Origin of the sequence: Chitinophaga sp. RCC_12, assembly GCF_041360695.1 — a bacterium.
Lineage (GTDB): Bacteria > Bacteroidota > Bacteroidia > Chitinophagales > Chitinophagaceae > Chitinophaga.
Map to the genome: position 1 here is coordinate 230,686 of NZ_JBFUPS010000012.1, position 53,292 is coordinate 283,977.

Genomic DNA, 53,292 nt, shown 5'->3' on the forward strand with positions numbered 1-53,292 from the left:
GGGAAATCATTGAATTTGAGATTACTTACATTTTACACCATCTTAATGATGCACTCAAAATAATCATGTATATCAGTCATGAAAACGAGGAAGATGTTTTAAAAGAGAAAGGCATCATCAGTTAGGCGCCGGTACAAATACAAAATCAGTATATTGTAAGAAAAAAAATGCGCCGTATTATATTCAGCTTCGTACTTATCATCATGGGTACCTCTCTCTACGCCCAGGCACCGGAGGAAGCGGTGAAAGCCACTATTAACCAGCTGTTTACTGCCATGAATAATTCAGACAGCGTGGCGGTGGCTGCCTGTTTCGCGCCGGGGGCAATATTGCAGTCGGTGATGGAAGACAAAGCAGGCAAGCAAACTATCCACACTACGCTGGTCAATGAATTTTCCTCATTTATAGGCAGACTCCCGGCCCAGGCGGCGGACGAGCGTATTGTATTTGGCTCCGTCCTGATAGATGGCCGGCTGGCTGCTGTATGGACACCCTACCGCTTCTTTTTCAAAGGGCAGTTCTCCCACTGCGGAGTAGACTCCTTCCAACTGGTGAAGCTCCCGGATGGGTGGAAGATCCAATATCTCATCGATACCAGGCGCAAAGACAATTGTGAAGAATCAGCCATGGCAAAATAAAACCTGCACCCGCCCTGACCCGGTATTACCTCGCGCATACTTCACAGATGCGTGAAACCAGCGTATCCGTTGCGTAACCCATGCACTATGCATACAGTCCGCATGGACTCCTGATGCACTACTCATGCACTCATGATGCACTCCCCATGCACTATCAATGCACTATCCATGCACTATCCCTGTCAAAAACCAGGGTTTCGGTCAGCTTTCATAGTGGATACCCCCACATGGATACTGCTCCCGTTTTGAATCGATCAAATAATAACCTACTTTTGCCCCGCTATGGTTCAGGCATGTCCACTCCGGATATACCTGATTAAAAGGGAACTCGGGTGAAAATCCCGGACAGTCCCGCTGCTGTAAGTCTCATACAATGCTAAGGCATCGCCAATCAGACCACTGTTGAACATTCAATGGGAAGGTCGCCTGAAGCAGAGATAAGTCAGAATACCTGCCATACAACTACTTTTTTAAGCTTTCGTGGAATGAAGCTTGGGAATAAATTCAATCTGCGGGTATCCCCCGTATCTTGTCTCTTTCCTGATTATTTTTCTTATTGCGAAAGCTGTTGATGGAACATTAACAGGCTTGGGAATGATGCGTTTTAAAACACCGGCGAAAACCGCCGGGATGTTACTGGTATTGCTCTGTGGGGCGGTGAGTGCTTTTGCACAACAGGCCGACAGTGTAAAATCCAAGGACCTCCGGGAGGTGTCCGTTACAGCCCCGCGTACGGCCAGGGAAGTAAGCCCCGGGCAGAAAATGCAGGCGAAAGAACTGGAGCGGCTGGGCAGCCACTCCGTGGCGGATGCTATCCGTTTTTTTGCCGGGTTGCAGGTGAAGGACTATGGCGGCATCGGCGGCCTCAAAACCGTTGATATCCGCAGCATGGGCACCAACCAGGTGGGCGTATTTTATGATGGGATCCAACTGGGCAATGCCCAGAACGGACAGGTGGACCTGGGCCGGTTTTCGCTGGACAATATGGAGGAAATTGCCTTGTACAACGGGCAAAAAAGTAACATCTTTCAGCCGGCGAAAGACTTTGGATCAGCCGGCGCCATCTATCTTACTTCTCTCAAACCTAAATTTGCACCGGGAGAAAACACACATCTCAGGGGTACCATCAAAACCGGCTCCTTTGGCCTGTTCAATCCCTCTTTGCTATGGCAGCAAAAGATCAGTAGCAAAGTATCGGCCTCCTTCAGCACCGAATGGATCAATGCTACCGGCAGGTATAAATTTTCCTACCAGAAACGTGATGAAAACGGGCACCTGGTATATGATACCAGCGCTTACCGGAAAAACGGCGACATCAATGCTGTTCGCATGGAAGGCGGTTTCAATGGCCTGCTCAATGGCGGCGAGTGGAGCACCAAAGTGTATTACTACCAATCGCAGCGCGGGCTGCCCGGGTTCATTGTAAACGGTGTGTTCGGGCATGTGGACCGTCAATGGGATCAGAACATCTTTGTGCAATCGAGCTTCCGCAAAGATATTACCAAACGTTATAGCATTTTGCTGAACGGGAAATACGCGTACGACTACACGCGGTTCCTGGCGCCGGATACCGCCCGGCTTTATATCGATAACCACTACCGCCAATATGAAATGTATTTCTCGATGGCACACCAGTATGCCCTCACCAACTGGTGGACCATTGCGGCTTCCGGTGACTTTCAATGGAACCGCCTGGATGCGGACCTGACCAACTTCAGCTACCCTACCCGTTATACCACGCTGGCTGCTGCCGCCACAAACATCAGCTTCAACCGCTTCAGCGCACAGGCCAGCCTGCTGGGCACCTTTGTGAATGAAACCGTAAAGAAAAATGCTTCGGCGCCCTACCAGCAGAAATTTACACCGGCAGTATTTGTTTCCTGGCAGCCCATGCGCTCACCGGATTTCCGGCTTCGTGGGTTTTACAAACAGATCTTCCGCATGCCTACATTTAATGACCTCTATTATACCGAGATCGGCAACCGCTTCCTGGAACCCGAATTCGCCACACAATATGATGCAGGATTCACCTGGAATAAAACCTTTGCCAGCAGCTGGCTCATTCAGGCAGGTATTGAGGCAGACGTCTATTACAATGAAGTAAAGGATAAGATCGTAGCCGTTCCCGGCGCCAGCATGCTCAGCTGGCAAATGGAGAACCTGGGATTTGTAAAAATAAAAGGCGTGGATGTAAAAGCAAAAGCGCTGTGGCTTATAAAAAAACAGGTGCAGTTCAGCACACGGCTCACGTATACGTACCAACGCGCACAGGATTTCACCGATCCCTCCGACAGTTTTTACGGCGATCAGATCGTTTACATTCCCCGTCACAGCGGCTCGCTGATACTGGGCGCCGACTATAAACAATGGGAAGCCAACTACAGCTTCATTTATACGGGAGAACGGTACAACAGCAAAGAAAATAAGTTAAAGAACTACGTGGAGCCCTGGTATACCAGCGATATTTCACTGGGCAAACAATTCAGTTATAAACATACCCTGTTCCATGTAACGGCACAGGTAAATAATCTCGCCAACCAGTTCTATGAAGTGGTGATCAGCTACCCCATGCCGGGGAGAAATTACCGCTTCATTTTAACCGTGAATATTTAATTGACATGATGAAACAAGTAAGGAATATAGTATTGGTGGCCGCCCTGGCAGGACTGGCCATCACCGGTTGCCGGAAAGGAGAGAAAATTGTTCCGCCGGAAGTAACACCCGTGGATACCGCCACACCAGGATCCCTGCTCAATGGATTTTACCTGCTGAATGAAGGCAATATGGGCAGTAATAAAGCCTCCCTGGATTATTACGACTATACTACAGGCATCTACAGCAGTAATATCTATGCTACTGCCAATCCCACTGCTGTAAAGGAACTGGGCGATGTAGGCAATGATATTGAGGTATATGGTACGAAGTTGTATGCCGTGATCAACATCTCCAATAAGGTGGAAGTGATGAATGCAGCCAGCACCAAACGTATCAAACAGATTGACATCCTCAACTGCCGATATATAACTTTTGCCAACGGCAAGGCATACGTAAGCTCCTATGCAGGCCCCGTACTGATAGAACCCAATGCGCCCATTGGTTTTGTAGCAGAGATAGATACCACTACCCTGGAAATTACCCGCAAAGTGATTGTTGGTTATCAACCGGAAGAAATGGCTGTGGTGGGCAACAAGCTGTATGTAGCCAATTCCGGCGGCTACCGCGCACCAAATTACGACCGCACTGTGTCGGTAATAGATTTGAATACTTTTAAAGAGATAAAAAAGATTGATGTGGCGATTAACCTCGACCGCCTCAAGGCAGACAATAATGGCGATATCTATGTGACTTCCCGCGGCGATTATTATAATATACCCTCCCGCCTTTTTGTGATAGATACCAAAACGGATGCGGTAAAAAAACAATTCGATATCCCGGTGAGTAATCTGTGTATTTCCGGCGATACCGCTTATGTGTATGGTTCTGTCTTCAGCTATAACACCGGCAAATGGACGATCACCTATAACATGGTAAATGTAAAAACGGAGACGGTGTTAAACAGCAATTTTATCACTGATGGCACCGATAAATCCATCCGTATGCCTTACGGCGTTGCGGTAAACCCCGCCACCAAAGAAATCTTTGTGACGGATGCAAAAGACTATGTGTCTTCCGGAACCCTTTACTGCTTTGATAAAACGGGTAAAAAGAAATGGTCGGTTACCACCGGTGAAATACCCGCGCACATTGCATTTGTTTCCGCAACTAAATAATCACAACCAACTAAATGTATACAAATGAAAAGTAAACTTCTACTTGCTGCCACGTTCATCGCTGTCATCATTAGCAGCTGTTCAAAGGATAAAGACGTAACCCCGCCCATTGAGGACCCTGAGCCTACCGGTCCTTTCCTGAATAAGGTGACCAAAGTTTTTGAGTACTTCCCTGCACCCGGACAATTCACCAATGAACTGCCCATGTGGAAGCAGGGCGATTCAGCAAAACAAATGGCGGATTACGCATTGGCGGCTTTAGGAAAAGAAGATATGATTTCCCTCGGCGGATTCGGCGGATATGTAGTAATGGGCTTTGATCATACCATCAAAAATGTACCCGGCGAATACTCCTTCGTAGTATTGGGCAATGCTTTCAACCAGTTTGCAGAACCCGGCGTGATCTCCGTATCCGTGGATGCCAATAAAAATGGCCTCCCCGATGATGAATGGTATGAAATTGCCGGCTCAGAATACAACAGTTCCAAAACCGTAAAGAATTATCAGGTCACTTACTATAAGCCCAACGAAACAAAAGAAAGGGTGACTAATCCGGATGATCCGTACACCAGCGATACGGAGTATATCCGCTGGAAAGACAACCAGGGCAACACCGGCTATCTTGCTAAAAATGTATTTCATGATCAGTCGTATTACCCGCAGTGGAAAGGCGACAGCATCACTTTCACCGGTACTAAATTAACAGACATCAACATTAAAAATACTTCCAGCGATCCTTTCTCTCCTTACTATGTTTCACCCGCCTTCTCGTGGGGTTATGCAGATAACCATGCGAATGAAGATAGTGATGCAAAGATAAAACTGGATTGGGCAGTAGATAAAACCGGCAAGCCGGTGAAGCTGACAGGAATCAACTTTATTAAAGTACATACGGCTATCCGTGCAGAAGCCGGATGGTTAGGGGAAATTTCTACAGAAGTGCTGGGCGTAAAAGATCTCAACCTCGAATAATATCCATGAATAGCTAAAAGAGGGGGACGCTTGAAAAACAAGCGCCCCTCTTTCTTTTTCGACTATTTCACGCTTACCGGGTGCTTATCGTCGCCAATGGCCACCAGGCTAAAAGTGCCGGTGATGGCTTTCTCCCGTGAATAGGAATACATCTCTTCAATGTATATTTCCACCAATACTTTAACACTGGTATTTCCTACTTCGGTTATTTTCCCGATCAGCTCCACGATAGTGCCAGCCGGAATGGGCCGGTTAAAATCTATTTTCCCGGAAGATACCGTTACCATTTTTTTACGAGCAAAACGCGTAGCGGTAATAAACGCTACTTCATCCATCAGCGACATGGCCGTGCCGCCGAACAAGGTATCATAATGGTTGGTAGTGCTGGGAAATACGGCTTTAAAGATCCGGGTTTCCGAATGAAGAATTTTTTCTTCTATAGTCATGATTGTACTGTTTTTCTTTTTTACAAAGATGCTTTCTCCCGCATCACTTCCGCTGCGCGGACCATATTCGACAATGCCACTTTTGTTTCCGGCCATTTACGGGTTTTCAACCCGCAGTCCGGGTTTACCCACAGGTTCCTGGCAGGAAGTGTGATGGCGGCTTTCTCCAGCAGTGAAATCATTTCTTCCGCAGATGGCTGGCGGGGAGAATGGATATCGTATACGCCGGGGCCTATCTCGTTGGGATATTTAAAATCCGCAAATGCATCCAGTAACTCCATCTGCGAACGCGATGTTTCGATGGTGATTACATCTGCATCCATCGCTGCAATATGCTCAATGATATCGTTAAATTCACTGTAGCACATGTGTGTATGGATTTGCGTTTCATCCTTTACGCCGCTGGCGGAAATGCGGAACGCCTGTACCGCCCATTCCAGGTAGGCTGCGCGGTTTTCTTTACGCAAAGGTAAGCCTTCCCGGATAGCAGGTTCGTCTATCTGGATCACTTTAATGCCTGCCTGCTCCAATGCCACTACTTCATCGCGGATAGCCCAGGCAATCTGGTTGGCCGTGGTAGAACGGGGCTGGTCGTCCCGTACAAAGGACCATTGCAATATGGTAACCGGACCGGTGAGCATGCCTTTCATCAGCTTATCCGTATGCGCCTGCGCAAAACTGCTCCAACGCACGGTCATGTTTTCCGGACGGCTTACATCTCCAAAAATAACCGGTGGCTTTACACAACGGCTGCCGTAGCTCTGTACCCAGCCATTTTTTGTAAACAGGAATCCCTGCAGTTGCTCACCAAAATATTCTACCATATCATTCCGCTCAAACTCGCCATGCACCAATACATCCAGGCCAATCTCCTCCTGCCAGCGGATCACCTCTATAGTCGCTTTTTCAATGGCAGCTTCATACTGTTCGGTGGTCAGCTCTCCTTTTTTGAGTCGCGCCCTTAACTGACGGATATCATCTGTTTGCGGGAAAGAGCCGATCGTAGTTGTAGGAAACAGTGGTAGTCCAAACTGTTGCTGCTGGATGTTTTGACGCACCGGGAACGTACTGTTCCTGCGTGCATCTGCGGCGGTAAATGCCGCTATCCTTTCTTTCACTTCTTTCCTATGAATCAATGGTGACGTGGCCCTGTTATGGATGGCCGCTTTGTTGGCTTCCAGCAAATCTGTGTTGCCGTTCACAATATCACGCAGCTCATTCAGCTCCTGTAATTTCTGTTGGGCAAAGGCCATCCAGTTTTTAATTTCGGGAGACAGGGCTGTTTCGTTATCCAGGTCGCACGGCACATGCAGCAATGAGCAGGAAGGGGCAATGGCAATACGGTCTTTTCCTAACACGTTTACTGCCTTTTGTATCTGCTGTAAAGATTTTTCATAATCATTCTTCCAGATATTCCTACCATCCACTACGCCCAGCGAGAGGTGCAAAGAAGTATGGACGATAGCTGTATCAAGGATATCTTCCAATTGCAACGGGCAACGCACGAGATCGAGGTGCAGTGTTTGCACCGGCAATGCCAGTGCCACCGCCAGATTCTTCCCATAGCATTCAAAATAAGAAGCCAGGAGAATATGCAGTTGCGGGAAGGCTGCATGAATTTGCGTATAGGTATTCATGAATACCTGCAGGGCTGCTTCATCCAGGTCGAGCGACAGGCAGGGCTCATCGAGCTGTACTACTTCAGCGCCGGCTTGAGTGAGCTGTGACAGCACCTCCAGGTATACCGGCAGCAGTTTATCTATCAGCGATAAACGGTTGAAGCCGGCCGTTTTCTCTTTTCCGAGTAACAGGAAAGATACCGGGCCAAGGATCACAGGCTTGGCAGCATAGTTTTCTTTTTTTGCTTCAAGAAACTGCGCTGTTACTTTGCGGGAGAAGAAATGAAATGTTTGATCTGCCATAAACTCCGGAACGATATAATGATAGTTGGTATCAAACCACTTCGTCATTTCCATGGCGGTGATATCGTCGCCATCGCGCTGGTAGCCTCGCGCCATGGCGAAGAGCAGGTCTGTTTCAGGAAGTTTTTTCTCTTGTAAGGTGCGATAGCGCTGTGGCACAGCGCCCACCATCAGTGAGGTGTCGAGCACCTGGTCGTAAAAGGAAAAATCATTGCAGGGAATCCAGTCGATCCCTTTCTGTTGCTGCAACGCCCAGTTGTGTAAACGGATATTACGGGCGGTTGCCTGTAATTCATCAAGAGTAATTTTGCCTGCCCAGTAGCTTTCGCAGGCTTTCTTCAGTTCACGCTGGCTACCTATCCTCGGGTAGCCTAAGTTGTGGATAATCATTACTGATTGTTTAAAAGGTGATACATGACGTTCACGCTCTTTTATATAGTACAGCAATGTTTTCAGGAAGATAAATACGGAAGGAGAAGGTATGGCAGATACAAGAACAAGCATATTAGCATGCATGATTCCATCATGCATACGCCTGTTCTGATAATTACCGATACCGAAACCTGACACGCTTCAATCCCCGAAAGCATTGTCAAAGTGAAATAAAGGCAGGTCTCCTGGCTTGTTCCGCTGGTAAACACCTTCCCATTCCTGGCCGGAACAGTGGCATATTATTTACCAGTTGCAGTGCATGTGCGCTGCCGGAAGCTTACAGTTGCGGGACAGCCTGTGATTTACACACAGTTCCCTTTTAATCCCGCTTTTCAGCGGGAACCATTATTTGCTTCGATTAGTAATACATAAAGAACCGGCGCGAAGATAGTAAATCCCGGCAACTATCAAATCCGTTTCGTTTTCTTACAATTTCGGGCCTGGCGAAAAGCGGAGTTTTACATCATAAAAACAAACAGCTATGAAACAGGCAAACATACTAATCACCGGCGCCACCGGACACATTGGTACTACATTGGCTAAACATTTATCGGCACAAGGTGTTCCGTTCCGCGCCATGGTGCGCACAACAGACAATAACGCAAATGCCCTTGCCGCCTTACCCGGCGCTGAAATAGTAACCGGCGATTTCAACGATGCCAACAGCTTAGTCCTTGCACTTAAAGGAATAGGGCGGGCATTCCTGCTCACCAACTCTTCTGAAGCAGCGGAAGAACTGCAAAGCAATTTTGTAACAGCCGCCGTTAAAAGTGGGTTACCGCATATCGTAAAGCTTTCGCAACTGCATGCGGACGCACAATCGCCCGTACGTTTTTTACGGTATCATGCCGCTGTAGAAGAAAAGATCCGTGTATCCGGTATGGCATATACTTTCCTGCGGCCCAATTTATTTATGCAGGGGTTACTGGGTTTCCGTGAAACAATTGCCAGTCAAAATAAATTCTTTGCTACCGCCGGCGACGCTCCTATCAGCGTAGTGGACACCCGCGACATTGCCGCCGTAGCTACGGCTGCCCTCACCGGCAACGGGCATAAAGGCAACACCTACGATATCACCGGCCCACAATCACTCACCCACGCCGCACTCGCAGAAACACTATCCCATGCACTGGGGCGCACTATCCGCTACATCAACGTTACCGCAGCGGAATTACTGCCCGCCCTTCTCCACGCCGGATTCCCCGCCTGGCAGGCAGAGGGCCTCATCGAAGACTATGCCCACTACGCACGCGGCGAAGCGGCGGCCGTTTCCTCCGCTGTAATGGACATAACAGGCAGGCCGGCGCGCGACTTCGCCGCCTTCGCCGGCGAGTATGCACCGGCGTTCACCTGAGCGGATTTTGTCTTTCTCAGGATTACGCTGATTATACTGATTAATTGGATTTTGTTCTTTGGGATTTTTAAAGGATTTGGGGAGATAGAAGCGGATTTTGTCTTTCTCGCTGATTACGCTGATTATACTGATTAATCGGATTTTTACTTTTAGATTTTTAGATTGATAAAAATTAAGGGAGATAAAAATAAAAATCTCCGCTTCCATCTCCCAAAATCCATTAAAAAATCCCAAAGAACAAAATCCGATTAATCAGTATAATCAGCGTAATCAGCGGGAAAGACAAAATCCGCTGCAAAATTTTACGCGGATTTCGCGCCAATTGCTTACTTTAGTTATCAAATCGAGCAACCAGTGAGCAATGAAGAAGCGGTTTTGCTGCAACGGCTACAGCAAGGGGATACTGAAGCATATATCACCTTATATGACCAGTATTACCCCTCACTTTACACTTATATTCTCCACTTCATCAATATCCCGGAACTGGCCGAAGATGCACTGCAGGAAGTGTTTATAAAGATCTGGGAGGTTAGGGAGCGGATCAACCCTGAATTATCATTCAGTGGTTATCTGTACCGTATTACCCGGAATCATGTATTTAAGTTAATGAAGAAGATCAGCGCCGATGCAGCACTCCGTTTACAGGTAATGCAGGAACTACAGCATCAAACGGAAGATGCGGATACCCGGTTATTGTGGAAACAATACGAATCTTTATTACATAAAGCCATTGCGCAATTGCCCCCTCAGCGGCAAAAAGTGTTCAGGCTATGCCGCGAAGAAAGCAAAAGCTATGAAGAAGTAGCCGTAGAACTGGGCATCTCCCGTAATACCGTAAAGGAACATATGGTGCTGGCCATGAAAAGTATTAAATTTTTCTTCTATACTAATACCGACGGTATTCTTCCCCTGTTACTGGTTTCCGGTCTCCTCCTCGACTCCTCCAAATAATTTTTTTTCTCCCGGACCACCCTACCTGCTTTTTTTGGGATAGTATATATATGCCCACGGAAAGGAACAATGAATATTACCAATTATTGCTGCAACGCTGGCAACAACGGACTTGTAGTCCGCAGGAAGCCCTTGAACTGATGGATTACCTGCGGGACAAGGATTCCGACCGGACGCTCCTGAACGAAATGCAGGCCGCATTCCGGCAGGTGAAGCCGGATAACGGCTCCCACTCCGGCGAACCCGGCGAAAGGGTCCGGAAAGGGCTTTTACAGCATATCCAGGGCGCCCCGGTAATATCCATGTCCCGCTACCGGAGGAATTATGGTCCGTTTAAACTCGCCGCCGCGGCAGCCGTGATAATCGGGCTCGCCCTTCCGGCCATTTACTTTTTCAGGCAGCCAGCGGTTAACCCGGTGGCCACAGCAGTGAAAAAGGCGCCGGCAGATGTGGCGCCCGGTCAGCATAAAGCGGTACTCACCCTGGCCAACGGGGAAAAGATAGTGCTGGACAGCGCCGGCATCCAACAACTGGCGCAACAGGGCAATAGTGCCATCCGCAACCAGGGCGGACAACTGGTATATGTAAAAACAAAGGGCGCCAACAGCGCGCCTATTTATAATACACTTACCACGGCGGCAGGTGAAACCTATCCGCTGGTACTGGCCGATGGTAGCAGGATTTGGCTGAATGCAGCCTCTTCGATCCGCTTCCCGGCGACTTTTTCAGGCGATGAACGCCGGATTGAGCTTACCGGCGAAGCTTACTTTGAAATTGCACATGATGCACACCGGCCTTTCCGTATCCAGGTAAACCAGATGACCGTGGATGTACTGGGCACAAATTTCAATATCAATTCCTACGCCGACGAAGCCACGATCAACACTACCCTCCTGGAGGGGGCAGTAAAAATAAACAGTAAAAAGGGCAGCATACAACTGGCGCCGGGCGAACAATCGCAGGTAAGCCCTAATGGGAATGTAAAAAGAGTAACCGGCGTAAATACCGCTGAAATAATAGCCTGGAAAGAAGGATACTTCCAGTTCGAGAGCACAGATCTGACCACCGTATTACGGCAATTCTCCCACTGGTATGACGTGGAGATTGTATACGAAGGCAATATCAAACCCAGGAAATTTTTTGGGATGATCAGCCGTCGCAGCAGCCTGGTGAATGTGCTGAAAATGTTGAATGCCAATGATGTGAATTATCGTTTAGAAGGAAAAAAACTGATTGTACAGGGCGATTAACGCCCGCAGGTGAACAATTATATCAACCAGCATGACGGAGATGTCATGGTAACAAGGATTTATTAAAGCAGATAGCACAACCAAACCATTCTCTCAATCAAAACTCAGCACAAGTATGCAATTACGTACTATTGCCAGTTCCCGGTGTAAAAACAACCGGCGTCCAACCAAACATCTAAAGGTCAGTCAGTTCCTGGCCCTGCTATGTTTCGCCACCACGGCACAGGTGAGCGCAGCCAGAAGCCAGAACCAGGTAGTAAGTTTATCACTGAAAAACGCTACCGCCAAAGAGGTCTTCCGGGAGATCAATAAACAAACCGGCCTCAATATCCTGGCCGATGAAGCCTTGCTGGAAAAAAGCGGCAGGGCCAATATCACGGTGAACAATATGCCTGTAAGTGATGCGCTGAATATTTTTATGCGTAATCAGCCGCTCACCTACAGTATCGAAGGAGGTGCTATCATTGTAAAAACAAAACCGGTGATACAGCCGGCTACTACGCCGCCGCCACCTATTGAAGTACATGGCGTGGTAACCACCGATAAAGGACAGCCTTTACCCGGTGCCACTGTTATGGTAAAAGGCACCAAACTGGGTACCGTTACCAACACCGACGGCAGCTTTAAGATCAACGCCAACCCCGGGGAAACACTGGAAATTTCTATGGTGGGTTTTAAAACCTGGTCCGTGAAGTTTGATGGCAAAAACACCAGCTTTAAAGTAACGCTTTCTGAAGAAGTATCTAACCTCACCGACGTAGTGGTAGTGGGTTATGGTACCACCAAAAAGAAAGACCTCACCGGTTCTATCAGCTCCATATCCAGCGACCAGATGAACCTCGGCGGTGTAACCAGCAACGCTGCGCAGGCCATCCAGGGCCGGGCCGCAGGGGTGCAGGTGAGCCAGTCGAACGCGGCGCCAGGCGGACAAACCATTGTGCGCATCCGCGGCGGCAACTCCATCAAATCCACCAACGAACCATTGTACGTGGTAGATGGTTTCCCTTCTGAAACCGGGAAAGACATCAACCCGAATGATATCGATGATATACAGATCCTGAAGGATGCCTCTTCCACCGCTATTTATGGCGCGCGCGGCGCCAACGGCGTGGTAATGATCACCACCAAAAGAGGTAAAAGCGGCAGAGCAGCTATTCAATATGATGGCTACTACGGTACGCAAAGGATCATCAAGGAATACGATAAAATGAATGGCCTGGAAAATATGCAGGTCACCAATGCAAAAGCAATTGAAAAAGGACAACCTGCCTTTTATACCGCTGCCGACCTGGCCAGTGGCCGGGACAACGACTGGTTTAAATTAACCACACGCCCCGGAATGGTGCAAAGCCACAACCTGAGCGTAAGCGGCGGCACCGCAGAAGACAGGGTGGCCTTATCCGGCAGCTACTTCAAACAGGATGGTGCATTAAAAAATACTTCTTTTGAAAGGTATTCTGTAAGACTCAACTACGATAAGCAATTCGCAGCACGATTTAAAACAGGAGCCAGCGTATACGCCTCACATGCTTATACCAATTTTAAAACCTACGATGGAAACATTGTACCCTCTAACGTGATGTATGGCGTAATCACCGCTTCTCCGGCTATCCCGGTGTACAATGAAGACGGCTCTTATGCCCGCTTCAAGGGAAGGGATAACCCGCTGGCGTGGTTAATGGCGCCTACCAACGACCGGTTTGAAAACAAGGTAAATATTAACGTATATGCTGATTACCAGATCCTGGACGGCCTTAACTTCCGTGTGAACGGCGGTAGCGAGTATACGACTACCAAAGAAGGCACCTATCTTCCACGCGACCTGGTAGACGGTGAAAAAGTACAGGGTAAAGCCAGCTTAAATGACATCGCTGTTACGCGAAACCTGGTGGAAGCTTATTTCACTTACAGGAAAGTGTTTAATACCATCCACTCCTTCAATGTTGTAGCAGGGGTATCTTACCAGTCTGATAAAACCGAAAAACATTATTCGCTGGTGCAGAAATTCAGTACAGACGCATTTCTGTACAAGAACCTGGAAGCAGGTACAGAGCGGTTATCCAGTACCAGCAACCTGATTCCATCCAAGATGGCTTCTGCCTATGGAAGGATCAACTATTCCCTGAAAGATAAATACCTCGCTACCTTCACGGTGCGCCGGGATGGATCATCCCGGTTTGGTGGCAACACCCGTTTTGGGATCTTCCCTTCCGGTTCCCTTGCCTGGAGAGCAGGTGAAGAAGAATTCATTAAAGACCTGAACATTTTTTCCAACCTGAAAGTAAGAGGTGGTTATGGCGTTACCGGTAACGACAGGATCGGTGATTATATTTACATGCCTACATTCGGACCTACCAACGTATCGCTTGGACAAGGCAGCGACAGCTACGGAGGAATTGTTGCCACCCGTTTAGCAAATGCAGACCTGCAATGGGAAAGCACAGCTCAGCTGGATCTTGGAATAGACATGGGCTTTTTCAACAACCGCATTTCCGCTACCATTGATTACTATCGCAAAAAAACCAACAGGCTGATCTTCGATATGCCTATCGGCGACTGGAATGGTTTTGCGGTACAAACCGTGAATGCCGGCAGCATTGAAAATAAGGGCGTTGAATTATCCGTTACTACAGAGAATATCATCAATCATGCATTCACCTGGAATACTACGGTGAACATTGCCTACAACAAACAAAACTGCCTGGACCTGGGCGGCCGTCCTTATATCATTACACAAACGGCTAACCTGTATGGCGGTCGTGGTATGGACTTTACCAAACTGGAACCTGGAAGGGAGCTGAGTACTTTTTATGGTTATGTTTATGATGGCGTGATAAAAACCGGTGAGGCACATCCCGCACAACCGAATTCAAAAGCAGGCGATCCTAAATTCAAGGATATCAGTGGTCCCGGCGGAAAACCGGACGGCGTTATTGATGCCAACGACCGCACGTATCTTGGTCATGCCAACCCGCACTATATCTATGGTATCAATAACAACTTTGCCTATAAAGGTTTTGAACTGAACATTTTCCTGCAGGGCGCACTGGATTACAGCCTGTATAACGGAACCGGTCTTGTACTGGAATCCGGTCCGGGTAAAGCGGCACTGAACAGGTGGACTACCAACAACGAAAACACCGATATTCCGAGAGATGGATACGCGATTGCTTACGGCGGTATGATGAACTCCCGCTTTGTGGAAAGCGCCTCTTACCTGCGCTGTAAAATGCTGATGCTCGGTTATAATATCCCGGTGGCCAAAACTTTTCTGAAAAGCCTGAGAGGCATTAAAGTATATGGCTCTGTACAAAACTTATTCACCATTACTAAATATACAGGATCGGACCCTGAGGTAAACAGCAATCTCAATAGCAGCGGCAGCAACGCCAACCTTTCATCAGGATTGGACTATACTGCTTTCCCTGCGTACCGCACCTTTACCGCGGGTCTTAAATTGAATTTTTAACCTGTAAATTCCGGAACAAATGAAATACGCATATATCGCATTAGCCACCTTGCTGCTCGGCGCCAGTTCGTGCAAAAAAGAGGTGGAACCTAAAGTATACAGTTACCTCACCGATATGAATGCCTTCCTCTCTCTGAGCGATGCAAAAGCTGCAGTGAACGGCGTTTATTCAAGGCTCAAACAACCCAGCGGCAGATCGGATGCATGGATGTATTATGCAGGCTTCCAGGTTACCATTTCAGATCTGACCACTGATGTAGGGCACGCCAGCTCCGGCGGAGATGTAGGCCTGATGTCTGATTGCCAGTGGGCCCCTGTCAATACCTATCTTGCCTTTGCCTGGCAGCACCAGTACAAACTGGTAGCAGATGCCAACATCTCTTTATACTATATTCCTAAAATGACCAGCATCACAGATGCACAGAAAGACCAGTTCACCGCGGAACTCCGTTTCCTGCGCGCATTGGGATATGTAGATCTGACAGATGCTTTCGGGCCGGTGCCGGTGGTAACAGAAGAAACCGTAGCCAAAAATATTGAAGCACCGGATTATGAGGCAGCATTGCCAACCACACCGGTAGCAGAGATCAATAAAATGATCATCAGCGACCTGGAATTTGCGGCCACCCATCTTCCTGTCAACTATTTAAGCAACCCTATCTACAGCACCAACGATATTGGACGTGCCACCAAAGGCGCCGCCATGTCTTTACTGTGTAAACTGTATATGCGTGAACATGAATGGCAGAAGGCACTGGACCTCACTACCGAAATCATGAAGCTGGGCTACGGACTGTATCCAACCTATGCAGGACTATTTGCAGAGAAAAACAAGTGGTGCCAGGAAAGTATTTTCAGCGCCCTCGCCGATCCATTGGTAGATGCCGTGGAAATCATGAACCACTTCGGCCCTATCAACAACCCGCAGGTAACAGACCGGTGGCAGTATTTCGCTTTAACCTGGTATTTCTGGAATACTTTTGCGGCTAACGACGACCGTAAAAAGATGTTCTATTCCGATTATATTGGCACCGATGGCTTACATTACATGCAGGCGCCTCCGGGACAAACCAATCCACCGGATGGTTACTACTACATGCCAGACGTAGCTACTACCAAATTTGCCGATCCTAACGGCTCTACCACTTATTACGATGGGCACGTATTCCCGATACTCCGCTATGCAGACATCCTGCTGTGCAGAGCGGAGGCGCTGAATGAACTGAATGGTCCAAACAGCGAATCCATCACGTTGATCAACCAGGTAAAAGACCGCTCGCATGCTACCAACCTGGGCGCTGCCGGTACCTTCACTAAAGAAACCCTGCGTAATGCTATCTTGCAGGAACGCGGATGGGAATTCTTCTTTGAATGTAAACGCAGGCAGGATCTGATCCGTATGGGTAAATACGAAAGCGTGGTAAACACTTACCTGACCGCGGTAGGAAAAACACCGACTATCAACCTGGCAAGGGATAAATATTTTTCTTATCCACAGGCGCAAACAGATCTTAACAAAAATCTCAGCAACAGTGGCCGCCGTCAATAATGGCTTGCTATCTTTCTGAATTATTCAATACTGCAAATGATTAAATTGAATAAAATACAACGCCTGCTGCCATTGTTATCAATGGCAGCAGCGTTGTTGCTGTTTGCACCCGGTTGTATGAATAGTGGCGGCAACGATATTGTTTCCATTACGCTCAACCCGCAGGGACAAAATGCCATCAAGGTAAAAACAGATATCCTGTGTACCGACACGGTAGACGCAGCGGTAGAATACTGGCCAAAAGGACAGGAACAACAACGCACTACCACGCCATTGTCGGCGCACCGGATCAGTCATACTATTGTGCTCACCAACCTGCTGCCGGAAAAAGCCTACGAGTACCGTATCTTAACCGGTCATGGCAAAGATCTTTATCCCAGCAAAGTTTATACTTTCAACACTTCCGGTTTCCCGGTATGGATGAAAGATATGTTCAGCGTGGTATGCCCCGACAGTTCCGTATTACCGGCAACCTTCAGGAAAGGCTATGTAATGCTTACCCGCCGGGAAGATCCCGGTGTGCTTTTCCTGCTCAATGCAAAAGGAAATGTTACCTGGTACCACCAGGTAAGCGGCACCGGTTTTAAAGTAGCCAGGTTTACAGACAACAACACGTTCCTCACCCTGCTGGGCGGTCCCGGTTATGAAACCAGCTACGGCGACCAGATCCTGGAACTTTCTGTTTCCGGCGATACGCTGGCCAATCTCAAAAAAGGACAACAGGATTTCAAACAAACCATTCACCATGAAATACTGTTGAACCCCAACAATGAGTTTGTAACGCTTTGCGTGGAAGAAAGAATCTGTGACCTGAGCAGTAAAGGCGGCGGCAAACAGGATACAGTAAAAGGCGATGGCATCCTGGTGCTGAACCGGCAAGGCAAACAGGTGTGGAAATGGACCGTGTTTGATGCACTGAATCCACTGGACGATAAAAACATCTTAAAAGAAAAACAAGACTGGATGCACGCCAACTGCATCGCATTTGATAAAGATGGTAACTACCTCATCTCTTTTTATAATAACGGGCAGATATGGAAGATAGATGCCCGCACTGGTAAGCGTCTCTGGACATTCGGAAAAAACGGCGACTTTAACCTGCCAGCCACGGCCCTGTTTGACCAGGCGCATGGACTGCATATCAACGAGCATGGTGAACTGATGTTCTTCGACAATGGCGTGAGCAAAAAAACATCGAGAACGCTTTCCTTTAAACTGGATGAAAACGGAAAAAAGGCGCAGCTTCGTATCAATACCCAACTGCCGCGGGAAAATTATAATGAGAGAATGGGAAGCAGCTATTTAGTGGGCGACACTACCCTGCTGCAATGCGCTACGAAAAGGAATACCGTTATACTAACCAACTTCGACGGAAGATACCTCTGGCTGCTGAGGACAGGCATGTCGTCTTACCGGGCCTCTTTTATCCCGGCGGAGAGACTGGCGCCTTATATTGTTCAGCCAGGCTATTAACAATCATTGTGCACTAAAAAAAATATCATGAGAAGCTTAATTGTGATTGGTGTGATCGGTTGCTGGGGGATAATAGCCATCATATCTTCCTGTGGATCGCAGGTAACAGGAGAAACAAAAGCAACCGCAGCCACCTTGCCTGAAAAAGAAACATACATCAACATCGACATCACCCTGATACCAAATGATCAATTCGGCGAGTCCGTGAAATACGGCCGGGAACTGATGCTCAATACGGCCCGTTATATCGGGCCTGATGGCAGTGCCGGCAAGTATCTTGGCAATAAAATGAATTGTACTAATTGTCACCAGGATGCGGGCACCAAAGCTTTTTCCTTCAACCTGATGTCATCGCACGATAACTACCCGCAATACCGCGGCCGGGAAGGCAAGGTACTTACGCTGGCGGAAAGGGTGAACAACTGCGTCATGCGTCCGCACAACGGCAAACCGCTGCCGCTGGACAGCAAAGAGATGGTGGCATTTCTTTCCTATTTTAAATGGATCAGCACTTTTGTTCCAAAAAACAAACCTTTCAAAGGCGCTAAAAATCTGCATGTCACCTTTCCGGATATCGCCGCCAACCCTGAAAACGGTCAGGTACTTTATCAAACTAACTGCGCGCGCTGTCATGGTCAAAATGGGGAAGGACAATGGACTGCAGATAAAAGCACCTACGTATATCCGCCGCTGTGGGGCAACACCGCCTATCAACCCGGCTCCAGTATGCATCGTGTAATCAAACAGGCGGAATGGCTGAAAAACAATATGCCTTACGATAAGGTAACACCGGGCAAGCCATTCCTCTCCGACAAAGAAGCAATGGACATCGCCGCATTTGTAAACAACGACAAGATCCATAGCAGGCCCAATCCCAAAAGCTTTGACTACCCGCATATCGCGGAAAAAGCAATTGACTACGATCACGGTCCTTTTGCGGACACCTTCTCCGTAGCACAACACAAATTCGGCCCCTACCAACCGATTATCGACTACTGGAAGGCGAAGGGGTTGAAGCCGATTTACTAATGCCGCGGATTTTGTCTTGGCTCAGGATTACGCTGATTATACTGATTTTGGGGATTGATCATTTTGGATTTTTTTATGATTTTGGGAGATGTAAGCGGATGTAATAGTTTGTATAGATTTTTTTTATGATTCGGGGAGACATAGGCGAATATATCCGCTTATGTCTCCCCAAATCATTTTATAAAAACCCACTTATATCTCCCCAAATCATAAAAAAATCCAAAAAAACAAAATCCAGTTAATCAGTATAATCAGCGTAATCCTGAGCCAAGACAAAATTCGCGTATAATATTACCTTACTTTTGCCTTGAAAAAAGGAAGGAATGGCAGTTATAATGAACGAAAAGGGGTATAGCCGTAAACAGGAAATCGTGAACGGGCTGATACATGGAGTGGGCGTTATTTTTGGGGTAAGTGCCTTGCCCATGCTGGCAGGTATTGCCGCCACGCATAATAATACGCCGGGCATTGTAGGCGCCTGTATTTATACCTTCTGTTTTATATTGTTGTTTACGAACTCCACTATTTATCATTTATCGCAGGAGTTGGCCGTAAAAAAGCTGTTCCTGATATTTGACCATATCAGTATTTACTTTTTAATAGCAGGTACCTATACGCCTTTCCTGCTGGTGTATATGAATAATGCCTTTGGGATCACGCTATTGTCGATTTTATGGGGACTTACCCTGGTAGGCGTCTTATTTAAAACCTGGTTTACGGGAAAATATGATATTGTATCCACCATTATTTACCTGTTGATGGGCTGGATCATGGTATTTGGCGGCCGCCGCTTTTTCGATAACCTTCCCCTGCCGGTGATCATTATGCTGGCCATTGGCGGCGGTTTATACACGATAGGGGTTATTTTCTATATCTGGGATAAATACACTTATACACATGCCGTGTGGCACTTGCTGGTGCTGGCAGCGGCTATTTGCCATTATGTGGCGGTATTGATGGCCATGTAAAGCCAGGGAAGTTATCAGCCGCTCAGTCCTGGTTGGTAATTTCGCTCTGCCCACATTTTTTTCCGGTAGTCCGTAGGGTTAATACCGGTGTATTTCTTGAACGTCCTGTTCAGATGGCTTTCGTCTGTAAAGCCCAGTTCATCCACAATTTCGCTCATCCGCATATCGCTGTATTGCAGGCGGGTTTCTACCAGCTTCAGCTTATAATTGGTCACATACCGCTGGATGCTTTCTCCCGTTAACTTCTTCACATATTCACTGATATAATTTGGGGAGATGTTAAACCGCGCCGCCAGTTTTTCTGTACGCAGGTTTTCCGGGTAGTAAATATTCTGGTGGATATAACCGATGATATCGTTGGAAGCTTCGCTGTTTACCGCCGCTATTTCCGGCGTAAGCAACGATACATTACGTGCCACGATGGTGATAATGGTATTTACCAGCTGCTGCACCACTTCGTTGCGCAGGGATTGCTCGCGCGGGTATTCCAGCATCAGCGCGTTAACAAGCGCCCGTACAATTGGTTTGTCTTCCGTATTATGTAAAATACAGCCGGGGAAATGGTAATTATTATGGAAGATAAATTCCAGTTTCTTTGCCCAGTCGCCCAGGTTACTATGGGTATTGCCCGTACGCTGCGCTTCCAGGTAGATACCGTTAAAACGGATGAACAGGAAGCCGGTCCGGCTTTTTATGCGGGTATACTGTACATCCTGCGGCATAAGCAGGAACAGGTTCTCCGCCTCATAGGGAAAAGCATGCTGGTTGTTGTGGAAGGTGCCGGTACCCTTCAGGATATATACCAGTTCAAAGAAATTATTGCGATGCTGGCCCATCGGGCATACATCTTCCTCAATGTATATGATGTCAAACGGCTTAAAAAGATTAATTACTTCCATAACCTATGATTGTACAAAATGTACCCTGATTCGTACAAGGGTATACCTGCAAATTTATTGGAATTTTGACTCATCAAATCACAAAAAAAACAAAATTAAGGATATGAAAGCAATCGTATTAAAGCAGGTAGGCGGTACAGAAAACCTGGAAATCAGGGATCTTCCTGTTCCCGTTATTAACGATAATGAAGTACTGGTGCGCAACCATGCAGCAGGCATCAACCCGGTAGATGTGTTTGTAAGAGCCAATGAGGGCGCGCTGAAAGGATACCTGCAACCACAGGAGGGCGAGGATATTATCATCGGGTGGGATATTGCGGGAGAAGTAACCGCAGTAGGCAAAAATGTGAAGCAGTTTAAACCAGGTGATGCTGTATTTGGCATGGTGAACTTTACCGGTCATGGTAAAGCCTATGCGGAATACGTGGCCGCCCCGGAAAGCCACCTGGCGCTGAAACCGGCCAATACCTCCTACGAAGCCGCTGCTGCTGCTTCCCTGGCGGCCCTTACTGCATGGCAGGCACTAGTAACTTATGGCAAAATAAAAAAGGGCGATAAAGTGCTGATCCATGCAGCCGCAGGCGGTGTGGGACACTACGCGGTGCAAATTGCCAAACATTTTGGGGCTTATGTGATCGGGACGTCTTCCGCCGCTAAAAAAGAGGCTGTGCTCCGTTTTGGTGCAGATGAGCACATCGATTATAACAGCCGGCAATTTGAGGAAGTAGTAACCGATGCTGATATCGTACTGGATTCTCTCGGCACCCCAGGTCACCTCGACCGCTCCCTGGCAGCTGTAAAAGATGGTGGCCGCCTGATCAGCATACTCGCATTTTTCACCGATGAGCAAAAACAAAAAGCAGCGGCTAAAAACGTGTATATACACCGCGTGTCCGTAGTTTCCAGCGGTGATGATATCAAATCCATTGCAGCCTTGCTGGAACAGAGCGCCGTGCACTCTGAAATAGCACATGTGTATGCTTTTGAGGAAATTGCCAAAGCGCATGAGCAGGTGGCGACGGGGAAGACATTGGGAAAAGTGGTGGTGAAGATATAGCCTTCGATTTGACTACAACAATAGCAGATCCGGCTACAGCTGTTTCTTTGATGCTACGGAACTTCGTAGCATCAAAAAAACAGCAAAATGAAAATCATTGTTACAGGTTCTTTAGGGAATATCAGTCAACCGCTGGCAACGGAGTTAGTACAAAAAGGCCATACCGTGGTGGTAATCAGCAGCAGCCCGGAAAGGCAAAAAGACATTGAAGCATTGGGGGCTACCGCCGCCATCGGCACATTGGAAGATGCGGATTTCCTGTCGGCTACATTTACCGGTGCAGACGCCGTGTATTGCATGATACCACCCGGCCTCTCTGAACCCGACCGGTTAACTTACTACAGCCGGATTGCCGGCAACTACGCAAAGGCGATTCAACGGTCGGGGGTGAAGCGGGTCATCTTACTCAGCAGTTATGGCGCCCACCTGGATAAAGGCACCGGCATTATTCTTGGCGCCCATAAGGCAGAGGTAGCGCTGAACGGATTGCCCGGCATCGCCATTACGCATATGCGGCCTACCTATTTCTACTACAATTTATTTAGTTTTATAGCAATGATCAAAAGCGCGGGCGTGATGACGGCCAGTTATGGTGGTGATGACATGATTCAATTGGTATCGCCAATCGATATTGCTGCTGCCATTGCCGATGAACTGGAAACACCCGCTGCTGCCGGCCATAAAGTGCGTTATGTAGCAAGCGACGAACGAACTGCCAGCGAAATTGCCTCCGTTCTCGGCGCTGCCATCGGGAAGCCGGATTTAAAGTGGTCGGTTATCACCAATGAGGAAATGCGAAGCAGCATGGAATCACATGGCGTACCCGCAGTGCTGGCAACGGGACTCCTGGAAATGTATGCGGGCATTCATAACGGTGCGTTAGCAGAGGATTACTATCTGCATAAACCTGCGGTGATGGGAAAAGTAAAACTGGAAGATTTTGCAAAAGAATTTGCGGCGGCTTTCAAAAAATAACAATGGCGAACATGCAACCTCGTAAGATAAAAACGATCAGCGAATTTCACCAGCTCCGGAATTTGCCCAGGCCCCAGCATCCGCTAATCAGCGTGATTAATTTTGAAACGATTAAACGCATACGGGACGACGAGCCCAAAAGCCAGGTACAGGATTTCTATTCTATTGCGCTGAAAAGGGCCGTGAATACCAGGATGAAATACGGCCAGCAGGAATACGACTTCGACGGGGGAATACTTTTCTTTGTTGCTCCCGGACAAGTGTATTCCATTGAAACGCAGGAAGATTTTCAACATTCGGGATGGATTATACTTATCCATCCCGATTTTCTCTGGAATACGCCACTGGCGAAAAAGATAAAGCAATACGAATACTTTGACTATTCAGTGAATGAGGCCCTGCACATGTCAGAAAAAGAAGAAGTAACGATTACCGGCATTGTGCAGAATATGGAACAGGAATATCATAACAGCATTGACAAATTCAGTCAGGATGTAATGATAGCCCAACTGGAGCTATTGCTAACCTATGCAGAAAGGTTCTATCATCGCCAGTTTATAACCAGGAAAATAACCAACCATACTATCCTCGATCGTATGGAAAGCATTCTTACGGAGTGGTTCAATAGTGATTCCCTGGCTTCAAAAGGCTTACCCACCGTTCAATACATTGCCGGCGCACTTAATATATCGCCTGGTTATTTAAGTGCATTGCTTAAAATACTGACAGGGCAAAGCACTCAACAACACATCCAGGACAAACTAATGGAGAAGGCCAAAGAGAAGCTATCTACCACCGGCTTATCGGTCAGTGAAATTGCATACGAACTGGGCTTTGAACACCCGCAGTCGTTCAGCAAGCTGTTTAAAAATAAGATGAAAGTGACGCCATTGGAGTACAGGCAGTCGTTTAATTAAATAATAACAAGCAAACAGCAAAGTATATTACCAAAACCTCACATAAATAACCGACAGCAACAATAATATCGTTACAATTAAAATCACGGAAGAAGGCTTCAGCTTAAACATCTCATAATCCAGTTCAAAAGCTTTGGCACTCACCTTCGGTCCCGCCAGGCTGATAGCCACCATAACCAGCACCGTGGTAAGGAAAGACCATCCCAGGCTGATAAAGAAAGGTATTTCGTATTCGCCCTTGGCATTGTGGAAGGCGGAATATAACACCGTTTCAGGACCAAAGATTTTTACGGCTACCTGGTTAAAGAACAGGGAGGCCGCAAAACCGGTGATAATACCCGCTATGGCAGCTGCGCCACTGGTTCTTTTCCAGAACATGCCGAGGATAAAAGTAGCAAATACACCGGGGCTGATAAAGCTGGAATACTTTTGTACAAAAGTATAACCGCCGGCGCCGCCGATATCCAGCACATCGTTCCAGGTAAATAACACCCCTATCACGATAGCGGCTACAATAGTGAGCCGGCCGGTCCATACCAGCTGCTTTTCATCTGCTTTGGTGTTGATATATTTCTTATAAACATCTAAAGTAAAAATGGTTGAAATACTGTTGGACTTACCCGCCAGCGAAGCTACGATAGCAGCGGTAAGCGCGGCAATAGCGAGACCTTTCAAACCAGCCGGCAGCAGGGTTAAAATCGCAGCATAGGCGCCATCTTTTTGTCCTCCTTCCAGTTGAGGCAGGTGTCCGTGCTGGTACAGCACATACGCTACAATACCCGGCAGCATTACAATTACCGGCATCAGTATTTTAAGCAGGCCGGCAAATAGAATACCGGTGCGGGCTGTTTGCAGATCTGCGCCCAGCGCGCGTTGGGTGATGTACTGGTTACACCCCCAGTAGTTAAGGTTGCTAATCCACTGTCCGGCGATGTACATACCAAAGCCCGGCAGGATCAGGTATTTGTTCACGTAATCCTGTGGCGCGCCAACAGCGGGCTTCTTCAGCATCATATGGAAATGATCGGGCGCCTCCTGTATCAGGATGTTAAAGCCGGCCAGTACATCTTTTCCCATGCCGAATTTTTCGCTCACCACGGTCAATGCCATCCAGGTAGTGGCCAGTCCGCCGATGATCAGCACACCCACCTGTATTACATCGGTGTAGCCAATTACTTTCATACCACCCAGGGTAATCACCACGGAGAAGATAGCCAAAGCCACCATCACTTCATGAAAATAGGCGCCCCCTAGTAGTCCGTTGATAGCGAGAGCGCCCAGATACAAAATAGAAGTGAGGTTAACAAATACATATAAAAACAACCAGAATACAGACATAATCAACGCTACCGTTTCATTGTAGCGCGTTTTCAGAAACTGTGGCATGGTGTAGATCTTATTTTTGATATACACCGGCATCAGGAATACCGCCACAATGATCAGCGCAGCGGCGCCCACCCATTCATACACGGATACTGCAATGCCCACAAAAAAGCCATCCCCGCTCATACCGATAAACTGTTCCGCTGAAATATTGGAAGCGATAATGGAGGCCCCGATGGCCCACCAGGTGAGAGATCCTTCTGCAAGGAAAAAATTCTTGGAAGCGCTAACAGCGCCTTTCTTCTTTCTTTTATAAATCCAATATCCGTAGGTAGCAACAATCACAAAATACAACGCAAATACCAGGTAGTCTTTGAAGACAAGTTGATTACTCATAAGTGGAGCGGTTGATCAGCAGTTTTTTTAACGTGGGTGGAAATACCTGGATATAATTTAACACTTTCCGGCTTGTAAAAAAAAGGATTACCGGCGACACATCAGAAAGTTGCATCTGCACCGGTAATCCATAATATCACTGTTCAAAACTTTAAGGTGGATGGTAAGTACTTGGCAACCAGATCTTCGTAATATGGTCTTAATACTTTCCAATCTGGTGGAGTTGGACTCTTGGAGTACAGGTCGTACGGATTAAACAGATCCACCCATTTAAACATTTCCACATCATGGGCATTCATCAGGTGACCGTAAGCATGTTCCCTGTGCTGCGGATAAAAGGAGTGATAACGCAGCATGTACAGAGCCGGTTCCGGCAAATGATTTTTCATGATCTGGTAAATATATTCGTCGTGTCCCCAGCTCAGGTGTACATTTTCCAAACCGCAGTTAGGTTCATATACACCGTACTTGGTGTTATAATCCGGGTTATTGATATCCGGATTATTTTTGAAGAATTCAGGGAAAACGATTTTATCGGAGAAGGCGCAGCCAACAGGGAAAGTATCCCCTACCACTGCCCATTGCGGTTCGCCGAACAAGCATAATACTTTGCCCATGTCGTGAAACAGGCCGGTGAGCACCATCCAGTCCGGGTGACCATCAGCACGGATGGCTTCCGATGTTTGCAGCAGGTGCTGGAACTGATCCAGGTCTGTATCCGGATCGGAATCATCTACCAGCTGGTTAAGAAAATCGAAGGCATCCCATACCGACATTTCTCTTTTATTGAAAGAAAGAAATTCCTTTTCTTTTTCTCTTACAAATGCATAAGACTGGTAAGTATGATTTAACCGGTAAAACTCCCGCACCGTATCGCGTGGAGGCACTTCATAATTCCGGAATTCAGCAGTGCTTTTTTCTTTGTTGATATTGGCGGGATCTGGATATCGCTCAAGTAAATCATCTTCCCATTGATCCAGTGAAGTAAGTGGTGCAGGATTTGGCTGCCCGTTAACGTTATCCATAATATCAGATTTTAAAAGTTCGTGGAAATGCAGAAAAATATCCTGCTCTAAATATGCGATCTTTTTAAAAATCTTCCGCATAATAGAATAACTTTATTTACTTAACCGATTAAGTAACACGGCCATTATATGGAAAACGTCACCATCAGGATGCTTGCGGAAAGGTTGCAGTTATCTACTGCCACCATTTCAAAAGCGCTGAGTAACAGTCATGAAATAAGCGAAGAAACAAAGCAGCGGGTGCTGGCGCTCGCCGCAGAGCTGAATTATGTACCCAATCCATATGCCAGCAGTTTACGGAAAAAGTCGAGTCATACCATTGCGGTAGTAATTCCCGAGGTGGCCGACAGCTTCTTTGCAGAAGCCATTAATGGTATCGAATCTGTGGCACAGGAGAAAGGCTACCACGTACTCATTTATCTTACGCATGAAAGTTTTGGGAAAGAAGAGGCTATTTTGAAAGATTTCCAGAGCGGACGGGTAGATGGGGTACTTATTTCTGTTACTACGGAAACATCCTCGAAAGCGCATGGATTGGCGCAGCTGGTGAAAGAAATACCCGTCGTATTTTTCGACAGGGTTTGTGAAGAAGTAACAGCCGCCAGGATCACCACAGATGACGCCAATGCCGCTTATAACGCCACCGCGCACCTGATCGCCGGCGGATGCCGTAATATGGGCCTTTTATCAGCTTCACGGCAGCTCTCTATCAGCAACAGGCGGGCAGATGGTTTCCGGCAGGCGCTGGCCGATCATCAGCTTCCGCTTACGGACAACAGTATTCTCTATTGCTCCAATGATCCTGCCGCTACCCAGCAACTGCTGCAAACAGCATTACAGCAAAATCATTACGATGGCCTGATTGCCACTACCGAAAAACTGGCTACGGCGGTATACCAGGCCTGTGAGGAGCTATCTCTCACTATTCCCGGCGATGTACAGGTGATCGGCTTCTCCAACCTGAGCACTGCACGCTTCCTGCAGCCATCGCTCACCACTGTTTCACAACCCGCCTTCGACATGGGGCACGCCGCCGCCACCGTATTGTTCAAAGCGCTCAAAAGCAGCAGCTTCCCGCTGCAGGAGCAGCAACAGGTGATTCCTTCTTCACTGATTATAAGAAACTCTACCAAGTCAGGGCTATAAACAACTATCCCGCAGCATTTTCATATACGCAGTGCCCTTTTCACGGGCAAAGCTGATATTGCGTTCGGGGATGTTTTCCGGGTGGGGATATTGCTGCAATGCTTTCTCTATTTCTGCTTCCCGTAATAAATGCAGCATGGGATAGATGGACCGGTTGGTATAATTGGCCGCATCCTGCAGATCCGTGCCGGCAAACTGGTACAGCGGATGAAAACTCGCCAGCTGGTAGATACCGGTGTACTTCTTTTTATAGATCATTTTTTCCACTACCGACACCAGGTCGAGATAATCACGGAACACGGGGAAGCCGGCAGGAAAAATTAACAACGTAGTAGATATTGCCGGTTCGCTATCCAGCAGCAAACACTCCTGCAACAGCTCATCACTGGCCGCCTGCAGCGATACGGCGCCGCTCACCTGGTACCGGATGCTGTTCTTCTTCACTTCCCTGTTGGCAAAAGGACAGAAGTTACAACCGATCACAAGTTCCCTGACCCAGTTCTGAGTTTGTGTAATGACCGCTGCTGCCTGTTCCGGACTGTATACCATAGCGGTGAAGGTACGGATAACTATCTTCTGGTGATCACCGTGCTACTGAAGTGATCGCCTACTTTATCATGACTGATCACATACTGTGCAGCAGGTAAATAAGACTCGATCATAGGTAAGGCCGGCGCATAATGGTAACTACCACCGGTTTGCAGCGATGCCAGTATTTCCATGTATTTTTTTGCGTAGCTCATATAAGCGCTGTTGCTGCGCTGGTGATGATGCAGGAAATGATTGGAGAAAGAAAGATTGGAGATGATGGTGCCCCAGCTGTTGGGCTCCAGGCGGTATTCCAGCCAATCGGCAGAGCCGAGATAACTTTCCGGCTGTTCAATGAACCGGTCTATTCCATATGCTTTGATGCCCTGTTTACGCAGGTATCTTACCAGGTAGGCATGTTGCCCGCAACCGATATCCAGTACAGGACCTTTGATAGTAGCGGGGTTTAACCGCAACACAGACAGTTGCGTGGCGGGCGTATATTCTGCACACACTACCTGTTTAACATGAGGTTCCTGCTCACTGTTCAATTCTTTTACAAACGGATTGGTGTGTAGCAACCACTTTGTTAAGCGTTGTCCATGCAGCTGTTCCAGGTCATCGAAATTGGTTTGTTTTCTTTTAAGGCGGGTAACAATATCTTCCATTAAAGTAACATATACGGCCTTTAAGGACTCCCCGGCAACGCCGGAAACATTCATATACTGGTTGGCGGCACAAAAAGTAAGCTGGGCCTGGGTGGTGAGATAATTAACCAGCCCTGCTGTCAACCCATCCGCGTTCAATTGCAAAATTTCACGCGGATAGGTGGCCAGCAGGAACCTGGTATAAGGCGTCCACGCCAGTGCAGCGCTTTTTCCGCCATAAAAAAGATTCAGTTCTTTATGATGATCATGTTGTGACGAAATACTTTTTATAATCTCCGGTAAAACATACATGCCTCAAAGGTACGCTGCTTTCAGGTGATCACGGGTAAGTAATCCGTACAAACCTATTGGCATCACGGTAATCAAACTTTGTAAAGGTGCCTACTACCAGCAGCGACTTCTCTCCCACCTGCGGCAGGATCTGTGTAATGCCGCCACTGTTGGCGTTCTGGTCGAGTGTTACGCCGCCAATAGTGTTATAAGAAGGATGAACAGCGCCTTTGTCGGTGAGCACAATCATATTATTGCGCACCAATCCGCTGAACTCCGTGAAGATACCGCTCACGATTACTTCTCCTCCGGGCATTACATGCGCATTGAACAGGTAACCATTGGACCCCACACCCACGTTAAACGTGGGATCTACCACCCCGTTTTCATTGATACGGGCTACATTAGCCAGTTTTAGTCCGCCGAAAGTATTGAAGCGGCCTACAATGATCAGCTTTCCATCCGGCTGGCGGGTCATGTTCAGGATATTCTGATCGGGACCGGCGCCTGCTGAAAAGGAGGGATCAATAGAACCATCGGGGTTTAACCTGGCAATGCGGTTCACGGATTGTCCGTTGTATTTGGTGAAAGTACCTGCTATCAACAGTTTTCCATCGGGCAGGAGGATAGAGCGGTTGATATAACCATTGGGCCCCTCTTTACCCATGTGCTTCGCCAGGTCGTAGTTGTAGGTGCTATCCAGGCTTCCGTCGGGCATTAAGCGAACCAATCCGTTGATCTGTACCGAATCGAGATGTACGGAATCCTGACCGGCAGCGCCCACCAGGTTGTAGTTAGGTTGTACATAAAACCGGAAGAAGCCGGTGAGCAGGATCTTACCATCCGCCTGCACATGCATATTGGCCACCTGTCCGGAAATACCGCCTTTCAGGGAAGACACGGTGATTTCCTTGTTGCTGGGACTAAAGATTTTATCTGCTGCCAGGGAGCCGTTGTTGTTCAGCAGGGCGATACTGTTGACGAAGTTTACGCCTTCATAGTTATTAAATGCTCCTGCCACCAGGTATTTGCGGTCGGCGCCAGGAAGTGCAGCGGCGGTGGCCACAAAGGTATTGGTACCATTTTTCTTGTCCGGGCCAAAAGAGCCGTCTACTTTACCATCATGATTAATCCTGGCCACGCGGTTAAGCTTTCCTTCCTTACCGGAGTTATCGAAGTCTGTAAAATCACCGACTATTAGATATTTTCCATCTTCCACAGGTATAATATCCGAGATACCGCCATTGGCGGCGACTTTACTGGGGAAAAGGGTATCCATCTGGAAAACACCTATCACCCGGAAGAAGGGCCCGAAGAAATACTCCTGGTCCACCTGTGCAGCCACATTACCGGTAGCTGCCTGTGCAGGCACCTTTACGCGCACGGTAGTATCTGTAAGCGCCAGGATGGGCGCACTTATGCCATTAAAAAGAATGGCCAGTTTATCTTTGTTCTTCAGGAATCCTTTCCCGCTGATCAGCACTTCCTCTCCTATGTGTGCACTGGTGGGAGTGATACCGTCTTTATTGATATAGATCGCCGGCTGCACCTGTTCTTTATAAGGATCATCCCCCTTGGAGCTGATCTTATCTTTTGTACAGGCGCCTAACACTGCCAGGAGCACTATTAAATACGTATATTTTTTCATACTGAATGCATTAATGAGTTATTGATTCTGCAGTTCCTGTTCTGCTATCCTGACAAATTCTCCCGGCCGGAAACCAAAGTTGTGCCGGAAGTTCAGCACATGCAATACACCGTTTGTTGGCTGAATGTCGGAGGTCATCACCTGCACTTTCTGGTTATTGGCAAAAGTCACCGGATCATAGGTAATGTCTGTGAGCAACAGCACACGCGCGCCTACCGCTTCCACACCATTATAGTTCTGGTAAATTAACCCGATGTTGAGGATATAGCCACTGTTCATTACGTAATTAATTCCCGGGTAAGCGTATACATTCACTGGGTCAATACGTGCAAACTTATTAGCCGTATACTTCCCTTTGAGCATGTACATTCCCAGGAATTTCTTCCATACCTTAGCGGGAATATCAGCCAGTTTCACGCTGTCTTCTACCATCCGGTAACGGTACTCGTTCAGGTCATCAATAGCATCCACAATACTTTGATCTGTTGGTGTGAAGAAGGTAACAGAATCGTTCTGCAACATTTCTTTGAGCCCGGCTTTTTCCACCACATATGCCACGGTGTCAAAGAGGTCCGGGTTCTGAACCAGGTACTCATAAATAGTTCCTTTATAATGCGGATCCGCAGTACCGCTGTCGATATAATAATCTTTTTTACAGGAAGATAACAACAGGCTTGTCATCAACAGGATGCCGGCTATGGGCAATAGCTTTCGCATAGTGAATATTTTTTACAGTTATTGTATCCAGTATTGATTTCTGGTGACCAACGGATTGTTGTTTACTGCCGATGATGATATCGGCCAGGTCCATGCGCCTTTTTCCATGAGATCCGGTGTGAGGGGATTCTCCGTCAGTATTCTGTCGCCGATTCTTCCGGTGCGGATGAGGTCATACCACAGGTGTCCTTCTCCCATCAGTTCCTTTTCCCTTTCATAAAAAATAGCCGTTTTCAGCGGTTCTCCACCACCGCCGGCATACAGCTTGGCGCCTGCCCTGTCGCGTACCAGGTTCAGCATCTCTATCGCTTCAGCATTTCTGTTTCCCAGGTTGGCCAATGCTTCCGCCCTCAGCAGAATTACATCTGCATAGCGGAACAGGATGAAGTTGGCGTCATAATCCCTGGTAATTGGATTGGTGATCGCGGAAAATTTCAGGAACATCGGTTTCTTTTCTCCCTTGGAAGCATACGGATCATCGAACCACAGGTCTATCCGTTTGTCGGATTCACCGCGGGGATAGACCCTGTCGAGGTGCCTTACCATGGGAGTGATTTCACTATTCCCGTTCAGTCCATCCCGGATAATGGGATCGTGCAGGGTCCACTGGCAGATGAGATAGTGGAAAGCGCCACCATAGTTAGCATCCAGCGACAGTTCAAAAATGCCTTCTTCTGAGCGGCCTTTGAAAATGGTCTGGAATGTTTCTTTGGTGTAAGGCAACAGTTTGTATTCGTTCAGCGCCATCAGTTCTTTGATCAGATCGGCGGTTTGTGTCCAGTATTTCTGTTGATTGGCGGGATCAAAACCGGCGCTCCACATATTGATATGCGCCATCAGTGCCAGCGCAGCGCCTTTGGTGCCGCGTACCGCCCTGTTGGTAGGATCGTCGTAGGAAATCACCATATCGTCTTTACATCCTTCGAGGTCTTTCAGACAGAAGTCCAATACTGTCAGCATTTTCTCGCGCGGCCTCAGCGTAATATCATACGGGTCTGTTTGCAGGGGCACATCTCCGTATAGCCGTGACATATAGAAGTAGATGAACGCGCGTACAAAGCGGGCTTCTGCCACCAGGGCTTTTTTCTCCCTTGAGCTGAAAGCCGGATCTTCAATACCTGGTATCCTGTCGATACAAAGATTGGCGGTAGCAATCGCCTGGTAAAATAATCCCCAGTCCGGGATATCTTCTATACCGTCGCCACCGGCCTGCAGCAGGCGGTTGGCGGCGAGATTGCGGAAACCGTTCTTATCAAACCAGTTCCAGTTACCGGCCCTGAAATCGCCTACATTATATATAACGCCGTTGGTAAATTTTTGCAGCAGCTTTGAATATATACCACTAACCGCCTTCTGTGCATCGCCTCTTGTTTTCCAGAAATCCTTTCCGGAAAGGGTATCCAGTGGCTTTACTTCCAGAAATTTCTTACAGGAGCCCACGCCCAGCAAAAGGCAGAAAAGCATTCCTATTTTAAACCAATGTTTCATCTGAAAATAATTTAAGTGTCATTAAAATTGAGCGCCAATACCGAATGTCAAACTGGTGGCATTTGGGTACCCATTGATATCGTCCCTTCCGAGTGAGGTAACGGTTTCAGGATTAGGCCCAGTATATTTTGAGAAGATGCCTACGTTGTATGCAGTGAGATAAGCACGCAATACCCGCAGCTTCAGCCGCTTCATAAAATCAAAGTCACGGAACTGGTAAGCCAGTGTGATCTGGTTGATTTTGAAGTAAGAGCCATCTTCCATATACAGGCTCTGATCCAGCCTGTTGGGCGCTACCTGTGCATCGTGATCAAAAGAACCTACGATGGCAGGATGCGATGCTTTGTCGCCCGGATTTTTCCAGTAGTCAATCTGATTGATATCATACAGGTTGATAGGACCGGCGGCGGTACCGTCGTTCTTACTCAACAGGTTGGGATACTGCAGGCGGTAGATCCTCGCAGCGATAGCGTTATTCAGGATGCTGCGGTCTGCCAGGAAAGTACAGTTGATATTGAGCGACAGGTTCCGGTAGCTCACCGTATTGTTCAAACCGCCGGTGAACATTGGCTCCGGGTTACCCATGATCACATAGTCGGCGCCATCCAGTGCGTAGTCGCCGTTCAGATCCCTCCAGATAGGATCTCCTGCCTGGAAGTACTGGGTACCGGGACCTTTAAACGCTTTGTAACGCACGCCCCTGATGGGATCTACCGGTACATCGGAAGTATTGCTGTATACGCCGTCTGTCTGGTACATGTAATTGCTCTGCGGATTCCTGCCCACTTTCAATGCAATGCTCTGGTAAGTGTTTTGATCCACTGCTATAAAGAGCTGCGAGCCTCCCGGCAATTCCGTGAGCACGCCTTTGTTATACGCACCATTTATGGAGAAGGTCCACTGGAATCCTTTGGGATCACGGTTCATAATAGGCCGCGTGGTGATAGACAGCTCATGGCCATAGTTCACAATAGCGCCACCGTTGACCTGCATTTTACCATACCCCGTAGAATTGGGCAGCGGTATATCCCGCACCAGGTTGTAGTTGTTCCTGTAATAAGTATCGTAGATGATTTCCACGCGGCTTCTGAACAGGCCCAGGTCTACACCGAAGTTGAACTGGGACGACTTCTCCGGTTCCATGTAAGGGTTCGCCAGCACGTTGTAGTTGGGATTGATAGAAACGGCGTTATTGTAGTTTTTCACACTTTCATATTGGCCCAGTGAATTGAGGATGGTAGCGGTAGGACGGCTGTTAACGCCATAGGTTACACGCACCGATCCATAATCCAGCCAGTTCCAGCGCCGCATCAGGTTTTCTTTATTAAAGTTCCAGCGTACGCCCACAGATGGATTTTTCGTATAGGGGTTATTGATACCCGCTGAAGAGTTTCCATCCAACCGGTAAGCCAGGTCCAGCACATACTTCGTACGGTAGTTATAGGAGAAGAACCCTGCCCACGATGCGGCATGATATACATAAGATACCGGCGTACCATTTACATTTATTTCATTAGCGTTGTTCCAGGGGTTACCGGGATAGAACCGCGGAGAGTAACCACGGGGTCCCCAGTAGTAATCATTCGGACCATTGCGTATATCTTTCACGTGCTGGTCATCTGATTTGATGTTCACTTCACTGAATACGCTGGCATATATGTTATGGCTTTTTTCCAGGTCGGCAGGTCTGCTGCTGTAGCTGTAGTTCACGCCGTTCCTGGTGTTGAGCTCATCGTGCCGGCCTACGAAACCGTATAAACCGGTTTGGTTGTTATTGGAAAACGATTGATTAAACCGGTCCCTGGTATCGGTATAGTAGTCGTAAGAAGTAGTAGAGTTGATACGCAGCCCGTTGATAATTTCATAGTCCACATCCACGAAACCACGGATATTGAGGGTATTGTTATCATCTATATTATTTTCATATCCACTCAGCTGGGGGTTGCCAACAAAGGTAGAAGGGCCGGGCATCAGGGAAGAGGTGAAGGAATTTCCCGCACCATTGTTAGTTAATCCTCCGCCGTTACCACGTTGCTTTTGACCCAGCGCACTGAACAACTGCGCACCAATACGCAGTTTCTTGCTGGGTTGCATATACAACTGCATGTTCAGGCTATACTTATTAAAACCGGTATTTTTCAATACGCCCTGGTTCATCTGGTAAGCAAAGTTGGCCTTGTAGTTCATTTTCAGGTTACCTCCGCTGATCTGTACGTTATTATTGGTATTTAAAGTCGTTTGGTAAAATAATCCCTGCCAGTCGGTAGAATTATTATAGAAAGCATTCAGGCTGTCTGTCAGGAACTGGGAATTGGGATCGCTCAGTATACTGCGGGCGTCCTGCAAATCCCTCGCATTTTTCATGATGGAGTTGATGCGATACCTGCGCTCCGCATTACCCCCAATGGTAGGTCGCAAATTCGGCGGCAGGTTCACAAATAAACTGCTGTTGATGTCGATGATCGGCGTAGGTGAATTACCACGTTTGGTGGTTACCACAATTACGCCGTTGGCGCCACGTGAACCATACAAAGCAGTAGCCTGCGCATCTTTCATTACCACGATGGATTCCACGTCTTCCGGCGGAATTAAGGCGAGCGGGCCAGTGGCGGCGCCTGGTTGCAACATCGACTGCGAAATACCGCCATCGAAATCTACCGGTACGTTATCAATTACCAGCAACGGGTTGTTACTGGTAAGATAGGCATTATCACCGCTGCCGCTTACATCCAGCTGGGAAACCCCTCTAACGGACATGGTACCACGAAAACCCGGCGCACCGGAATTGTTCTGGATATTGAGGCCCGCTATCTTTCCCTGCAGGAGTTCCTGGATATTGGATACCGGCACATCCTGCAGCGCTTTTCCGTCGATTACGCCCGCAGCCCCGGATGATGTTTCCTTGGTACGCTTCTGGTAACCTATGATCACCGTTTCTTTCAGCGACTTATTCTCCGGGTTCAGGGTAATGTTAAGCGTAGTTACACTTCCTGTTTTAACCGTTTCCAGGCGATAGCCGATGTACCGGAACTGGATGGTTTTATCGGGTTCCACCGAAATAGTAAAACGACCGGTGGGGTCTGTAACACCAAGACCTTTATTATTTTTTACATCAATGATAGTTACGCCCGGGATTCCCTCTTTGGAACCGGCGTCCGTTACCCTACCCTTGATGGTAACAGCCTGTTGGGCATATACCCTGTTGCCTGCTCCCGCAAGTAACAGGAGAAGCACAACCAACGTATGTATGTACCGTTTTTTCATGGCACTAATATTTTAATGATTCAGAATACAGTTACCGGTTTAATCGTTGGTAAACTTGGGATTTACTTTAAACTTGAAGATCACGTCCCAGCTGCCCGGTTCAAATACGGCAAAGCCGTAGCCGATACCTGCCTGCCGGCGCACACCATAGGAAATGCGCTCATAGATGAACATGACGCTGGCTTTTTCATTAATCCCCACGTCCGCCAGTACCGGGTAAGGGCTGGTTACATCCCAGGTAACAGTGGCACTGTCTGGTGAAAACTTGCGGTTAAAGCCAAAATTCACAGTCGTACCAACGGTGTTGCTGTAATATCTCAGGCTGTCCCATTTGGTAACATTAAACTTCGACATTTTGATTGGTAAGGAGTCCTTATCATAAAACTTGAATGTCAGTGTATTCTTAGCAGTACCTGTTTTAACGAAATATACATTTACCTGCTCGCTGTTAATCTCATTGTTCTGCATATCCTGCACGCCTATTACGGTAGGATGATTGTAAAGAAGATTATCGGTATTAGGCACTTTCTTTTGCAGGCCGGTGATGTCATCAAACTCGTAAGGCTCATACGGTCGCGGGCGGCGGAGATCCAGCTTTCTTTTCTGGAAAGTTTTCTGTCCTCCTTTATTCTTCACCAGGATATCGAAGGTGTAAATGCCTTGTTTTATTTTGGAGGTATCAGTAGCCCAGAAAACAAGATCACCTGAAGTAGAGCGCATGTCAAGGACCGGCCTTTTTACCTGGATACGTTTGGCTTCAATTTCCGCTACGGTTTTTTCTGTACCACTATAATACTCTTTCCACTGCCAGGTATTCACCTGCTCCAGCAATTCCGGTGCAGGCGTGCCATCGGGGCGTGCGATATTTTGCATTTCAAAAGTGAGTGGCTGCGTTGAATTGTCTGCATTAAATTTTCCGTAGAACACATTGGTACGTCCAAAATTGGCCTGGTACGTATCGCCGTCAAAGTTGGCGTTATTACTGAAATGCTCTTTCTCATCCGGCAACAACTGCTTGTAGCAGCCTGTTACCGTAATCGCCAGTGTGCCGGCTATTAATAAAGTATATACTTGCCTTTTCATTGCTATGGGTTTATTTTGGTGAAGATGAGACGGTGCAGGTTCAGGTTGGCTTTCTTGATCATCACTTTCATCAGGTGTTTTCCTGCGGGCAGATCTGCCGTTCCGAATGCGCCCTGCCAGGTTTGCCAGCCGCCGGTACCTTGTATCGGGATGTCTTCACATACCCTTACTTCATCTATCAAAAGATAAATAAGACCACCGCCATTCCCGGCTATCCTCAGTTCTACTTTATATTTTCCTGCTTCTTTAATATCAACCGTATATCGTACCCAGTCGCCGTCGCTGGTCCAGCCGATATTATAGTTACCACCGGGACTTGTAGCCCCATCACCCTGCGAGCAGTTTTCTGTGCCCGGATCATCGGGACGGTAAGTATGACCGCCATTGGGATTACGATAATTGTAAGCCACTCCCTTGGGGCCTTCGTCATAATCCGCTGCATTCACAATACCAGGTATTTCAATCGGGTAGCCCAGGTACGGTCCCTGCGCCGGCTCCAGTGACCTGGGATAGGCTTTTCCAACAAAAGAGGTAAAGCCGAATACATGCCGGGTTTCTAAAATGTGCATCAATCCGTTGGTAGATTTGATGTCCACGTTTTGCGTAAGCGCAACGGACCAGTCTTTTGTAAACCTGGAATCATTTTTATCGCTGTACTGCAACACCGCGGTGCCTGCGCCCACCGCGCCGGAAGCATTGGTGCTGGCGGTTTTACCATTCATTTCATGACCGTACAAAGATTCAAGGTCACTGCCATCCGCATATCTCAGCGAATCGGCGGTTACCAGTCCACGCACGATATAGCGCCGCAAAAGACTATCCCATACCGTCAGCGGAATACTATCCAGTGTCCAGTTGCCTTTATCGCCGAGGCGTTCCCTGGAAAAATTCACGTTCCTGATGGCTGTGGAAATACTGTTGTCCTGCGGAACAAAAAAAGTGACCTGTTGATTTCTAAGTGTATCGGTAAGCTTTACACGGTCTATCAGTAATAGCAGGGTATCATATAATCCTCCCTGTTGTTTGAGAAAATCATAAGTACTTACCTTCACTTCCGATACGGGCTTTGCATTCCGGTAGTCCTGCATTCCTTTTTCGCATGCAAAACAAGCCGTAACAGCCAGTAGTATTAAATATTTTTTCATGGCAGTGATTTATTATTTCCAGAAAGAATTTTGAACCAGCGCGCTATTGTTGGACAGCGCTTCCTGCGACAGTGGCCACAAGGCGGCGCCCCTGTCCACATCAGCCTGTGTAAGCCTGGTATATTGCGGAATCTTTTTGAAATGTACCAGGTCGTACCAGTACCATCCTTCTCCTATCAACTCTCTTCTGCGTTCCAGCAAAATAGCATCCAGCAGCTCCTGCCCGGCAGTAGCTACGTTTACATTTTTGAGTGCGCGGGAGTTACGGATCTGGTTCAGGTCTTTTTGTGCTTCCGCGGTTTGTCCCAACCGGGCTTTAGCTTCTGCGCGCAGCAGGTACAACTCCTCATAACGGAATACGATTATACAAGACGAATACATTTTCAGTACGGGGTCTTTCACCGCGCCGTTGATTTGTTTCATCTTGTAAAAGATGGGATAAGCTTCTTCCATTTTTGTAAAGAAATAGGTAGGGCGTTGTTCCCTCGATTCGCTATAGATCTTTAGTACACTGTCTTTCGGCACATAAATTTCAGATTCCCTTTTTGGAATATAAGGCTCACGGAGGGTCCAGTCTTCCAGCTGACCGGTAGACGATATTTCTGCGTGGTCAAAGTTCATATCTATCTGGAAAATGTTGGCCCCGATACGTCCGCGGAATGCGCCATCCAGCCTGGTAAGATCGTTCAGGCTCACAAAACCGTAACCGGTGTTCGACTGGTTGTTGATGACGGTGTTGGCATACTCGAGCGACTTATCGTATTCGCCCTTCCAGTTATAAATGTGTGCGAGCAACGTATAGGCCATTCCTTTTGTGATGGTGATGGAAATGTGATGTGATTCACCCTGGCCGCGGTAATCGCCCTGTTGTTCCGGCGACTTCCCATTGTATTTCCAGGGTAAACCATCAATACAGGATTTTGCTTCGGCGGCAGCATAATCCAGTACTTTATCCCATTTTTCACGGGAGATCGTTTTTGCTACTCCATCTGACGGCGCAATTACCAGTGGCACATCTCCCCAGATTCTTACAATATAATAGTAAAGAAATGCGCGGATGTAAATCGCCTGTGCGCGGTCCAGCTTCATATCGTTTTGTGAGTAACGATAATCGGTAGCGGTTACCTGTGGTAATTTTTCTATCGTAAGATTGCATTGTGCAATAGCCGTATAAAATCTTCGCCAGTCGCGCCATTCCTCCATAGTAGAATAACTGGCGTTCAGGTTACTTTCCACTACTGCGCGCAGATCGCCGCGCTTGGTCGACTGAAAATCGCCACCACGCAGATCTCCGTACACCCAGTGTGCATTTTCGTTTGACATTGCAGCGCGCATTAAAGCATAGCAGGCAGATAATCCTGCGCGTGCATCATTTTTAGTCTGCCACATATTTTCTTCTGTCAGGGCACGATGTGAAGGCACATCCAGCATTTTTTTGCAGGACAGCATGCCACCTGCCAGTAATAGTATCACCCCAACAACAGCGATATTTCTCATGATCTTGTTTTTTAACATCAGAATTGAAAATTAAAGCCCAGTGTAAACGTGCGCGGAGCCGCCCAGTTATAATATCCTTCGTCATATCCGAAATAACTCACGGCTTCCGGATCGCCGCCCTTGTACTTTGTCCAGGTAAGCAGGTTGTTACCGGTGGCATAAATACGCAGGTGCTCAACGCCCGAACGTTTCATCCAGTCTGTTTGCATATTGTAGGCCACCGTTAATGCGCGGAGCTTTACAAAAGAGGCGTCTTCGAGGAACAGGGTCTGGTTGGGCTGGTAGGCATATACTGCGCTCCAGGGATTGTATTGCGGTATTTTGCTGTAGTCGCCTTCTACTTTCGACCACCAGCTGATTTCCTTTATCGCCTTTGGATCATCAATGGCTTCCCTGTTGGCAAAGTCAAAACGATCGGCCAATGCCTGGTTAATCACTTTACGGCCAAAGGAATAATTCAGCAGGATGTTCACGTCCCACGCACCATAATGGAAGGTGTTGGTAAAACCTCCGGTAGCAGCGGGCGACAGGCGGCCTTTCATTACACGGTCTGCATCATTGATATTAAAATCGCCGGTTAAATCTGTCCATTTAGGATCTCCTTTTTTCAGGGTTACACCCTGGTAAGTCATCTTCCTGCCTGTTTTTGGATTCACAGGCACCTCATCATCGGAGTTGTAAATACCTTCGTTGAGCAGCAGCCAGTAACGGTCTACCGGTTTTCCTACGAGGAAACGGCGGTTATTGATCACCAGGTCGGTAATCCCGTCGGGCAAAGCCATCAGCTTATTCTGGTTTGTATAGATATTGATACCGGTGGTCCATTGGAATTTCTTTCCTTTCACTACGTCTGCATCGATAGACAATTCATAGCCGTAGTTCCGGATGTCCATACCATTTTTTACGATACCGGTATATCCTTCTTCTTCCAATGTAGGCACCTTCAGTACCAGGTTACGGTCTGTTTTGGCATATACATCCAGCGAGGCGCGTAACCGGTCGTGAAAAAGACCGATATCAATGCCGCCGTTCAGTTGCTCTACTACCGGCCACGAAGTACCCGGCACTACATAGCCGGTGGTGTAGCCGGCGTTAATAACAGGGAAACCGTTGTAGGTAGACATATTAGGCACACCATTCCAACCTGCATCTACGTTATATACCGGTCCACCGGTATACATTTCATCCATCAGCAAACGGCCTACACGGCCCCAGCTGGCGCGGACATTCAGGTTACTCAGCCAGGAAGATTCTTTCAGGAAATCTTCCTTATGCACTTTCCAGGAAGCAGATAAAGTAGGCGATATCAGCCAGCGGTTATCTGCATCGAGGTAGGAGCTGCCATCTCTTCTCACATACAGGGAAACAAAATATTTTTCGTTGAAGTTATACCCGACATTAGTATAGAAAGATGCCAGCCGCGACTGCGTAAAATCTTTGGTGTTAAACATCAGGCGGAAGTTGCCGAAGCGGCCTTCTTTCTGCTGATCTGTACCCGGCTGATAGATCTTCACATAATCGCTGGAACCTTTGTAGGCGCGGCCATAATCATAGCGCCATTTGTCCCACTGGCCATACTGACCAAGTGTTATTTCAAGATGATGTTTTCCCGGGAAAGTTTTTTCAAACTGCAGGGAATTGTCCAGGATCATCCGCCTGTTCAGCCCATCATAATTGGATACATAACTGTTGCCTTCGCCGAGGGCCGTAGGTACAAAGAAGTCGCGGAAATTTTGCCCGTAGTCGATAGCAAAACGGGTGTTCCAGGTGAAGTGCGATAAGAAGCTATACTTCGCATTGGCAATGATACGGGCAGAATTATTCTTGTTCCGGTTAATGGTATTTTCCAGCGCCGTATAATATTGTTGGAGATAGGCTTTGTTGGGAGATAAAGGTGCATCGTAGTTAAAGAGATAGTCTTCATCCCCGGCGCGGTCGCGGATAAATTCATTCCGTTTCCGGTTTTGGTTAGCTACAGAAATATCTGTTGTAAAAATCAGGTTCCTGACGGGCTGGATGTTGATCCCGAAGTTTACATCGTAGCGTTTGATGCCTGTTTTGTCATATACGCCCTGTTGCGAGGATTGCCCGATGCTGAAACGGAAGTTGGCATACGGCGTTCCTCCGCTTACAGCAGCCTGGATACCTTCCGTGAATGCGTTTCTCAGAAAAAGATCATCCCAGTTAGCCGGGCCATAGTAGCGGGCCTGGGAAGAATCTGCCAGGTAGCGGGGAAAGTTACGCCACTGTGTTTCATCAGCATATTTCTGGTAGAAGGGCAGGCGGAAATCACTTTCATATCTGCCATTCACTGCATCTACCGCAGGTTTTAATGATACACCGGCATAAGCATTTACCGACACCCGCATCTGCCCCACCCGGGGTGCTTTGGTAGTGATGTTGATTATGCCGTTGGCAGCATTGGGACCATATTTTGCGCTGGCAGCAAAATCTTTCAGCACTTCGATGCTCTCAATATCATTGATATCGAGGAAGCCAAGCAGGTTGGTTTCCGTTCCCATCCTGTTAAAATCGAACCGCTGAATGTCATAGGCGAAAGCATGCTCCATGATCAAGGGCACACCGTCGACCACATAAGTGGGTTGCGCATAAAACAAATCGCGGTTGCTCAGGAGCAGGGAAGAGGTACCTCTTACAAATACGCTGTTGCGTTTTCCGGGTTCTGCCGAGGGAATTCGTACATCCACTCCCGTTACCCTTCCTATCAGCATCTGGTCGATACTGGTATAGGGAAGTTTTTTAACCTCGCCAATGTCTACTGAAGAAATAGCCCCACTGGTACTACGTTTCAGGAAGAGTTCATTGTTGGGAAAATATCCCAGTGTGTCCCGCCTGGTAGATGTCACTTTGGAAAAGGCAAGTGAATCTGCATTCACACCGGAGGTATCTTTGTTATTTTTGAACAACACATTCTGTGCTTCCGATGATGTACTCACCAGGCACATTGCTGCAAAAAAATAAATACCTCTGTGCAGGAAAAAGTAAAAGTATTTCATACATGCAATATTTAGGAATGAGAATCCCAGGGCGTAAAAGAAGCTTTACACCAGATTAACTATTTTTTGACATGAACGGGCATAGGTTGCCCTGTTCCCTTTAGGGGAATGTCTGTGATTTAGAGATCAGCGTTCGCCATGGCTACTACAGCACAATATCTGCCATGCAAAATGCCTTGTCAGCATAAGCAGGATGCGAAAATAATGTCGACTGTGGAAACATAACGCCCGTGGGTAGTTAGGGGCAGCGGGTGACCCTATCAGGATGTAATGAACGTTGAGTCATGGAAACAAGATTAGATTAATTAACGTGAAATTTTCAATCGGTCTGTAATTCTGGTTTTCAGTAATGGCAGTACTAATGCACAGTGGGGAAACTACAGCAAACACAGGGTCTTACTGGTCATCAGTACTATCAATGCTCTTTAAATTCTGGTTGTTTTTTTAACGCTACTGTACCAAATGTAATTAGCTAAAAGGATTTTTCATAGTTTTTTGTGAATTATTTTTTAAAATTTAATCCGGGAGGTTACACGGCCTTCATCTCCATGAGCCTTTTTTCAAATTCTTCATTCACAATGACGGGGGTAGTCTTCACAGGTGTTAATAATGCAGGACTTTATCGTTATCATACATCCCCATGCGGGTCCAGATCAATATGCCCTATCGGTGGTATAACGTACCAATTCCTCCAATGCCGCCCGCGTGGGTGACGGCGGAAAAGTAAAGAGTATCCGGAATGCTTCATCGCGGTATTCCATCATTTTTTGGGTGGCGTAATCAAGTCCACCCGACTGGTTCACCGTTTCCACTACAAAGTTTACTTTATCCTTGTCGGTATGCTGGTGCTTTACTATATGAAGCATCTTTTTCCGCAGCGCCGGGCCGGCATGCTGAACGGCATAAATAAGGGGGAGGGTTACTTTCTTTTCTTTGATATCATTACCGGTAGGTTTACCGATGTCGGTATTTCCATAGTCAAACAGGTCGTCTTTTAGTTGAAAGGCCATGCCTACTTTTTGTCCGAAGTTGTGCAACAGCTGGATAGTTTCCGGGTTATCGCAGGCGGATGTGGCGCCGGCGGCGCAGGCAGCGGCCAGGAAGGAGGCAGTTTTAGCATTGATGAGATCATAATAATCCTTTTCCTCAAAGCTGAGCTTATTGGCTTTGGTCATCTGGAGCAACTCTCCTTCTATCATTTGCTGAATAGCGGCGGCGTAAATTTTAAGCAGGCCGGGGTCGTTGTTATCAAGGGCCAGCAGTACGCCTTTGGTAAAGAGCTGGTCGCCCACCATTACGGATACACGATTTTTCCAGAGCGCGTTTACGGAAAATGTGCTGCGGCGTTTCATGGCGTCATCTACCATGTCGTCGTGCACAAGAGAAGCGGTATGCAGCATCTCCACCAGGAGTGCGGCGCGGTAGCTGGCATCATTGATGGCGCCACACAACCGGGCGCACAGCAGCACAAACATCGGACGCATCTGCTTCCCTTTGTGGGCAGCAATATCTGCCATGATCCTGTTCAGCAACAGTACATCACTTCGCATGGCATCATGAAAAATTTCCTCAAACCGCTGTAATTCGCTACCAATCGTTTCCCGGGCTAATTGCATATGATCATCACTATGAACGGGGCCGAAATTACGACTTCTGTGGCAAAGTATGACCGGGGACCTGACTTTCTTATTGCCGGAAGCCCAGTACAAAATGTAATTGCTGCATGTGCTTTAAAAAAGCCAGCGTATCCCGCTCCAGTGTACCCGTGTCCGTTATATTCAGCTGCGGCGCATATTCCAGTATATCCTTTACCGTGATGCCGAGTGTTAACTGCTCAGTAAGGAAAGCCAGCCAGGGCGACAGGTCCGTGAACTCTACATGCCCTGTTTCCGGGTGGCGGAACAGCAGCACAAAATAAACCCCTTTGTTTTTCAGCAGTTCTTTCGGCTTCGCTACCAGGTGAACGGGGTAGTTAAAAGATAGCAGCCGGTGCTCAGGATTAAGTACCAGCGGGGTATCCAGCCAGTTGCCGGAAAGGGAATGGGCCGGCGCCGGTATATCTTCCATGTTATACACCTCCATTTCGGCCCACTCAAAAGCGAGGAGGTCGTTGAGAAAGGGGATATCATAAGTATCTTCCCAGTTATGCTCTACCGCGTAAGTATAAAACTCCAGGGGGAGTTTCCATACCTGATACGACTGACATGCATGCCTTGAAAAAAATTCCTTCACCATTTTATTCCACCTGGTGGTGGGAATATGTTTAAATGCAATGGGGAATGCATGCTCCATAGTATCCCGGATCATGTTAAATACCAGCTGGCGGTAGTGTTTCAGCCGGTGCGGCGCTACGCCGGGCAGCTTCACTTTTTCACCGGTTCTGCAATAGGTGGAAAAAGTTTGCTGGATATGATAAGTGTCAGGCAACAAGTTCATCTTTCCGTTTCCATTGTTTATGACAAATATTTTTCAACCTGGTTAACTCTCCCTGCAGTTCCGCCATTTCCGGGATATTAAAATCCCTTTCCAGTAAAACCGGTACGGGTTGCAGGTGCTGAATGGTCCATTCAAAAAGGTCGTACACCGGGTCTATAATTGGTTCCCCGTGCGTGTCAATGATCAGATCAGGAGCTACCTGTTCATGACCTGCCATATGTATGTAAGCAACTTTACTGAGGGGCAGTTGTTGTATAAATGCTTTGGCATCGTACTGGTGGTTGAAAGCATTTACATAAATGTTGTTCACATCCAGGAGCAACTGGCAGCCGGATTGTTTTACCACTTCATTAATAAAATCCACTTCACTCATTTCTGCGGCTACCGGTGTGTAATAAGATACAATTTCCATTACCAGCGGGCGTTGCAAATAATCCTGCACCTGCTGTATACGGCTGGCAATATGCCTTACCGCATCCATCCGGAAGGGAATGGGCAACAGGTCGTACATATGTGCGTTATCACACTTGGAATAGCTGAGATGCTCTGAGTAGATCTGTACGTTGTATTCCCGGAGAAATTTTTTTATATACTGGAGAAACGATTTATCCAGCGCTTCAGGGCTACCGATAGAAAGGGAAAGCCCATGACAAAGCACGGGATATTTTTCTACCACGCGGTGCAGTACCTTCTTCCAGTATCCGCCAATGTTCATCCAGTTTTCAGGGGCAAACTCAATAAAGTCGGGGCGGATATGTTCGCCGCTGATCATCTCTTCAGCAAACTCCCTGCGAAAACCTATACCTACCATGGTCGTACATTTAGGAGGTTAAAATACAGGTAAAGACCGGCGTGCATATGATACCGGTCTTTACCTTATCCGGAAAATCAGCTACCGGATTTTGTACTGTCTTTTTTATGCTTATCTCCTTTCTTACCTTTTTTATCGCCGCATTTTCCTTCACCACATTTACCCTGACCGCATTTACCTTCTTTTGTTTTACCGGCAGCAGCGCTGTCTTTTTTTGCACCACATGACAGTTCAATCGCATTGGCTGTATTGCCGGATGCGCCGGTTAATGTACTTCTTACGGCTGCGCCGGAACCCAGGTTAGTATAACTGCCGGGGTTTGCAGTTACCTGCAATGCAGCCATACCGAGGATAGCTCCGGCAACAAGAGAGCCGGAAAACAGTACTTTTTTGCTGATAGGATTGTTGTTTTTCATCTTCTTGAAAATTTAAGAAACTGGTGAGAAAATATATGTTTCTGACAGACAGACGTGATGATCGTTGTTTATGTTTCGTAGTGGAAAGCTTACGGAAAATTACCTGTTTTAGTTTTCCCGGCAACCAAAAAAAATGTTAAAGGCGGATAACCGGTAAAGAGAGTATGGCAAATGGTGTGATAACCGGCATCACTATTCAGCATTTTATCCTATTTTTGGCCTGTACCCAATGAAATATGAATTAAACTCGGCCCATGAAAAATGAAATGTCGCCTGTAACGTCCGTTTACTTTGTAACATTATTGAAGGCATATTTACGTGGTACTAAAACAAGACAGGAAGTAATAGATGAATTGCGCAGCGTATCCCCGCTGCAACAGAAGGCCGGAGAAGAATCAGACACTGAAGTGAGCAGGTTACTGTTCCAGACTGCCAGTGAAATCAATGAGGATTATTACCAGGATATAGTCACTGCTATTTCGCATGCTTCTGATACCACTCCCACCCGCGAAGGGGTTATTCACCAGCTGGAAGCGATGCTTACCGGCTATATCACCAGGGAGCAGCTGATCCAGTGGGCTACCTGGCACAACGAGCCCGGTACCGACGATGGAGCGGGTTTCTTTGATGATATCGCGGTAGATTATTTTTGTACCCAGCTATTGCATGCTTCTGCCGGTGAACTGGCGTTGGCTCACTACAAACAGGCACTGAGGATTTTCCGGTCGGGGCAGCATAACAGCCTGAAAGACAAGGTGGCGCTGGTGTTGTTATCTGAAAAAGAAAGACAGCGATTTCTCTTTTATCTCAGTGATTACATACAGGGACATACCTCGCCGGAGCAACTGGATGTATACCTGCTTCATAAATTTGGAATGGACCATCATTCCTTTCCCTATATGTCGTCCCTTTCCGCCATTATGCACGATCCCGCCAAATTACCGGCGCTTCTGCACCTCGCCGCCATGGACGAATAAACACATCATATAAATTTAACATGCTAGCTAACCATCAGGCTGCAGCCTCTTAACGCGGAGTTGTCCAGCCGGCCCAGTACTTCAAACCGGCCATCAGCATGGATACGGCCAATGTCTTCGGTGGCAATGAATGCACAGGAGTAAATATTAGCCAGGTCAATTACGTTCATGACGCCCGCGCCTTTGCCGGCAGTAAGCTGGAAAGGATCGTTTTCATCACGCAGCAGTACTTTCATCCAGGGAGGGGTTTCAAACAAGCCATCACATTTGGAATAAGCCTGTGATAACAGCTCCGTCATGCCATATTCCGCATGGATACAGGCTGTTCCCAGCCGTTCTTTGAGGAAAGCATGTACTTCCTCCCGGGTCCACTCCTCTCTTCTGCCCTTCATGCCGCCGGTTTCCATGACGATGGTATTTTTCAGGGAAAGAGTATACTGTTCTGCAAAATCCAGTAACCCGAAAGTCACGCCTATCAGCAATACCTTTTGTCCGCGCGCTTCCAGCGCCTGCAGCTGTTGAAACAACTTATCATGTTCATACAGGTAAAAGCCGCTTTCCGCGTGTCCGCTGCGGAGGGTCATTTCCTGCACCATGCGCACCAGCGAAGAATGCTGGCGCTCCAGGTAGGAAGGTAACAATCCCACTACCACGTAATCGCTCACCGGGCCATAAAACTGTTCAAACGCCGTCATGAAGCTCCGGGTGTAGATCGCAGAGTGCTTCACCAGGTGCCGGCTGTTCACCGTTTGGGTGGTGCCGCTGCTTTCAAAGATCAGCTCAGGCTCAAACTGGCCGCATACGACGGTATGTGATTTGAAAAATTGTATGGGGAGATAGGGGATTTCAAGAATGCTTTTCACCGAAGCAGGCGGGATGCGCAGGGCATCAGTATAGGCCCTGTACAGGTCATTTTCCCGGTACTGGTACTGAAACAGCTCCAGTGCAGCGGCTTCCAGCCCGTTTTGGGTTAATGAAAATATATATTCCGGTGATACGGCGGTCATGTAAAGCTGAATTTAAAATCGCACAAAGTTAGGGAGAAGAATAAATCTATCCGCAGTAAGTAACAATTGTCACAAAAAAACGTTTTGGTATAGATGGATAGCGATAACTGAATATTTGTATATTTCCTAAATTAATGTAGGTTTGTTTTATGAAGAAAATTCTGTTTTTGTTCCTGCTGGCCGGGTTATTTTACGCCTGTAAAAAGGATAAAATAGGCACCAAACCCACTCTCAGCTTCAAAGGATATTCGCTCGACAGCGTGGTAACCAGTACCCAGGTAATGTTTGTAACGCTCGATGTCCGGGATGGCGACGGGGACATAGAAGACACTTTGCAGATAGCTCCTATCTATGATACCAAACTACAGGACACCTTCTATATTGTGAGACGGATGCCTGAAATTGGCGCCAACAGGGGAAACAGCGTAAAAGCAGAAGTAGCAATCCGGCTCGATCCTGTGGATTTCAGAACCTACCAAAGCCCGAGCGACAGCATTCATTTCCTCGTATTTATCCGTGATAATGCCGGGAATATCAGCGACACCATCGCTACCCCGAAAATACCTTACAACATTCCCTGACAAACGTTACATTCTAAAATATCATACATTTAAGGATTCCTTTTACCAAAGGAATCCTTTTATTTTTAGCTTTACTTTTGATTTTTAGCATATGGATAAAATAGAAGAACTACAGGCCAAGATCGCCGAAGCAATGCTTGGCGGAGGAGATGTACGTATTGCTTCCCAGCATAAAAAAGGTAAGCTGACTGCCAGAGAAAGGATACAGTTACTGATGGATGAAGGTTCTTTCGAAGAACTGGATATGCTGGTCACTAACCGTAACCGCGGACTCACCGCCGACCAGGAACAGTTTCTCGGCGACGGCGTGGTAACCGGCTACGGGACCATCCACGGCCGTTTGACTTATGTTTTTTCACAGGACTTCACCGTATATGGCGGTAGCTTATCCGAACCGCATGCCCGCAAGATCTGCAAGATCATGGACCTGGCCATGCAGAACGGCGCTCCTCTCATCGGTTTAAACGACAGCGGCGGCGCCCGCATCCAGGAAGGTGTGGTGAGTCTTGGCGGCTACGCCGATATCTTTTACCGCAATACCAGGGCTTCCGGCGTGATCCCGCAGATCTCCGCCATCATGGGACCCTGTGCTGGCGGCGCCGTATATTCCCCTGCTATCACCGACTTCATCATGATGGTGGAACAAACATCTTATATGTTTGTGACAGGCCCCAACGTGGTAAAAACCGTTACCCACGAGGAAGTAACTTCAGAAGAACTGGGTGGCGCCCAAACGCACGCCGCTAAAAGCGGTGTAACCCATTTTGCCTGCGCGAATGAAATAGAATGTATTCAGTATATCAAGCAGCTCCTGAGCTATGTGCCGCAGAACTGTGAAGAAACCGCACCGGTATACCCCTACGAACCAGGGAACGAAATACGCGATGCCCTCAACACGCTGATCCCGGAGCATCCGAACCAGCCGTACGACATGAAAGAAGCCATCGAGCAGATTACGGATGCCGGCAGCTTCTTCGAGGTGCATAAAAACTTTGCAGAGAACATGATCGTTGGCTTCGCCCGCATTGCCGGCAGGAGCATCGGTATAGTAGCCAATCAGCCTGCCCACCTCGCAGGAGTACTCGACATTCATGCCTCCGTAAAAGGCGCCCGGTTTACCCGCTTCTGCGATGCATTTAACGTTCCATTGCTGGTGCTGGTAGACGTGCCCGGCTTCCTGCCCGGCACCGACCAGGAATGGAACGGCATTATCACCAACGGCGCTAAACTGCTGTACGCACTCAGCGAAGCAACGGTACCCAAGCTTACCGTTACCACCCGCAAAGCCTATGGCGGCGCCTACTGTGTAATGAATTCCAAGCACATCGGCGCCGACCTCAACTTCGCTTTTCCACAGGCCGAAATTGCTGTAATGGGTGCTAAAGGAGCGGTGGAAATCATCTTCAAAAGAGAAATTGATGCGGTGCCGGATCCGGAAGCACGCATGAACGAACTCGTGGCCGATTACACGGAAAGATTCGCAAACCCTTACCTGGCGGCAGAAAAGGGATACATCGACGAAGTGATTAAACCTGAAATGACCCGTATCAAACTGATCAAGGCTTTCAAAATGCTCGAAAATAAAGTGGTAAATATGCCGCGAAAAAAACATGGCAATATACCTTTGTAGCAAATGGCGCCCCGCTTTTTCATACTAAAAAGCGGGGTGCTAAAAGCTAAATATATGCTCCGCAGTCTTTTCAACCTTATTCTCTTCACCTCCGTTTATATTTCCGGATGCGCCATCCTGATGGTATGGCAAACCAACCAGTTGCTGGCACTCGATTACCCGCATAATACCTTTTACCTTTTTGTTTTCTTTTCCACCATCTGCAGTTACAATTTTCACTGGTACCTTACACCCGGCGCCTACTCAGCCTCAGAAAGAATTCTTTGGGGTAACCGTCACCGTACCCTTATGCTCACCTTATGCGGCATAGGCCTGGCAGGCTCTCTGTGGTTTTTCTGGCAGCTGCGCGAGCACTGGCTGGTACTCAGTGGCAGCGCAGTACTCACTTTTTTGTATTCTGCTCCCAAAGTACCGCACAAAGCATTCAGGTGGCTCAGCAAAATAGCCATTGGGAAAACACTGTTCCTCACCTTCGTATGGACCTATGTAACCACTGTGCTTCCGGCGCTGATAGCGGACAACGTGGTCACCCAGCCATTGGTATACCTCACCATACACCGTTTTGGTCTTATCTATGCGATCTGTATCTTATTTGATTACCGCGACCTGGAATCAGATAAGAAAGAAGGCATCCGCAGCCTGATCACTACCCTGGATGAGAAAAACCTGATGCGGCTTTATTACGCTTCCCTGCTGGTAGCCGCCGTAAGCGCAGGTTTAATGTGGCCCTATACCACGCTGCCCGCTGTGGTTACCCTCCAGATACCGGTCATCGCCACGGCCATCATCACCCGGAAAGCGCAGCACACCGATTCCGATTACCTGTTCTACTTCGTACTGGATGGATTCATGGCCTTGTCGGCCGTATTATATCTCATGATCGTTTAACCCGGACGAGCACAATCCGGCGTTTTCCTTACATTTGTCGCGTCACAATCTGCAAATATTATGTCTAAAAAACAGAAATCAATATTCAACAAGGAATCACTGACATTCCTGGAAACGTACCTGAATAACCCGTCTCCTACCGGTTTTGAGAAAGAAGGACAAAAGCTCTGGCTGAAATACCTGACGCCTTATATCGATGAATATTTTGTAGACTCCTACGGATCTGCAGTAGGTATTATCAATCCTAAAGCGGAATTCAAAGTGGTGATCGAAGCCCATGCGGATGAAATTTCCTGGTTTGTAAACTACATCTCCCCGGAAGGCCTGATCTACGTCATCCGCAATGGCGGCTCCGACCAGCAGATTGCTCCTTCCAAGCGCGTGAATATCCATACCGAGAAAGGTACGGTAAAAGCCGTTTTCGGCTGGCCGGCTATCCATACCCGCATCCGCAGCGGCGATGGCAAAGAACCGCAACCAAAGGTGGAAAATATTTTCCTCGATTGCGGCGCACGCTCCCGCAAAGAAGTAGAGGAACTGGGTATACACGTAGGTTGTGTATGCACATTTGAAGATGGTTTCGAGGAACTGAACTACGACTACTACATCTGCCGCGCTATCGACAACCGTATCGGTGGTTTCATGATTGCAGAAGTTGCCCGTTTGCTGAAAGAAAAGAAGCAGCAGCTTCCTTTTGGTCTTTATATCGTGAATGCCGTACAGGAAGAAGTAGGTTTGCGCGGCGCAGAAATGATCGCCAAACGTATTAAGCCCAATGTGGCCATCATCACCGATGTAACGCATGATACCACTACCCCGATGATCAACAAAAATATTGAGGGAGAAATAAAATGCGGCAGTGGTCCCAGCATTACTTATGGTCCGGCAGTACATAACATCCTCCGTGACCTCATCATCAAAACCGCCAAAAAGAACGACATTCCTCACCAGCTACATGCGGTAAGCCGCAGTACCGGTACTGACACAGATGCATTTGCCTACAGCAATGACGGCACGCCTTCCGCCCTGATCAGCTTACCCTTACGCTATATGCACACTACCGTAGAAATGGTGAAGAAAGATGATATTGAAAATACGATCCAGCTGATCTACCAAACGTTACTGAACATTACGCCGAAAACGAATTTCCAGTATATCTAGGCGCGGATTTTGTCTTTCTCAGGATTACGCTGATTATACTGATTAACTGGATTTTATTCTTTTGGATTTTATAAAGGATTTGGGGAGATAGAAGCGGAT

At 47.6% G+C, this 53,292-nt stretch carries 42 protein-coding genes and 2 riboswitches (1 of these 44 only partly in view); of the genes, 22 read left to right on the top strand and 20 right to left on the bottom strand.

Going from position 1 to position 53,292, the window contains the following annotated elements:
- From AB6805_RS28390 to AB6805_RS28410, 5 genes are all read left to right on the top strand, one after another.
- Positions 1-125, top strand: partial view of a hypothetical protein gene (locus AB6805_RS28390; RefSeq protein WP_370912810.1) — the end only. Its footprint begins 289 nt before the window's first position; 125 of the gene's 414 nt are visible here — the last part of the coding sequence; the start codon falls outside the window, past its left edge; it ends in the stop codon at positions 123-125.
- Between the two features lie 42 nt (positions 126-167).
- Positions 168-638, top strand: a complete 471-nt coding sequence (locus AB6805_RS28395; RefSeq protein ID WP_370912811.1) for a nuclear transport factor 2 family protein — start codon at positions 168-170, stop codon at positions 636-638.
- A 266-nt stretch (positions 639-904) separates the two neighbouring features.
- A riboswitch (cobalamin riboswitch) is annotated at positions 905-1,112 on the top strand.
- A gap of 120 nt (positions 1,113-1,232) precedes the next feature.
- On the top strand, positions 1,233-3,251 hold the full coding sequence (locus AB6805_RS28400; RefSeq protein WP_370912812.1) for a TonB-dependent receptor: 2,019 nt from the start codon (positions 1,233-1,235) through the stop codon (positions 3,249-3,251).
- Positions 3,252-3,256: 5 nt separating this feature from the next.
- The gene (locus AB6805_RS28405) at positions 3,257-4,408 is read left to right on the top strand and encodes a YncE family protein (protein WP_370912813.1); all 1,152 of its coding nucleotides are present in this window, start codon (positions 3,257-3,259) and stop codon (positions 4,406-4,408) included.
- Positions 4,409-4,432: 24 nt separating this feature from the next.
- The gene (locus AB6805_RS28410) at positions 4,433-5,380 is read left to right on the top strand and encodes a hypothetical protein (RefSeq protein WP_370912814.1); all 948 of its coding nucleotides are present in this window, start codon (positions 4,433-4,435) and stop codon (positions 5,378-5,380) included.
- A gap of 62 nt (positions 5,381-5,442) precedes the next feature.
- On the opposite strand, the gene AB6805_RS28415 is transcribed toward AB6805_RS28410, so the two are convergent.
- Positions 5,443-5,826 (bottom strand): acyl-CoA thioesterase, encoded by a 384-nt coding sequence (locus AB6805_RS28415; protein ID WP_370912815.1) that lies wholly within the window; start codon positions 5,824-5,826, stop codon positions 5,443-5,445.
- Positions 5,827-5,846: 20 nt separating this feature from the next.
- Positions 5,847-8,279: a 5-methyltetrahydropteroyltriglutamate--homocysteine S-methyltransferase gene (gene metE / locus AB6805_RS28420; protein WP_370912816.1), complete on the bottom strand. Its 2,433-nt coding sequence runs from the start codon at positions 8,277-8,279 to the stop codon at positions 5,847-5,849.
- Between the two features lie 58 nt (positions 8,280-8,337).
- A riboswitch (cobalamin riboswitch) is annotated at positions 8,338-8,542 on the bottom strand.
- Between the two features lie 119 nt (positions 8,543-8,661).
- On the opposite strand from metE, the gene AB6805_RS28425 reads away from it, so the two are divergent.
- The 8 genes from AB6805_RS28425 (at position 8,662) to AB6805_RS28460 (ending at position 20,223) form a co-directional block, all read left to right on the top strand.
- Complete coding sequence (locus AB6805_RS28425) at positions 8,662-9,534, top strand: SDR family oxidoreductase (RefSeq protein ID WP_370912817.1); 873 nt, start codon at positions 8,662-8,664, stop codon at positions 9,532-9,534.
- Between the two features lie 354 nt (positions 9,535-9,888).
- Entirely contained in the window at positions 9,889-10,485 is a 597-nt protein-coding gene (locus AB6805_RS28430; protein ID WP_370912818.1) for an RNA polymerase sigma factor, read from the top strand.
- Positions 10,486-10,535: 50 nt separating this feature from the next.
- Positions 10,536-11,735: a FecR domain-containing protein gene (locus AB6805_RS28435; protein ID WP_370912819.1), complete on the top strand. Its 1,200-nt coding sequence runs from the start codon at positions 10,536-10,538 to the stop codon at positions 11,733-11,735.
- 115 nt (positions 11,736-11,850) lie between these two features.
- Positions 11,851-15,204 (top strand): TonB-dependent receptor, encoded by a 3,354-nt coding sequence (locus tag AB6805_RS28440; protein ID WP_370912820.1) that lies wholly within the window; start codon positions 11,851-11,853, stop codon positions 15,202-15,204.
- Between the two features lie 19 nt (positions 15,205-15,223).
- A complete protein-coding gene (locus tag AB6805_RS28445) occupies positions 15,224-16,753 on the top strand; it encodes a RagB/SusD family nutrient uptake outer membrane protein (RefSeq protein WP_370912821.1) in 1,530 nt (509 codons plus the stop codon).
- Positions 16,754-16,789: 36 nt separating this feature from the next.
- Positions 16,790-18,226 carry an aryl-sulfate sulfotransferase gene (locus tag AB6805_RS28450; RefSeq protein WP_370912822.1) on the top strand — a complete coding sequence of 479 codons (1,437 nt, stop codon included), beginning with the start codon at positions 16,790-16,792 and terminating at the stop codon, positions 18,224-18,226.
- Positions 18,227-18,253: 27 nt separating this feature from the next.
- The gene (locus AB6805_RS28455; RefSeq protein WP_370912823.1) at positions 18,254-19,255 is read left to right on the top strand and encodes a c-type cytochrome; all 1,002 of its coding nucleotides are present in this window, start codon (positions 18,254-18,256) and stop codon (positions 19,253-19,255) included.
- A 323-nt stretch (positions 19,256-19,578) separates the two neighbouring features.
- Complete coding sequence (locus tag AB6805_RS28460) at positions 19,579-20,223, top strand: hemolysin III family protein (protein ID WP_370912824.1); 645 nt, start codon at positions 19,579-19,581, stop codon at positions 20,221-20,223.
- 14 nt (positions 20,224-20,237) lie between these two features.
- On the opposite strand, the gene AB6805_RS28465 is transcribed toward AB6805_RS28460, so the two are convergent.
- Positions 20,238-21,122: an AraC family transcriptional regulator gene (locus AB6805_RS28465; protein WP_370912825.1), complete on the bottom strand. Its 885-nt coding sequence runs from the start codon at positions 21,120-21,122 to the stop codon at positions 20,238-20,240.
- 103 nt (positions 21,123-21,225) lie between these two features.
- On the opposite strand from AB6805_RS28465, the gene AB6805_RS28470 reads away from it, so the two are divergent.
- The 3 genes from AB6805_RS28470 (at position 21,226) to AB6805_RS28480 (ending at position 24,071) form a co-directional block, all read left to right on the top strand.
- Positions 21,226-22,179, top strand: coding sequence for an NADP-dependent oxidoreductase (locus AB6805_RS28470; protein WP_370912826.1), 954 nt, complete (start codon positions 21,226-21,228; stop codon positions 22,177-22,179).
- A gap of 87 nt (positions 22,180-22,266) precedes the next feature.
- Positions 22,267-23,154, top strand: a complete 888-nt coding sequence (locus AB6805_RS28475) for an NAD(P)H-binding protein (protein WP_370912827.1) — start codon at positions 22,267-22,269, stop codon at positions 23,152-23,154.
- 2 nt (positions 23,155-23,156) lie between these two features.
- Positions 23,157-24,071: a helix-turn-helix domain-containing protein gene (locus tag AB6805_RS28480; protein WP_370912828.1), complete on the top strand. Its 915-nt coding sequence runs from the start codon at positions 23,157-23,159 to the stop codon at positions 24,069-24,071.
- 27 nt (positions 24,072-24,098) lie between these two features.
- Here the strand turns inward: AB6805_RS28480 and AB6805_RS28485 are convergent, their stop codons facing one another.
- Both AB6805_RS28485 and AB6805_RS28490 read right to left on the bottom strand, forming a co-directional pair.
- Positions 24,099-25,790 (bottom strand): sodium/solute symporter, encoded by a 1,692-nt coding sequence (locus tag AB6805_RS28485; RefSeq protein WP_370912829.1) that lies wholly within the window; start codon positions 25,788-25,790, stop codon positions 24,099-24,101.
- 143 nt (positions 25,791-25,933) lie between these two features.
- A complete protein-coding gene (locus AB6805_RS28490; protein WP_370912830.1) occupies positions 25,934-26,815 on the bottom strand; it encodes an inositol oxygenase family protein in 882 nt (293 codons plus the stop codon).
- A gap of 129 nt (positions 26,816-26,944) precedes the next feature.
- Between AB6805_RS28490 and AB6805_RS28495 the strand changes: the two genes are divergently transcribed.
- Positions 26,945-27,961, top strand: a complete 1,017-nt coding sequence (locus AB6805_RS28495; protein ID WP_370912831.1) for a LacI family DNA-binding transcriptional regulator — start codon at positions 26,945-26,947, stop codon at positions 27,959-27,961.
- On the opposite strand, the gene AB6805_RS28500 is transcribed toward AB6805_RS28495, so the two are convergent.
- From AB6805_RS28500 to AB6805_RS28565, 14 genes are all read right to left on the bottom strand, one after another.
- Complete coding sequence (locus tag AB6805_RS28500) at positions 27,956-28,510, bottom strand: DUF1415 domain-containing protein (RefSeq protein ID WP_370912832.1); 555 nt, start codon at positions 28,508-28,510, stop codon at positions 27,956-27,958. The two genes, AB6805_RS28495 and AB6805_RS28500, sit on opposite strands and share 6 nt — an antisense overlap.
- Positions 28,511-28,530: 20 nt before the next feature.
- Positions 28,531-29,448: a hypothetical protein gene (locus tag AB6805_RS28505; protein WP_370912833.1), complete on the bottom strand. Its 918-nt coding sequence runs from the start codon at positions 29,446-29,448 to the stop codon at positions 28,531-28,533.
- 28 nt (positions 29,449-29,476) lie between these two features.
- A complete protein-coding gene (locus tag AB6805_RS28510; protein WP_370912834.1) occupies positions 29,477-31,075 on the bottom strand; it encodes an IPT/TIG domain-containing protein in 1,599 nt (532 codons plus the stop codon).
- 18 nt (positions 31,076-31,093) lie between these two features.
- Positions 31,094-31,792, bottom strand: coding sequence for a fasciclin domain-containing protein (locus tag AB6805_RS28515; RefSeq protein ID WP_370912835.1), 699 nt, complete (start codon positions 31,790-31,792; stop codon positions 31,094-31,096).
- A gap of 18 nt (positions 31,793-31,810) precedes the next feature.
- On the bottom strand, positions 31,811-33,280 hold the full coding sequence (locus AB6805_RS28520; protein ID WP_370912836.1) for a RagB/SusD family nutrient uptake outer membrane protein: 1,470 nt from the start codon (positions 33,278-33,280) through the stop codon (positions 31,811-31,813).
- A gap of 21 nt (positions 33,281-33,301) precedes the next feature.
- On the bottom strand, positions 33,302-36,544 hold the full coding sequence (locus AB6805_RS28525) for a SusC/RagA family TonB-linked outer membrane protein (RefSeq protein WP_370912837.1): 3,243 nt from the start codon (positions 36,542-36,544) through the stop codon (positions 33,302-33,304).
- A gap of 39 nt (positions 36,545-36,583) precedes the next feature.
- Positions 36,584-37,627 carry a DUF5007 domain-containing protein gene (locus AB6805_RS28530; protein ID WP_370912838.1) on the bottom strand — a complete coding sequence of 348 codons (1,044 nt, stop codon included), beginning with the start codon at positions 37,625-37,627 and terminating at the stop codon, positions 36,584-36,586.
- Between the two features lie 2 nt (positions 37,628-37,629).
- Positions 37,630-38,772, bottom strand: coding sequence for a carbohydrate-binding protein (locus tag AB6805_RS28535; RefSeq protein WP_370912839.1), 1,143 nt, complete (start codon positions 38,770-38,772; stop codon positions 37,630-37,632).
- Between the two features lie 12 nt (positions 38,773-38,784).
- Positions 38,785-40,269, bottom strand: coding sequence for a RagB/SusD family nutrient uptake outer membrane protein (locus tag AB6805_RS28540; RefSeq protein WP_370912840.1), 1,485 nt, complete (start codon positions 40,267-40,269; stop codon positions 38,785-38,787).
- Positions 40,270-40,286: 17 nt separating this feature from the next.
- Positions 40,287-43,286: a SusC/RagA family TonB-linked outer membrane protein gene (locus tag AB6805_RS28545; protein ID WP_370912841.1), complete on the bottom strand. Its 3,000-nt coding sequence runs from the start codon at positions 43,284-43,286 to the stop codon at positions 40,287-40,289.
- Between the two features lie 653 nt (positions 43,287-43,939).
- Positions 43,940-44,902: a polyprenyl synthetase family protein gene (locus AB6805_RS28550; RefSeq protein WP_370912842.1), complete on the bottom strand. Its 963-nt coding sequence runs from the start codon at positions 44,900-44,902 to the stop codon at positions 43,940-43,942.
- A gap of 70 nt (positions 44,903-44,972) precedes the next feature.
- Entirely contained in the window at positions 44,973-45,722 is a 750-nt protein-coding gene (locus tag AB6805_RS28555) for a DUF2063 domain-containing protein (protein WP_370912843.1), read from the bottom strand.
- Positions 45,706-46,533 carry a DUF692 domain-containing protein gene (locus tag AB6805_RS28560; protein ID WP_370912844.1) on the bottom strand — a complete coding sequence of 276 codons (828 nt, stop codon included), beginning with the start codon at positions 46,531-46,533 and terminating at the stop codon, positions 45,706-45,708. The genes AB6805_RS28555 and AB6805_RS28560 overlap by 17 nt, the downstream gene beginning before the upstream one ends.
- Positions 46,534-46,610: 77 nt before the next feature.
- Positions 46,611-46,949 carry a hypothetical protein gene (locus AB6805_RS28565; protein ID WP_370912845.1) on the bottom strand — a complete coding sequence of 113 codons (339 nt, stop codon included), beginning with the start codon at positions 46,947-46,949 and terminating at the stop codon, positions 46,611-46,613.
- Between the two features lie 254 nt (positions 46,950-47,203).
- Here AB6805_RS28565 and AB6805_RS28570 point away from each other — a divergent pair, with 254 nt between their 5' ends.
- Positions 47,204-47,926: a hypothetical protein gene (locus tag AB6805_RS28570; RefSeq protein WP_370912846.1), complete on the top strand. Its 723-nt coding sequence runs from the start codon at positions 47,204-47,206 to the stop codon at positions 47,924-47,926.
- A gap of 23 nt (positions 47,927-47,949) precedes the next feature.
- Here AB6805_RS28570 and AB6805_RS28575 read toward each other — a convergent pair whose 3' ends face one another.
- On the bottom strand, positions 47,950-48,933 hold the full coding sequence (locus AB6805_RS28575; RefSeq protein WP_370912847.1) for an acyl transferase: 984 nt from the start codon (positions 48,931-48,933) through the stop codon (positions 47,950-47,952).
- 149 nt (positions 48,934-49,082) lie between these two features.
- Here AB6805_RS28575 and AB6805_RS28580 point away from each other — a divergent pair, with 149 nt between their 5' ends.
- The 4 genes from AB6805_RS28580 to AB6805_RS28595 all read left to right on the top strand — a co-directional run bounded on the left by AB6805_RS28580 (position 49,083) and on the right by AB6805_RS28595 (position 53,193).
- The gene (locus AB6805_RS28580; RefSeq protein WP_370912848.1) at positions 49,083-49,514 is read left to right on the top strand and encodes a hypothetical protein; all 432 of its coding nucleotides are present in this window, start codon (positions 49,083-49,085) and stop codon (positions 49,512-49,514) included.
- 91 nt (positions 49,515-49,605) lie between these two features.
- Complete coding sequence (locus AB6805_RS28585) at positions 49,606-51,144, top strand: acyl-CoA carboxylase subunit beta (protein WP_370912849.1); 1,539 nt, start codon at positions 49,606-49,608, stop codon at positions 51,142-51,144.
- Positions 51,145-51,198: 54 nt separating this feature from the next.
- Positions 51,199-52,032: a UbiA family prenyltransferase gene (locus tag AB6805_RS28590; protein ID WP_370912850.1), complete on the top strand. Its 834-nt coding sequence runs from the start codon at positions 51,199-51,201 to the stop codon at positions 52,030-52,032.
- A 60-nt stretch (positions 52,033-52,092) separates the two neighbouring features.
- On the top strand, positions 52,093-53,193 hold the full coding sequence (locus AB6805_RS28595) for a M42 family metallopeptidase (protein WP_370912851.1): 1,101 nt from the start codon (positions 52,093-52,095) through the stop codon (positions 53,191-53,193).
- The last annotated feature ends 99 nt before the right edge of the window (positions 53,194-53,292 follow it).

What these genes read in the sequence shown, in the direction of transcription:
- AB6805_RS28395 (WP_370912811.1), top strand. Translation starts at nt 168, where the DNA reads ATGCGCCGTATTATATTCAGCTTCGTACTTATCATCATGGGTACCTCT.
- AB6805_RS28400 (WP_370912812.1), top strand. Translation starts at nt 1,233, where the DNA reads ATGATGCGTTTTAAAACACCGGCGAAAACCGCCGGGATGTTACTGGTA.
- AB6805_RS28405 (WP_370912813.1), top strand. Translation starts at nt 3,257, where the DNA reads ATGATGAAACAAGTAAGGAATATAGTATTGGTGGCCGCCCTGGCAGGA.
- AB6805_RS28410 (WP_370912814.1), top strand. Translation starts at nt 4,433, where the DNA reads ATGAAAAGTAAACTTCTACTTGCTGCCACGTTCATCGCTGTCATCATT.
- AB6805_RS28415 (WP_370912815.1), bottom strand. Translation starts at nt 5,826, where the DNA reads ATGACTATAGAAGAAAAAATTCTTCATTCGGAAACCCGGATCTTTAAA.
- metE (WP_370912816.1), bottom strand. Translation starts at nt 8,279, where the DNA reads ATGCATGATGGAATCATGCATGCTAATATGCTTGTTCTTGTATCTGCC.
- AB6805_RS28425 (WP_370912817.1), top strand. Translation starts at nt 8,662, where the DNA reads ATGAAACAGGCAAACATACTAATCACCGGCGCCACCGGACACATTGGT.
- AB6805_RS28435 (WP_370912819.1), top strand. Translation starts at nt 10,536, where the DNA reads ATGCCCACGGAAAGGAACAATGAATATTACCAATTATTGCTGCAACGC.
- AB6805_RS28440 (WP_370912820.1), top strand. Translation starts at nt 11,851, where the DNA reads ATGCAATTACGTACTATTGCCAGTTCCCGGTGTAAAAACAACCGGCGT.
- AB6805_RS28445 (WP_370912821.1), top strand. Translation starts at nt 15,224, where the DNA reads ATGAAATACGCATATATCGCATTAGCCACCTTGCTGCTCGGCGCCAGT.
- AB6805_RS28450 (WP_370912822.1), top strand. Translation starts at nt 16,790, where the DNA reads ATGATTAAATTGAATAAAATACAACGCCTGCTGCCATTGTTATCAATG.
- AB6805_RS28455 (WP_370912823.1), top strand. Translation starts at nt 18,254, where the DNA reads ATGAGAAGCTTAATTGTGATTGGTGTGATCGGTTGCTGGGGGATAATA.
- AB6805_RS28460 (WP_370912824.1), top strand. Translation starts at nt 19,579, where the DNA reads ATGGCAGTTATAATGAACGAAAAGGGGTATAGCCGTAAACAGGAAATC.
- AB6805_RS28465 (WP_370912825.1), bottom strand. Translation starts at nt 21,122, where the DNA reads ATGGAAGTAATTAATCTTTTTAAGCCGTTTGACATCATATACATTGAG.
- AB6805_RS28470 (WP_370912826.1), top strand. Translation starts at nt 21,226, where the DNA reads ATGAAAGCAATCGTATTAAAGCAGGTAGGCGGTACAGAAAACCTGGAA.
- AB6805_RS28475 (WP_370912827.1), top strand. Translation starts at nt 22,267, where the DNA reads ATGAAAATCATTGTTACAGGTTCTTTAGGGAATATCAGTCAACCGCTG.
- AB6805_RS28480 (WP_370912828.1), top strand. Translation starts at nt 23,157, where the DNA reads ATGGCGAACATGCAACCTCGTAAGATAAAAACGATCAGCGAATTTCAC.
- AB6805_RS28485 (WP_370912829.1), bottom strand. Translation starts at nt 25,790, where the DNA reads ATGAGTAATCAACTTGTCTTCAAAGACTACCTGGTATTTGCGTTGTAT.
- AB6805_RS28490 (WP_370912830.1), bottom strand. Translation starts at nt 26,815, where the DNA reads ATGGATAACGTTAACGGGCAGCCAAATCCTGCACCACTTACTTCACTG.
- AB6805_RS28495 (WP_370912831.1), top strand. Translation starts at nt 26,945, where the DNA reads ATGGAAAACGTCACCATCAGGATGCTTGCGGAAAGGTTGCAGTTATCT.
- AB6805_RS28500 (WP_370912832.1), bottom strand. Translation starts at nt 28,510, where the DNA reads ATGGTATACAGTCCGGAACAGGCAGCAGCGGTCATTACACAAACTCAG.
- AB6805_RS28505 (WP_370912833.1), bottom strand. Translation starts at nt 29,448, where the DNA reads ATGTATGTTTTACCGGAGATTATAAAAAGTATTTCGTCACAACATGAT.
- AB6805_RS28510 (WP_370912834.1), bottom strand. Translation starts at nt 31,075, where the DNA reads ATGAAAAAATATACGTATTTAATAGTGCTCCTGGCAGTGTTAGGCGCC.
- AB6805_RS28515 (WP_370912835.1), bottom strand. Translation starts at nt 31,792, where the DNA reads ATGCGAAAGCTATTGCCCATAGCCGGCATCCTGTTGATGACAAGCCTG.
- AB6805_RS28520 (WP_370912836.1), bottom strand. Translation starts at nt 33,280, where the DNA reads ATGAAACATTGGTTTAAAATAGGAATGCTTTTCTGCCTTTTGCTGGGC.
- AB6805_RS28525 (WP_370912837.1), bottom strand. Translation starts at nt 36,544, where the DNA reads ATGAAAAAACGGTACATACATACGTTGGTTGTGCTTCTCCTGTTACTT.
- AB6805_RS28530 (WP_370912838.1), bottom strand. Translation starts at nt 37,627, where the DNA reads ATGAAAAGGCAAGTATATACTTTATTAATAGCCGGCACACTGGCGATT.
- AB6805_RS28535 (WP_370912839.1), bottom strand. Translation starts at nt 38,772, where the DNA reads ATGAAAAAATATTTAATACTACTGGCTGTTACGGCTTGTTTTGCATGC.
- AB6805_RS28540 (WP_370912840.1), bottom strand. Translation starts at nt 40,269, where the DNA reads ATGAGAAATATCGCTGTTGTTGGGGTGATACTATTACTGGCAGGTGGC.
- AB6805_RS28545 (WP_370912841.1), bottom strand. Translation starts at nt 43,286, where the DNA reads ATGAAATACTTTTACTTTTTCCTGCACAGAGGTATTTATTTTTTTGCA.
- AB6805_RS28550 (WP_370912842.1), bottom strand. Translation starts at nt 44,902, where the DNA reads ATGCAATTAGCCCGGGAAACGATTGGTAGCGAATTACAGCGGTTTGAG.
- AB6805_RS28555 (WP_370912843.1), bottom strand. Translation starts at nt 45,722, where the DNA reads ATGAACTTGTTGCCTGACACTTATCATATCCAGCAAACTTTTTCCACC.
- AB6805_RS28560 (WP_370912844.1), bottom strand. Translation starts at nt 46,533, where the DNA reads ATGGTAGGTATAGGTTTTCGCAGGGAGTTTGCTGAAGAGATGATCAGC.
- AB6805_RS28565 (WP_370912845.1), bottom strand. Translation starts at nt 46,949, where the DNA reads ATGAAAAACAACAATCCTATCAGCAAAAAAGTACTGTTTTCCGGCTCT.
- AB6805_RS28570 (WP_370912846.1), top strand. Translation starts at nt 47,204, where the DNA reads ATGAAAAATGAAATGTCGCCTGTAACGTCCGTTTACTTTGTAACATTA.
- AB6805_RS28575 (WP_370912847.1), bottom strand. Translation starts at nt 48,933, where the DNA reads ATGACCGCCGTATCACCGGAATATATATTTTCATTAACCCAAAACGGG.
- AB6805_RS28580 (WP_370912848.1), top strand. Translation starts at nt 49,083, where the DNA reads ATGAAGAAAATTCTGTTTTTGTTCCTGCTGGCCGGGTTATTTTACGCC.
- AB6805_RS28585 (WP_370912849.1), top strand. Translation starts at nt 49,606, where the DNA reads ATGGATAAAATAGAAGAACTACAGGCCAAGATCGCCGAAGCAATGCTT.
- AB6805_RS28590 (WP_370912850.1), top strand. Translation starts at nt 51,199, where the DNA reads ATGCTCCGCAGTCTTTTCAACCTTATTCTCTTCACCTCCGTTTATATT.
- AB6805_RS28595 (WP_370912851.1), top strand. Translation starts at nt 52,093, where the DNA reads ATGTCTAAAAAACAGAAATCAATATTCAACAAGGAATCACTGACATTC.